Annotated in this window: 53 protein-coding genes (1 of these 53 running past the window's edge); 20 read left to right on the forward strand and 33 right to left on the reverse strand. The window is 67.0% G+C overall.

From position 1 onward, the window contains the following. The first annotated feature begins 313 nt into the window (after positions 1–313). Entirely contained in the window at positions 314–1447 is a 1134-nt protein-coding gene (locus PGN37_RS21040) for an iron-siderophore ABC transporter substrate-binding protein (RefSeq protein WP_442932984.1), read from the forward strand. Here the strand turns inward: PGN37_RS21040 and PGN37_RS21045 are convergent. From PGN37_RS21045 to PGN37_RS21095, 11 genes are read right to left on the reverse strand one after another with little or no spacing between them, the layout of a single operon-like run. Next, positions 1440–2495: an isopenicillin N synthase family dioxygenase gene (locus tag PGN37_RS21045; RefSeq protein ID WP_335332938.1), complete on the reverse strand. Its 1056-nt coding sequence runs from the start codon at positions 2493–2495 to the stop codon at positions 1440–1442. The two genes, PGN37_RS21040 and PGN37_RS21045, sit on opposite strands and share 8 nt — an antisense overlap. Then, complete coding sequence (locus PGN37_RS21050) at positions 2492–3007, reverse strand: hypothetical protein (RefSeq protein ID WP_335332939.1); 516 nt, start codon at positions 3005–3007, stop codon at positions 2492–2494. The genes PGN37_RS21045 and PGN37_RS21050 overlap by 4 nt, the downstream gene beginning before the upstream one ends. Beyond that, positions 3004–4023: an allantoicase gene (alc, locus tag PGN37_RS21055; protein ID WP_335332940.1), complete on the reverse strand. Its 1020-nt coding sequence runs from the start codon at positions 4021–4023 to the stop codon at positions 3004–3006. The genes PGN37_RS21050 and alc overlap by 4 nt, the downstream gene beginning before the upstream one ends. Beyond that, positions 4020–4772 (reverse strand): aspartate/glutamate racemase family protein, encoded by a 753-nt coding sequence (locus PGN37_RS21060; RefSeq protein ID WP_335332941.1) that lies wholly within the window; start codon positions 4770–4772, stop codon positions 4020–4022. Before PGN37_RS21060 ends, alc begins: the two co-directional genes overlap by 4 nt. Continuing rightward, a complete protein-coding gene (allB, locus tag PGN37_RS21065) occupies positions 4769–6112 on the reverse strand; it encodes an allantoinase AllB (protein WP_335332942.1) in 1344 nt (447 codons plus the stop codon). Before allB ends, PGN37_RS21060 begins: the two co-directional genes overlap by 4 nt. Further along, on the reverse strand, positions 6067–6906 hold the full coding sequence (locus tag PGN37_RS21070) for an N-acyl homoserine lactonase family protein (RefSeq protein WP_335332943.1): 840 nt from the start codon (positions 6904–6906) through the stop codon (positions 6067–6069). The genes allB and PGN37_RS21070 overlap by 46 nt, the downstream gene beginning before the upstream one ends. Next, positions 6906–8483: an ABC transporter substrate-binding protein gene (locus tag PGN37_RS21075; protein ID WP_335332944.1), complete on the reverse strand. Its 1578-nt coding sequence runs from the start codon at positions 8481–8483 to the stop codon at positions 6906–6908. The genes PGN37_RS21070 and PGN37_RS21075 overlap by 1 nt, the downstream gene beginning before the upstream one ends. Beyond that, positions 8480–9127 carry a cysteine hydrolase family protein gene (locus tag PGN37_RS21080; RefSeq protein ID WP_335332945.1) on the reverse strand — a complete coding sequence of 216 codons (648 nt, stop codon included), beginning with the start codon at positions 9125–9127 and terminating at the stop codon, positions 8480–8482. The genes PGN37_RS21075 and PGN37_RS21080 overlap by 4 nt, the downstream gene beginning before the upstream one ends. Next, positions 9128–10132, reverse strand: a complete 1005-nt coding sequence (locus PGN37_RS21085) for an ABC transporter permease (RefSeq protein WP_335332946.1) — start codon at positions 10130–10132, stop codon at positions 9128–9130. Next, complete coding sequence (locus PGN37_RS21090) at positions 10129–11001, reverse strand: ABC transporter permease (protein ID WP_335332947.1); 873 nt, start codon at positions 10999–11001, stop codon at positions 10129–10131. Before PGN37_RS21090 ends, PGN37_RS21085 begins: the two co-directional genes overlap by 4 nt. After that, a complete protein-coding gene (locus PGN37_RS21095) occupies positions 11001–13010 on the reverse strand; it encodes an ABC transporter ATP-binding protein (RefSeq protein WP_335332948.1) in 2010 nt (669 codons plus the stop codon). Before PGN37_RS21095 ends, PGN37_RS21090 begins: the two co-directional genes overlap by 1 nt. A gap of 213 nt (positions 13011–13223) precedes the next feature. On the opposite strand from PGN37_RS21095, the gene PGN37_RS21100 reads away from it, so the two are divergent. The 3 genes from PGN37_RS21100 (at position 13224) to PGN37_RS21110 (ending at position 16869) form a co-directional block, all read left to right on the forward strand. Then, on the forward strand, positions 13224–13889 hold the full coding sequence (locus PGN37_RS21100; RefSeq protein ID WP_335332949.1) for a TetR/AcrR family transcriptional regulator: 666 nt from the start codon (positions 13224–13226) through the stop codon (positions 13887–13889). A gap of 122 nt (positions 13890–14011) precedes the next feature. Continuing rightward, the gene (locus PGN37_RS21105) at positions 14012–15058 is read left to right on the forward strand and encodes an NAD(P)-dependent alcohol dehydrogenase (protein WP_335332950.1); all 1047 of its coding nucleotides are present in this window, start codon (positions 14012–14014) and stop codon (positions 15056–15058) included. Positions 15059–15273: 215 nt separating this feature from the next. Further along, positions 15274–16869, forward strand: coding sequence for an APC family permease (locus PGN37_RS21110; RefSeq protein ID WP_335332951.1), 1596 nt, complete (start codon positions 15274–15276; stop codon positions 16867–16869). 89 nt (positions 16870–16958) lie between these two features. On the opposite strand, the gene PGN37_RS21115 is transcribed toward PGN37_RS21110, so the two are convergent. From PGN37_RS21115 to PGN37_RS21125, 3 genes are all read right to left on the reverse strand, one after another. Continuing rightward, positions 16959–17237, reverse strand: coding sequence for a hypothetical protein (locus PGN37_RS21115; RefSeq protein WP_335332952.1), 279 nt, complete (start codon positions 17235–17237; stop codon positions 16959–16961). A gap of 1 nt (position 17238) precedes the next feature. Next, complete coding sequence (gene nrdF / locus PGN37_RS21120) at positions 17239–18201, reverse strand: class 1b ribonucleoside-diphosphate reductase subunit beta (RefSeq protein WP_442932985.1); 963 nt, start codon at positions 18199–18201, stop codon at positions 17239–17241. Positions 18202–18348: 147 nt separating this feature from the next. After that, positions 18349–19086: a TetR/AcrR family transcriptional regulator gene (locus PGN37_RS21125; protein ID WP_335332954.1), complete on the reverse strand. Its 738-nt coding sequence runs from the start codon at positions 19084–19086 to the stop codon at positions 18349–18351. Positions 19087–19237: 151 nt separating this feature from the next. Here PGN37_RS21125 and PGN37_RS21130 point away from each other — a divergent pair, with 151 nt between their 5' ends. Beyond that, the gene (locus tag PGN37_RS21130; protein WP_335332955.1) at positions 19238–20419 is read left to right on the forward strand and encodes a geranylgeranyl reductase family protein; all 1182 of its coding nucleotides are present in this window, start codon (positions 19238–19240) and stop codon (positions 20417–20419) included. Between the two features lie 96 nt (positions 20420–20515). Then, on the forward strand, positions 20516–20932 hold the full coding sequence (locus tag PGN37_RS21135) for a VOC family protein (protein WP_335332956.1): 417 nt from the start codon (positions 20516–20518) through the stop codon (positions 20930–20932). Between the two features lie 62 nt (positions 20933–20994). Here the strand turns inward: PGN37_RS21135 and PGN37_RS21140 are convergent, their stop codons facing one another. Beyond that, the gene (locus PGN37_RS21140; RefSeq protein WP_335332957.1) at positions 20995–21717 is read right to left on the reverse strand and encodes a LysR family transcriptional regulator substrate-binding protein; all 723 of its coding nucleotides are present in this window, start codon (positions 21715–21717) and stop codon (positions 20995–20997) included. 29 nt (positions 21718–21746) lie between these two features. On the opposite strand from PGN37_RS21140, the gene PGN37_RS21145 reads away from it, so the two are divergent. Both PGN37_RS21145 and PGN37_RS21150 read left to right on the forward strand, forming a co-directional pair. Beyond that, a complete protein-coding gene (locus PGN37_RS21145) occupies positions 21747–22133 on the forward strand; it encodes a DUF5997 family protein (RefSeq protein ID WP_335332958.1) in 387 nt (128 codons plus the stop codon). Between the two features lie 104 nt (positions 22134–22237). After that, positions 22238–23071, forward strand: a complete 834-nt coding sequence (locus tag PGN37_RS21150) for a MerR family transcriptional regulator (RefSeq protein ID WP_335332959.1) — start codon at positions 22238–22240, stop codon at positions 23069–23071. 884 nt (positions 23072–23955) lie between these two features. Here PGN37_RS21150 and nrdE read toward each other — a convergent pair. The 4 genes from nrdE to PGN37_RS21175 all read right to left on the reverse strand — a co-directional run bounded on the left by nrdE (position 23956) and on the right by PGN37_RS21175 (position 27824). Further along, a complete protein-coding gene (gene nrdE, locus PGN37_RS21160) occupies positions 23956–26127 on the reverse strand; it encodes a class 1b ribonucleoside-diphosphate reductase subunit alpha (protein ID WP_335332960.1) in 2172 nt (723 codons plus the stop codon). Further along, positions 26094–26540, reverse strand: a complete 447-nt coding sequence (nrdI, locus tag PGN37_RS21165; RefSeq protein WP_335332961.1) for a class Ib ribonucleoside-diphosphate reductase assembly flavoprotein NrdI — start codon at positions 26538–26540, stop codon at positions 26094–26096. The genes nrdE and nrdI overlap by 34 nt, the downstream gene beginning before the upstream one ends. Before the next feature lie 47 nt (positions 26541–26587). Then, positions 26588–26830, reverse strand: coding sequence for a glutaredoxin-like protein NrdH (gene nrdH, locus PGN37_RS21170; RefSeq protein ID WP_335332962.1), 243 nt, complete (start codon positions 26828–26830; stop codon positions 26588–26590). Positions 26831–27281: 451 nt separating this feature from the next. After that, on the reverse strand, positions 27282–27824 hold the full coding sequence (locus PGN37_RS21175; protein WP_335332963.1) for an NADPH-dependent FMN reductase: 543 nt from the start codon (positions 27822–27824) through the stop codon (positions 27282–27284). 122 nt (positions 27825–27946) lie between these two features. Between PGN37_RS21175 and PGN37_RS21180 the strand changes: the two genes are divergently transcribed. The 3 genes from PGN37_RS21180 to PGN37_RS21190 are packed head-to-tail and all read left to right on the forward strand — an operon-like array spanning position 27947 to position 30773. Next, a complete protein-coding gene (locus PGN37_RS21180; RefSeq protein WP_335333027.1) occupies positions 27947–28528 on the forward strand; it encodes a TetR/AcrR family transcriptional regulator in 582 nt (193 codons plus the stop codon). Next, positions 28492–29598 carry a DNA polymerase IV gene (locus tag PGN37_RS21185; protein ID WP_335332964.1) on the forward strand — a complete coding sequence of 369 codons (1107 nt, stop codon included), beginning with the start codon at positions 28492–28494 and terminating at the stop codon, positions 29596–29598. Before PGN37_RS21180 ends, PGN37_RS21185 begins: the two co-directional genes overlap by 37 nt. Before the next feature lie 11 nt (positions 29599–29609). Next, complete coding sequence (locus PGN37_RS21190) at positions 29610–30773, forward strand: AAA family ATPase (protein ID WP_335332965.1); 1164 nt, start codon at positions 29610–29612, stop codon at positions 30771–30773. A 3-nt stretch (positions 30774–30776) separates the two neighbouring features. Here PGN37_RS21190 and PGN37_RS21195 read toward each other — a convergent pair whose 3' ends face one another. Together PGN37_RS21195 and PGN37_RS21200 are read right to left on the reverse strand one after the other, a co-directional pair. Then, positions 30777–31637 (reverse strand): SDR family oxidoreductase, encoded by an 861-nt coding sequence (locus PGN37_RS21195; protein ID WP_335332966.1) that lies wholly within the window; start codon positions 31635–31637, stop codon positions 30777–30779. Between the two features lie 42 nt (positions 31638–31679). After that, a complete protein-coding gene (locus tag PGN37_RS21200; RefSeq protein ID WP_335332967.1) occupies positions 31680–32315 on the reverse strand; it encodes a TetR/AcrR family transcriptional regulator in 636 nt (211 codons plus the stop codon). A gap of 127 nt (positions 32316–32442) precedes the next feature. Here PGN37_RS21200 and PGN37_RS21205 point away from each other — a divergent pair, with 127 nt between their 5' ends. Then, positions 32443–33924, forward strand: a complete 1482-nt coding sequence (locus tag PGN37_RS21205; protein ID WP_335332968.1) for a cytochrome P450 — start codon at positions 32443–32445, stop codon at positions 33922–33924. Between the two features lie 18 nt (positions 33925–33942). Here the strand turns inward: PGN37_RS21205 and PGN37_RS21210 are convergent, their stop codons facing one another. Next, on the reverse strand, positions 33943–34434 hold the full coding sequence (locus PGN37_RS21210; protein ID WP_335332969.1) for a homocitrate synthase: 492 nt from the start codon (positions 34432–34434) through the stop codon (positions 33943–33945). Between the two features lie 462 nt (positions 34435–34896). On the opposite strand from PGN37_RS21210, the gene PGN37_RS21215 reads away from it, so the two are divergent. Then, a complete protein-coding gene (locus PGN37_RS21215) occupies positions 34897–35655 on the forward strand; it encodes a sulfite exporter TauE/SafE family protein (RefSeq protein WP_335332970.1) in 759 nt (252 codons plus the stop codon). 4 nt (positions 35656–35659) lie between these two features. Here PGN37_RS21215 and PGN37_RS21220 read toward each other — a convergent pair whose 3' ends face one another. Both PGN37_RS21220 and poxB read right to left on the reverse strand, forming a co-directional pair. Then, entirely contained in the window at positions 35660–36712 is a 1053-nt protein-coding gene (locus tag PGN37_RS21220; RefSeq protein WP_335332971.1) for a phosphotransferase family protein, read from the reverse strand. A gap of 51 nt (positions 36713–36763) precedes the next feature. Beyond that, entirely contained in the window at positions 36764–38500 is a 1737-nt protein-coding gene (gene poxB, locus PGN37_RS21225) for a ubiquinone-dependent pyruvate dehydrogenase (protein ID WP_335332972.1), read from the reverse strand. A gap of 96 nt (positions 38501–38596) precedes the next feature. On the opposite strand from poxB, the gene PGN37_RS21230 reads away from it, so the two are divergent. The 4 genes from PGN37_RS21230 to PGN37_RS21245 all read left to right on the forward strand — a co-directional run bounded on the left by PGN37_RS21230 (position 38597) and on the right by PGN37_RS21245 (position 44278). Then, positions 38597–40117 (forward strand): molybdopterin-dependent oxidoreductase, encoded by a 1521-nt coding sequence (locus PGN37_RS21230; RefSeq protein WP_335332973.1) that lies wholly within the window; start codon positions 38597–38599, stop codon positions 40115–40117. A 34-nt stretch (positions 40118–40151) separates the two neighbouring features. Then, on the forward strand, positions 40152–41720 hold the full coding sequence (locus PGN37_RS21235) for an ATP-dependent DNA ligase (RefSeq protein ID WP_335332974.1): 1569 nt from the start codon (positions 40152–40154) through the stop codon (positions 41718–41720). Positions 41721–41834: 114 nt separating this feature from the next. Further along, positions 41835–44141, forward strand: a complete 2307-nt coding sequence (locus PGN37_RS21240; protein WP_335332975.1) for a carbon starvation CstA family protein — start codon at positions 41835–41837, stop codon at positions 44139–44141. Beyond that, the gene (locus tag PGN37_RS21245) at positions 44141–44278 is read left to right on the forward strand and encodes a YbdD/YjiX family protein (RefSeq protein ID WP_442932981.1); all 138 of its coding nucleotides are present in this window, start codon (positions 44141–44143) and stop codon (positions 44276–44278) included. The genes PGN37_RS21240 and PGN37_RS21245 overlap by 1 nt, the downstream gene beginning before the upstream one ends. Before the next feature lie 3 nt (positions 44279–44281). Here the strand turns inward: PGN37_RS21245 and PGN37_RS21250 are convergent, their stop codons facing one another. Further along, positions 44282–45328: a TIGR03857 family LLM class F420-dependent oxidoreductase gene (locus PGN37_RS21250; RefSeq protein ID WP_335332977.1), complete on the reverse strand. Its 1047-nt coding sequence runs from the start codon at positions 45326–45328 to the stop codon at positions 44282–44284. A 79-nt stretch (positions 45329–45407) separates the two neighbouring features. Between PGN37_RS21250 and PGN37_RS21255 the strand changes: the two genes are divergently transcribed. Further along, entirely contained in the window at positions 45408–47060 is a 1653-nt protein-coding gene (locus PGN37_RS21255; protein ID WP_335332978.1) for an acyl-CoA synthetase, read from the forward strand. Between the two features lie 74 nt (positions 47061–47134). On the opposite strand, the gene PGN37_RS21260 is transcribed toward PGN37_RS21255, so the two are convergent. The 3 genes from PGN37_RS21260 to PGN37_RS21270 form a co-directional block, all read right to left on the reverse strand. Continuing rightward, entirely contained in the window at positions 47135–49477 is a 2343-nt protein-coding gene (locus PGN37_RS21260) for a hypothetical protein (protein ID WP_335332979.1), read from the reverse strand. Between the two features lie 151 nt (positions 49478–49628). Continuing rightward, entirely contained in the window at positions 49629–50744 is a 1116-nt protein-coding gene (locus PGN37_RS21265) for a sulfotransferase family protein (protein ID WP_335332980.1), read from the reverse strand. After that, positions 50745–51770 carry a 3-oxoacyl-ACP synthase III family protein gene (locus PGN37_RS21270; RefSeq protein WP_335332981.1) on the reverse strand — a complete coding sequence of 342 codons (1026 nt, stop codon included), beginning with the start codon at positions 51768–51770 and terminating at the stop codon, positions 50745–50747. Positions 51771–52146: 376 nt separating this feature from the next. Here PGN37_RS21270 and PGN37_RS21275 point away from each other — a divergent pair, with 376 nt between their 5' ends. Further along, entirely contained in the window at positions 52147–52521 is a 375-nt protein-coding gene (locus PGN37_RS21275; protein WP_335332982.1) for an NYN domain-containing protein, read from the forward strand. A gap of 12 nt (positions 52522–52533) precedes the next feature. Here PGN37_RS21275 and PGN37_RS21280 read toward each other — a convergent pair whose 3' ends face one another. The 4 genes from PGN37_RS21280 to fabG are packed head-to-tail and all read right to left on the reverse strand — an operon-like array spanning position 52534 to position 56390. Then, complete coding sequence (locus PGN37_RS21280) at positions 52534–53202, reverse strand: GntR family transcriptional regulator (RefSeq protein ID WP_335332983.1); 669 nt, start codon at positions 53200–53202, stop codon at positions 52534–52536. Positions 53203–53209: 7 nt separating this feature from the next. Next, complete coding sequence (locus PGN37_RS21285; protein ID WP_335332984.1) at positions 53210–54403, reverse strand: acyl-CoA dehydrogenase family protein; 1194 nt, start codon at positions 54401–54403, stop codon at positions 53210–53212. Continuing rightward, positions 54400–55653: an acetyl-CoA C-acetyltransferase gene (locus PGN37_RS21290; RefSeq protein ID WP_335332985.1), complete on the reverse strand. Its 1254-nt coding sequence runs from the start codon at positions 55651–55653 to the stop codon at positions 54400–54402. The genes PGN37_RS21285 and PGN37_RS21290 overlap by 4 nt, the downstream gene beginning before the upstream one ends. Beyond that, positions 55650–56390 (reverse strand): 3-oxoacyl-ACP reductase FabG, encoded by a 741-nt coding sequence (fabG, locus tag PGN37_RS21295; RefSeq protein ID WP_335332986.1) that lies wholly within the window; start codon positions 56388–56390, stop codon positions 55650–55652. Before fabG ends, PGN37_RS21290 begins: the two co-directional genes overlap by 4 nt. An 83-nt stretch (positions 56391–56473) precedes the next feature. Between fabG and PGN37_RS21300 the strand changes: the two genes are divergently transcribed. Next, complete coding sequence (locus tag PGN37_RS21300) at positions 56474–57646, forward strand: acyl-CoA dehydrogenase family protein (protein ID WP_335332987.1); 1173 nt, start codon at positions 56474–56476, stop codon at positions 57644–57646. On the opposite strand, the gene PGN37_RS21305 is transcribed toward PGN37_RS21300, so the two are convergent. Continuing rightward, positions 57647–57671, reverse strand: the 3' end of a protein-coding gene (locus tag PGN37_RS21305; RefSeq protein WP_335332988.1) for a MaoC family dehydratase. Its footprint extends 428 nt past the window's final position; 25 of the gene's 453 nt are visible here — the last part of the coding sequence; the start codon falls outside the window, past its right edge; it ends in the stop codon at positions 57647–57649.

A 57671-nucleotide genomic window follows, 5' to 3' on the forward strand; every position in this document is an offset into this window, starting at 1 on the left:
AGATCAGGTTGCCTTTGGGCCCGATGCGCGACGGGAACGGACGCCGCGCTTCGAGTTCTCCGATTGGGGGCGCTTCGGCTACCAATTGGTCCTCCAACCTTCCTGACGCACCGGGATGGCACAGGCTTGCCGACACGCTTTCCCGGTGAAGTTCGACCGCAATCGTAACCCCCGAACCCGACAGAAGTCGGGGTGGTCCTACAAACTGTCGTAATCATGTCAGCAGCGGCGCCGACGACCCGCGTGACCAGCGCGGGGAGCCTCCTGGAGGACACCGGGTGTTACCGTCGGCGTCGTGTCGATGGGCGTCGCGATGGCAACAGCACGGACACGCCGACCAGGGGCACTCCGTCTGCCGGTGATCGCGCTCGGCGCGGCACTGACGGCACTGCTGTCGGGGTGCGGTCAATCCGACGAGCCGGCAGCTCCCGGAGCCGGTCCGACCTCGATCGTCACCAGCACCACCCGCATCGCCAGCGCCGGGGTGCTCGGCAACGACCGCCGGCCCGACGAATCCTGCGCGCCCGAACCCGCACCGCTCGATGACGGGCCGCCCGAGCGCGAGGTGCGTAACGCCACCGGCCACGCCATCACACCCCCGATACCGGACACCACGACGGTCGTGGCCGATCCGCAGCGCATCGTCGCGCTCGCCGGCGACCAGCTCGACGCGCTCTGCGCCCTCGGGCTGCAGTCCCGCGGCGTCGCCGCCGCGCTGCCCGACGGCTCCCCCGACCAACCGTCCTACCTCGGCACCGCGATCCACGAGCTGCCGGCGGCGGGCAACCGCACCGATCCGGACCTCGATGCCGTCCGGGGAGCACGCCCCGATCTGATCCTCGGCTCGGTGGGACTCACCCCCTCGGAGCACCCGGCACTCGCGCAGATCGCGCCGACGGTGTTCACCGGTCCGCCCGGTGTGGCGTGGAAGGACGATCTGCGGGCCGTCGGGGCCGCGACCGGCCGGCTCGACGCCGCCAACCGGCTCGTCGAGGATTTCGACCGCCAGGCCGACCGGGTCGGCACCGACAGTGACGCCGTGCATTTCCAAGCCTCGGTGGTGCAGTTCACCGACACCACCATGCGGGTGTTCGGCACCGACAACTTCCCGGGCAGCATTCTCGCCGATGTGGGCGTGGATCGACCTGCCTCACAACGTTTTTCGGACAAACCCTACGTCGAGGTGGGCATCTCCGACGCCGATCTCTCGGGCTCGCCCGACTTCTCCGCCGCCGACGGGGACATCGTCTATGTCTCGTTCGCGACGGCCGAGGCGCGGGAGCGGGCCCCGAAGGTGATGGACAGCGACGCGTGGAGGAAGTTGTCGGCCAATCGCGACAATCGCGTCTACGCGGTCAACAACGAGATCTGGCAGACGGGCGAGGGCATCGTCGCCGCCCGCGGCATCATGGCCGATCTACGACTGGTCAACGCTCCGATCAACTGATGCGGTCGTGCTGGCGCGCCTGCTGCCCGAACTGGTTGGGCTCCAGAGCACCGTCGGGCAGCACCAGCTCGCCGGATTCGATCCGGCGACGTAGGTAAGCGAACGTCTGGGCCGTCTGGGCGAAGAGGTGCTCCCCCGCCCGCAACGCCGGGCGCGCCGTGGTGCCCGCGTCGGCGAACTGCGCGAGAGGTGCGACCTCCGTGTCGTAGTCGACGTTGAAGAACAGCGGGAAGGAGTAGCGCTCTTCGGCAACGCGTCGGACCCGATGGCTGGTGGCCACGTACACCCCGTTGGTCCAGAGCTCGAGCAGATCGCCGATGTTGACGACGTAGGTGCCCTCGATCGGCGGTACGTCGATCCACTCGCCTGCGCCGTTCTGCACTTCCAACCCTGGCGCCGTCGGCTTGAGCAGCGTGAAGCATTCGTAGTCGGTGTGCGCGCCGATCCCGGGTGCGTCACTGGCGTCCGAGTTGTAGGGGTAGTGCACCAGCCGCAGCTGACTCGGCGGCTTGGTGGTGTGGCGGGAGAAGACGTCGGGGTCCTCTCCGAGGGCCACGGCGAACGCGCGGAGCAACCGATGCCCGACGGCCATGATCGCGTCGTAGTAGGCGGTGACCGCCGCCGCGAAGCCGGGCAGCGCGGGCCATGTGTTCGGCCCGAGCATCGGGTTACCGCTGCAGTGATCAGGATCGTCGGCGGGCAGGTCCAGCCCGGTGTCGAAGGCCTCCTTGAAATCGCCGACGCCGGCTTCGACGCCTTCCTCGCCGATCGGAACGTAGCCGCGATGGCATCGGGACAGGCCGATGTAGCTGCGCATCTTCTCCTCCAGCGGGAGGGCGAAGAACGCTTTCGTGGCTGCCAGCAGCTGGTCGAAGAGTGCCTCGTCGATGCCCGAGCCGTTGATGTAGAAAAAGCCGATGTCGCGAGCGGCGGCGCCGATCGACGCCGCCACCCGTTCCCGGTCGGCGACCTCGTCCGAGCTCAAGCCGCTGATGTCGATGACGGGTATCGATGTGAATGACCCTGGAGTGCTCCGTGCACTGCTCACGATGTCGTGACTCCCTCTCGTGCGGTGATCGTCCAGCGCACACCGTCGGCGACGATGTGGTCCTCGTGGCACGGCCAGCCCTGAATCCGCTCCGAGTCGGCGACCACGGCTCCGGCGGCGGTGGCCCATCCGATCAGCCGGCCGACACGCACCAGGACGGCGCGCTGGGTGCCGGCAGACAGGAACAGCGCCCCGGCGGGTTCGGCGGGCCCGTACTCTCGGACCCAGTGCTCGGTATAGCTTTCGTGCACCCCGGTCTCGACCAGTGTGCTTGCTTCCCAGCGCATTCGGCCGGCATCCGGGATGTCGGTCGGCTCGGTGTCGACGTCGCGGCGCCAGCTGAAGACATCGTCGCTCTGGGACAGGGCGCCGGCGAAGCCGCGGGTGTCGACGTACCCGGTCGGCCCCTGCAGCCACAACACGTCGGTGGAGGTGTCCGGCGGCCCCTCGGCCGGTACCAGCAGCACGCGCCGCCACAATCCGATGCAGTCCTGCGCCGAGACCTCGGTCATCGGGCCTCGTCCCAGCGGGCGCGCAGGAGCTCCATACCCGCGGCTGTCGGCGTGCCGATCGCCCGGACGCGGGCGAGGCCGCCGTCTGGATAGGCCTGCACCCGCAGTGCGCAGACGTCGTCGACGGCCACGGCGAATCGGTGCCGCGTGTCGGCGGCCAGCGGCGTGCGGTCGAGCACCGGGACGTCGAACGGCACCATCGCCCACCCGTTGAGATCCGGACGGTGGCGGCTCGCCAGCACCGACACTTCCCGGGAGGCGTTGAACACGAACCACGAGGTGTCGACTTCGAGCCTGCGCAGGTCCGTCGGCACCGCGAACGAGATCAGAACCGCGTCGTGCGTCTCGGGGCCGATGTCCCGGCGCCTGCGGGTCTCCCAGCCATCGCCCATCGTGCGGGGGCGATCCGGCCGTATCAGCGCACTGGCATCGGAATAGAAACTGTCGCTGGACCATTCGACGCGGCCACCCTGTTCCAGCCCGGACACTTCGACGCTGACGTCGCAGAACTCGGCCGGGTCGGGAAGGACCTCGCCATGGACGCGCAGCCGGGCCACCCCGCCGTCAGAGGCGAGCCTGAGCCGCACGTGCGTCCAGCGCCGGTGGTCGGCCACCGCCAGGTTGTTGACTGAATCAGGCTTGAGCGCAGTCCATTCCGTCAGCGGCGTCCACCCCACGCCGGGTGCCGTCGGGTCCTGCGCGAGGCCGAGCGCACAAGCGTCCACCCGGCAGGCGGTCGGGTGATTTCCCGAGAAGAACCGGGTGTCGACGTCCACGGTGTGCACCACACCCGGGGCGCCGAGCCGAACGATGGCCCAATCGCCCTCGGGTCCGGCGTGACGCCGTGTCTCCCACCCGTCGACCACCTCGCCGCGCAGGTCGTAGGTGCCGGGGACGAAGGCGGGTTCGGCCGGGTCGACGAGACGTTCCTTGACGCCGAACGATTCGTCGCTGGCGGCGACGACGCTTCCGCCGAGAATCCGCGACGCGAGGTCGATCCCGTTCTGTCCGTTCATGATCGAAGCCCCAACGCCGCCGACAGCGGCCAGTGGCTCCGCGGGTTGGCCGGGCCCGGCGCGTACACCCCGACCTTGCTGGTCGACAGTCCGAGGCCCACCACCGCCTGGGCGAGCGCGACCGCCGCCGCGACGCCGTCGACGGCGGGCACTCCGACGTGTTCGGCGATGGCAGCGGTCACTCCGGCCATACCGGCGCAGCCGAGGCAGATCACGTCGGCGCCGTCCTCGGCGACGGCGCGCGCCGCCTCGGCAACGATGGCACGGACCGCGCCTGCGGGGTCCGCGTCCACCTCCGCGGTGCCCAGACCGCACGCCCGGACCGACGCACAGTGCCCGTCGAGGCCGGCCAGCAGCAGCCGGTCCTCGATCGGCGCGATCGACCTGGCCAGCGTCGTCACCACGGAGAAGCGGCGCCCGATCAGGTGGGCGACATGGGCGGCGCACTCGGCGATGTCGAACACCGGAACGGTCAGCATCTCGGCGAGGGCATCGCGGCCGTGCTCGCCGAATCCCGCGAGCACCACGGCGTCGAAGTCGAACTCCCCCGACGCCTGCAGGGTCGCGACGAGGTCCATCACCGCAACCGCCGACAGGTAGCTCTCCGCCGCGGAGTCGATGGCGACGGCTCCGAATGGGGCGCTGCGACAAACGATCTCGGTGCCCGGATGCGCCGCCGCGGCCGCGGCCGACGCGATGTCATTGGCCATCGACGCCGACGTGTTGGGGTTGAGCACGAGGAGTCTCACGCCGTCACCCCGGCGGCCTCGTAGACCGGCCTGCCCTCCACCCACGTCGTGAGAACACGCCCGCGCAGCACCATGCCGTCGTACGGAGTCAGTGCGTGCCGGTGTCGCAGATGTTCGGCCACGACGGGTTCGGTGGAGTCGGGGTCGAAGGCGCAGAGGTCGGCGCGGGTTCCCACGGCGATGCTGCCGCGGTCGGTCCAGCCCGCCAGTCGCGCGGGCCGCTCCGACATCCATCGGCTCACCTCAGCGAGCCCGACACCGCGCTGCGCGGCTTGTGTCCAGACGGCGCGGGGGCTCACCTGCAGCGAGCTGATCCCCCCGAATGCGGCGCCGAAATCGCCCGCCCCCTTGAGTGCCGGCGAGCAGGGCGAGTGATCAGAGACCACCATGTCGAGCGTCCCGTCGACCAGCGCGCCCCACAGCGCATCGCGGTCATCACCGGAGCGGATGGGCGGGCAGACCGCGAACTGCGTTCCCCCGGACGGAATCTGGTCGGCGGCGAACGTCAGATAGTGCGGGCAAGTCTCGGCGGTGACAGAGACACCGTCCGCTGTGGCGGCGGCGAGGACCCCGACCGCCTCGGCGCTCGACACGTGCACGATGTGGATACGGGCGCCGGTGTCGCGCGCCACCGCGACCGCCAGCTCGACGGCGCCGACCTCGGCGGCCGCCGGCCGGGATGCCAGGAACGACGCGTAGGACCGTCCCGATGCGGGTGTGCTTTCGGCGAGGACGTCGTGATCCTCCGCGTGCACCAGCAGAACCGACTCCAGGTCGGCGACCTCGCGTGCAGCGGCGGTGAACTGCTCGGGTGTGAGGTGGCCGAAATGCGGGTTGCCGGAGTCGGCGAGAAAGCACTTGAACCCGCGCACTCCCGCTTCGGCCAGCGGCCGCAAAGCGCCGACGTTCTCGGGTACCACGCCGCCCCAGTAGCCGACGTCGACATCGCATCGGCCCTCTGCCACTGCCCTTTTCACACTCAGCGCGGCGACGGTCGTGGTGACCGGCAACGAATCCAGCGGCATGTCGACCAGCGTCGTGATGCCGGCGCGCGCGGCGGCCTCGGTCGCGCTCGCGAACCCTTCCCAGTCGGGACCGGGTTCGCTGACGTGGACGTGGGTGTCGACGAATCCCGGCAGGAGCACCGCACCCGGCGCCACCGAGACCTCGGCGCTGGACGCGTAGTCGGCGTCGCGGGTTCCGACGTCGACGACGACTCCGCGCGCGACGGCCACCGACGCCGCCCGGATCTGGCCGTCGATCAGCGCCCGATCGGCCCGCAGAACCAGGTCGATCACCGCGCGAATCGCTCGTCGAAGTGCCGTGTCATCTCCGGCCACACATGCGGATCATGACCGGGGATCAGCGGATACCCCTTGTCGTGGGCCAACCTCTTGAGCCGCCGGATCGGTTCCACCGTCTCCTCGGGGTCGACGTCGATGAACCCGCCGACCGGGAGTTCGCCCTCGATGTTCTCCGTCAGGTCGGCGGCGTCGAAGGCGAACACGTAGCCGGCGGGCCGCCCTTCCTCGCGGACGGTCTCGTCGAGTTCGACGACGAAACTCTGATGCCCCGGCGTGTGGCCGTAGGTGGGGACTGCGGTGACACCGGGCGCGATGTCGGCCTCACCGTCGGCGAGCCGCCAGTCGATCGACGGATCGTCGAAGTCCACCCGGAAGATCGCGTGCCGTTCGGGTTCCGGGTGATTGGCCAACCCGTACTCCACCTCACGCCGCTGGGCGTGCACCGGGACCTTGCCGGCGAACAGTTTCAGCCCGCCGGCGTGATCGGTGTGCAGGTGCGACACCGCCACCACGCGGATGTCGTCGGCGTCGATTCCGATGTCGGACAACGACTCCTCGATCGGTTCCCCCGGTCCGGGCAGGATCGGCTGGTACTCGACACTCGGGTAGTAGCGGCGCCGCAGGTACGGGTCGCGGATCAGCGCCGTGTTGAACCCGGTGTCGAGCAGGACCCAACCGCCGTCGGTCTGCAGCAACACACCGGGGACCGGCTCCCGCAGCCGGATGTCCGAGGGTGCGCCGTGCACCGACACCGACTTCGGCAGGTCCTCCCAGCCCAGGGTGAGCAGGACGATCCGGCGGACGCCGCTGCGCCGCGTCAGCGTGACCATCAGCCCACCGAGAGTGCCGCCAGGCGCAGCGAATTCGGGTTCGTCACGACGTGGGCCGCGTCGACGCCCTTGAGCCACGGCTGAGCCACCATGAAGTCGTTGACGTCCGCGACGTTGAGCCAGCAACCCGTCTTCACGGCTTCCTCACCGGCGGTGGAGAAGTCGGCGTCCGATCCGGTGGGCAAGCCCTTGGCCAGCGCGTCGGCGATTCCCGGGGAGGAGCACCCGAAGAAGTTCAGACCACCGTCGGCATCCCAGGAGATGTGGCCCCAGGTGTAGGGCGACGGTGCGTCGGGCCACCCGAGGTAGGTCATGATCTCCGGCGCCCCTTGCCCGTCGCCGCCGATCCAGCCGTAGATCTCCGAGGTCGGGTAGGCCTGCACCTTCGCGGTGAGACCGGCTGCTGCGAGCTGGGTTTGGAGCAGGTTGCTGATCAGCTGGTTGTCGGGGTTGGACGAGTCGTAGCCGATGGTGACGGCCTTCTGGTCGGCGGGCAGGGACGCGGCGATGCCGGACAGCACCGACGGATCGTGGGTCACCGACTGCTTGGCGTACTGCGCCTCCATGACGTTCGGCGGGTAGATCTGCTCGGCTTTCTTGCCGCGGCCGAAGTAGGTCTGCTTGACCAGTTCGTCGACGTCGACGGCTTGCATCACGGCGTTGCGGTTCTTCGCGTCGGCCATCATCCCCTTCTTGGGGTTGATGTAGACGAAGTTCGACATCATGGTCGGCAGCGAGTAATTGGCGAACGCCTTGTTGTCGAGGTAGGACTGCACGGCCGAGGACGGCAGATCGTGAAGGATCGCGGCGAGCTGACCGTTGTTGAACTGCAACTGCTGCGCCGAGACGTCGGTGATGACCGGCATCTCGACCTTCTCGAAGTACGGCTTCGTGCCCCAGTAGTCACCGAATGCGGTCAGCTCGTACTTCGAGCCGACCTCCGCGGCGGTCAGCGTGTATGGACCGGTGCCCAGATCGTGGTTGGTCAGATAGCCCTGCGCGTTGTCGCCGCCCGCATTCTTCTGCAGCCCTTCGGGGCTGAGCATCCTCGGACCGTACGGACAGGCGAGGTAGTCGAGGAACGCCGAGTTGGGTGCCTTGAGCGTGACGGTGACGTCGTAGTCGCCCTGCGTGGTGACCGACTCGATGTCGGAGACCATGTACGCGGGCCCCTGGTTGACCGCGGCCCGCCGGTCGAAGGAGGCCTTCACCGCTGCCGACGTGAACGGTGTTCCGTCGTGGAACTTCACGCCCTCGCGCAGCTTGAAGGTGTAGACCCGGTTGTCGGGCGAGGCCGTCCACTCGGTGGCCAGCAGCGGCTCGAGTTCGGGCTTCTCGGTGCCGGCCTTGTACTGCAGCAGACCTTCATAGGTGTTCGTGGTCAGCAGCAGGCCCTGGCCGGCGTAGTAGATGTCGGGGTCCGGGGGTTGGCCGATGTCCTGCAGGAACGACAGGTGCAGCACCTTGTCGGTGGGTGCCGCGTTGGGCGTGCTGCTGCCGGAATCCGATCCGCCGCAGGCACTCAGGGTCAGGACGAGCGCTGCCATTGCGGCGCCGAATCGTAGACGTCGGCTCATCGTGCCGCTCCTTCCAGAACGTGTGTCGCTGCGCCGATTTCGGCGAAGGCGTCGAGGATCTCCTCGGTGGTGCGCATGGCACCGGTCTGCAGGTACTCCATCGCGTCGAGTGCGGCGTCGTGGCGGTACTGCGTCGAGCCGCCGACGCAGTCGGTCACCACGCGGACGTAGAAATCGCGCTGGTGCGCGTCGGCGAACGTGTAGTGCACGCAGACGTCGGTGAGTCCGCCGATGAGGATCAGCGTGTCGGCCTTGAGTCCGGAGAGCACGATCTCGAACTCCGTGCCGATGAAGCCGGAGTAGCGCCGCTTGACGATGTGGAATTCGTGATTCGGCCCGTCGAGATCGGGCAGCAGGGCGGGATGCAGCGGGGTGCCGGGGCGGCCGTCCACGCAGTGCTCACCCTCCATACCGTCGAGTTCACGGCCGAAGTCGATACCGCTGGGCCGGTGCACCTCCTGGAAGAACACGATGGGGATGCTCGCCGCCCGGGCGGCGTCGATCATGCGTTGGGCGCGGGCGACGCGGCCGTCGAAGCCGGGCATGAATTCCATACCCACCTCGTCGGCGGGCATGTCGCCGGCCTCCTGCATGTCGACGACGACGAGCACGGGATTGCCCACGATCAGTGGCTGTTTCGGCACCTATCCTCCTGTGACTGCGATGCGGGGGTCTGCGGCGGCCTGGAGCAGGTCCACGGCCGTGTTGATGACGACGTAGAGGGCGCCGAGCATGAGCGTGACGCCGGCGATGGCGGGAAAGTCCGCGACGGGGATGCTCTGCGCGATGTACTGGCCGATCCCCGGCCAGCCGAACACCTGCTCGACCACCAGGACGCCGGAGAACATCAGGCCGACCTGCAATCCCGTCATCGACAGTGCGGCGCCGACGCAGTTGCGCAGGACGTGGCGGGCCATGATCTGGGTCTCCGACAGGCCTTTGGCGCGGGCGGTTCTGGCGTAGTCGCTGTCGATGTCGTCGATCAGGCTGCTGCGCAGCACGCGTCCGATCGCCACGGCGGGGCCGAGTGCGATGACGACGGCCGGCAACAGGAGGTGATGCAGCGCGTCGGCGACGACGTCGAACCTGCCGTGCAGGAGTCCGTCGATCGTGAAGAGACCGGTCGGTCCGTCGGGGACGTCGGCCAGCGCGATACGACCGTTGGCTGGCACCCATCCGAGCGTCTTGTAGAACACGAGCAGGCCGAGGATGCCCAGCAGGAACATCGGTGCCGAGGCACTGGTGAACAGGACGGCCCGCAACACTTGGGCGCCAGGCCATTTGAGCGTGGTGCTGACCGCGAGCAGGGCGGCGAGCACCAGCGCGATCGCCAGACCGTACATCGCCAGTTCCAGAGTGGCGGGGAAGAACGTACCGAGATCCGACAGCACCGAGTGCCTGGTCCGATAGGACGTGCCGAGGTCGCCGCTCGCCGCGCCGGTCAGATAGTGCCAGAACTGCACGAGCACAGGGTCGTTGAGGCCCAGCGCCTCCCGGCGCGCCGCGACGGCCTCGCCCGAAGCCTGCGCCCCCATCTGCGCCTTCACCGGGTCCAGCGGCGAGATGTGCTGCAGCACGAACAACACTCCGGTCAGCGCGATCAGGATCGCGAGCATCGCGGCGAGCCGCGTCATCACGAACGTCTTCATCCGCGGTCCTTCATCAGGTTGCGCAGGCAATCGCCTGCGATGTTCCCCACGAGTGCCAGCACCAGCACGGCGAGGCCCGGCATCACCGGGATCCACCACTGCTGCAGGAAGTAGCTGAGGTTGCGCGCGGAGTCGGCACCCAGTTCGGGGGCCGGTGCGGCCTGACCGAGTCCGAGGAAGGACAGCGCCGCCAGTGTCAGGATCAGCGTGCCGATGTCCAGGCTCGCGGCGACCAGACTGTTGGGCAGCGCGCCGGGCAGCAGGTGGCGGATGGCCAGCCGAATCGGGTTGACGCCGGCCAGTTTTGCCGCCTCCACGTGGGGGCGGGCCGCCAGGCGCGCCACTTCTCCGCGGACGAGCCGCGCATAGAACGGCCACCACACGATCGACACCGCGATCAGGGTGTGGACGAATCCCGGTCCGAGCGCGGCGACCACGGCGATCGCCAGCACCGGTGCAGGCAGCGAGAGGAACGCGTCGGTGATGCGCATGAGCACGGAGTCCAGCCAGCCCCCGGCCGCTCCGGCGATCAACCCGATCAGCCCGCCGATGAACAACCCGACGGCGACGACGACCAGGGCGGCGAACCAGCTGGAGCGGGCCCCGAAGAGCACCCGCGACAGGATGTCGCGCCCGATGCTGTCGGTGCCCAGGAGGAACCCGCTGGTGCCCGGCGGCTGCAGCGGCATGCTGACCGGTAGCAGCGGGTCATAGGGCGCGAGCACCGGCACCGCGATCGCCACGGCCGTCACGACGAAGATCGAGGCGAACCCGATCCAGTTCAGCAGTGGGAGCGTCGAGGTGGGCATGCGCACCAGACGCAGGGGACGCCGCGAACGCACCGGCGCCATCGGAACCGCCAATGCCATCAGTCGGCCTTCCGTTCGATACAGGCAACGCGGTGCGGGCTGCCTGGGCGGCCCTCGAGCCGGACGTCGAGGCCGGGGTCGGCGCACGCGTCGATCGAGATCGGGCAGCGCGGATGGAAGGCACATCCGTCCGGCGGTGCCAGCGGACTCGCAGGTTCCCCTGGTAGCGAACGCAATTCGCGGCCGAGGTCGGGGATGGCGGCGACCAGCGCTTGGGTGTAGGGATGGGCGGGCCGGCTGATCACCTCGTCCGCGTAGCCCACCTCGACGATGCGGCCCAGGTACATGACCGCGATGCGATCGGCGACGACGCGCGCCACCGCCAGGTCGTGGGTGACGAACAGCACCGACATGTTGAGGGAGCGGCGCAGATCGGCGATCAGGTTCAGCACCGACGCGGCCAGAGAGACGTCCAGCGCGCTGGTGGGTTCGTCGCACAGCAGCACTGACGGCGGGATCACGGTGGCACGTGCCAGCGCAACCCGCTGCCGCTGCCCGCCCGAGAGTTGACCCGCCCGGGCGGTGGCGATGTCAGCCGGCAGCCCGACGCGTTCGAGGACCTCGGTGACCGCGGCTCGGCGCTCGGCGCGAGACCCCTTCTTGATCCGCTCGCCGATGATCTCGCCGACTGACAGCCAGGGCGTCAGCGACGCACCCGCGTCCTGGAACACCATCTGCGGGCGTTCACCGCTGGGGAGCGCCACGGTGCCCGACGACGCCTTCTCCAGGCCCGCGATCACCCGCAACAACGTCGATTTGCCGGAGCCGCTCTCCCCCACCAACGCCACGGATTCCCCGTGCGCGACACGTAGCGAAACCCCGCGCAGCGCTTGGAGTTTGCCGGCACCTGTGGTGCGGTCGAGCCACCGCCGCGCCACCGTGAACGTCTTCGTCACATCGCGTAGGTCGACGGCGGACGGTGCGTCCTCCGCGGTGACCGCCGCGGTTGCGGCGGGATCGGCGACGGACTCGGCGGGCCTGCCATAGTGCGCGGCGACCTCCGCGGGGGTGCTCACGCAGGCGCTGACCCGTTCCGGAGCGACCGCGATCGGGTCCGGCGGGGACTGCTCGCACTCCGGCGCGGCGAGGGCACACCGGGGAACGAACGCACACCCCGGCAACGGATCCACTGCGCTGGGTACCGAGCCGGCCAGGGCGGCCAGCCGGCGATTGCGCGCGGTGTGCAGCGTCAACCGGGAGCCGAGGAGGCCGGCGGTGTAGGGATGCGCGGGACTGTCGAGAACACCTGCGGTGGGCCCGATCTCAGCGATGCGTCCGGCATAGAGCACCGCGATGCGATCGGCGATCTGCGCGGCGACACCGAGATCGTGGGTGATCAGCACGATGCTGCAGCCGATCTCGTCGCGCAGCCGCTGCAGCAGAGCCAGTACCTGAGCCTGCACGGTGACGTCGAGGGCGGTGGTGGGCTCGTCGGCGATCACGAGCTCGGGATCGCCGGCGATGGCGATCGCGATCATCACCCGCTGGCGCAGACCTCCCGACAACTGGTGCGGGTAGGCGCGCATCCGGGACTTCGGGTCGGGGATGCCGACGGCGGTGAGCAGCCGCAGCGCCTCCTCGGGGCTCCCCGCCACTTCTTCGACCTGCTTGCCGATGCGCATCGTCGGGTTCAGTGACGTCATCGGATCCTGGAACACCGCACCCAGGTCGAGCCTGCGCACCTTGCGCAGGTTCTTCGAATCGAATCCGGGCATTCCCGGCAGCATGTCCGAATCGGCCACCCGTACCCGGCCCTCGACTCGTGCACCATCGGCGAGCAACCCCAGCATGCTGAAGCCGAGAACGCTCTTGCCCGAACCGGATTCGCCCACCAGTCCCACGATCTCGCCCGGGGCGATCGCCAGCGACACGCCACGCAGGGCGTGCACGTCGCGCCCCTTGCGGGTGAACGTGACGTGCAGGTCGGCGACCGTGGCCACGGGAGATCCGGTGGCCGGCGCGTCCGGGGCTGCTGCCGCGTCGGCAACAGTGGATGCGGTAGTGCCCACGTGGCGCTCCCGGGGTCGAGGGGTCTTGCGGCGGCAGCTCGTCGATGCGCGGCCGGCCTGTCGATCGACAGTTTTCTCGGACTCGACGCCCCGTGGGTGTCGCTGGCGTAACCAATTGACGGCCGAGGTAACCGATGGATGTCCCGTGTTTCTATCGCGTGACAGATATGAGCGGAGGTACTTTTCGGCCCGATCATGGGCCACGATGAAGCCATGCCGCTGACCCGCGCCGGACGACCCCGGCTGCAGGCCCAGCGCCGACCCGGTGTCACCGCTCGCGACGAAATCCTCGATGCCGCAGGTGAACTGTTCACCACGCAGGGATACGCAGGGACCTCGACACGTCACATCGCCGAATCCGTCGGCATCCGGCAGGCGTCGCTGTACCACTATTTCAAGACCAAAGACGACATCCTGTGCGCCCTGCTGAGCCAGACTGTCTCCCCCACCCTGTCGATCGTTCCCGTCCTCCGTGACGCCGACCCGGCGATGAGTGAGGCCCAGCAACTGCACGCGCTGGCGGTCTTCGACGGCAGGCAACTGCTCAGCGGCCGGTGGAACCTCGGCGCCCTCTATCTGCTGCCCGAACTCCGGGACGCGGGGCTGGAACCGTTCTACTCCGAACGCGAGCGGCTGCACCGGCACTACCTGGAGCTGAGTTCGGCCATCCTGGAAGACACCGGGGTCGATCCGGCGGCGGCCGACCTGCCGTTCCGACTCGTCGAGTCCCTGGTGAACATGTGGTCCACCCCCGAGGGGGTGGCGCGCCAACGGCTGCCCGGCCACGTCGCCGACGCCTGCCTGAGAGTGCTGGGCATTGCCGATCCGACCGCGCTGCACGACCGCACCCGAGAGGCGCTGACCGCCGCCAGCTCGTGACGATTCTCACGCGCTGGTATGCGCATGGATGAATACCGGGCATGCTCGATGTTGAACTGCTCGGCCCGCTGGGCGGGCTGACCCGTGCAGTGAAGACGACAAGACGACAAGAGGATGAGACTTTGACCACCGTTTCCGCATATGCAGCCCCCTCGGCCACCGAGCCGCTCACCAAGACCACGATCACCCGCCGCGACGTGGGCCCGCACGATGTCGCGTTCGACATCCACTTCGCCGGCATCTGCCACTCCGACATCCACACGGTCAAGGGCGAGTGGGGTCAGCCGAACTACCCGGTGGTCCCGGGCCACGAGATCGCCGGTGTGGTCACAGAGGTCGGCTCTGACGTCACAAAGTACAAGGTCGGCGATCATGTCGGCGTCGGTTGTTTCGTCGACTCCTGTCGCGAGTGCGAGAACTGCAAGGACGGCCTCGAGCAGTACTGCACCGGCTCTGGGATGGTCGGCACCTACAACGCCGTCGGGCGCGACGGCGAACCCACCCAGGGCGGCTACAGCGGCGCGATCGTCGTCGACGAGAACTACGTGCTGCGCATCCCCGACTCCATCCCTCTGGACAAGGCAGCTCCCCTGCTCTGCGCGGGCATCACGCTGTTCAGCCCGCTGCGCCACTGGGATGCCGGCCCCGGCAAGAACGTCGCGATCATCGGCCTGGGCGGCCTGGGCCACATGGGCGTCAAGCTCGCCAAGGCCATGGGCGCCCACGTCACCGTTCTCAGCCAGTCGCTGAAGAAGATGGAAGACGGTCTGCGTCTCGGCGCCGACGAGTACTACGCCACCAGCGACCGCGACACCTTCAGGACGCTCGCGGGCAAGTTCGACCTGATCCTCAACACCGTGTCGGCGAATCTCGACCTGGGCGCGTATCTGGGCCTGCTCAAGCGCGACGGCACACTGGTCGAACTCGGTATGCCCGAGCACGCGATGGAGGTGCCTCCGTTCCCGCTCGCCGGCATGCGGCGCAGCCTCTCGGGCTCCATGATCGGCGGCATCCCGGAGACCCAGGAGATGCTCGACTTCTGCGCCGAGCACGACGTCGCGCCGGAGATCGAGGTCATCGATCCCGAATACGTCAACGAGGCCTACGAGCGCGTTCTGGCCAGCGACGTGCGCTACCGGTTCGTGATCGACACCTCGACCCTGAGGTAGTCACTTCGGTTCGGCCGCTCGTCGGGGTTCACCCGACGAGCGGCCGAATTTTTTGTGCCGTCACGGTGTGCCGCTGGTGCCGACCTGTGGGCTTGCTGGACGGCGTGTTAACACTGCATTTCTCCGGTTGTCGCGTGGTCTATACGGTGCGAGGCTCTGACCGGTCCGTGTGCGTTCGGGCCGTTCTCGCACTGGTTCCCCCCTGAGGAGACGCGATGGCCACCGGATCCGCAGCCGAATCCGCTGAAACATCAACCGCAGCGCCCGCTGGGCTGAAGAAGGGCGCGATCGGCATGGTCGCGGTGATCTTCATGGCGGTCGCCAACGCCGCGCCGATCACGGCGATGACCGGGAACGTGCCGATCGCCGTGGGTTTCGGCAACGGCCTCGGCGCACCCGCCGGGTTCCTGTTCGCCACGATCGCCCTGACGTTGTTCGCGCTCGGCTACGTGGCGATGGCCAAGCACATCACCACCACCGGTGCGTTCTACGGCTTCATCTCGCATGGCCTCGGGCAGGTGTGGGGCATGGCCAGCGGGTTCCTGGCCACCTTCGCCTACGTGGTGTTCGAGGGCTCCCTGATCGGCGGCTGCGCGTACTTCGCCAACGACGCACTCAAAACCATTGCCGGAGTTGATATTCCGTGGCCGGTCTTCGCGATCGGCGCGATCGTGATCATCGGGATGCTCTGCCACTTCCACATCAGCCTGACCGCCGCCATCCTCGGCGTCACACTGGTCTCCGAAGTGCTGATCCTGCTCGCGTTGGCGTTCACGGTGATCGCCAAGGGCGGCGGCCCCGACGGCTTCATGCTGAATCAGACCGTGCTGCTCAACAATGCGTTCGAGAGCCTTCCCGCAGGTGCATTCGGCACCGCAGCAGCCGCCGGCTCGATGGCCATCGGCTTGTTCTTCGCGTTCTGGTCCTGGGTCGGCTTCGAGACCACCGCCGTCTACGGCGAGGAGTCGCGCAACCCGAAGAAGATCATCCCGCGCGCCACGCTGATCGCGGTCATCGGCCTCGGCCTGTTCTACACGTTCATCTCCTCGATGGTGCTCGCCGGCAACGGCGCGAAGACCTCGGTCGAGGCATCGATCAGCTCATCGCCACTCGACCTGTTCTTCAACCTGGTGCAGGCCAACCTCGGCGGTGTGCTTCTCGACGTCTACAAGATCCTGCTGGTGATCGGGTCGTTCGCGTGCGCGCTGGCGTTCCACAACGCGGCGTCGCGCTACCTGTTCGCCCTCGGCCGCGAGATCCCGGTGGGCGCGATCAAGTCGACGCTCGGCGCAGCACACCCCAAGCACGGCTCGCCCTACATCTCATCGGCGGTGCAGGCCGTGATCACTCTCGTCATCGTGGTGCTGTTCGCGGTGTTCACCGCGGTGCAGGTGCCCGACGCCGATGGCGTGCCGGTGGACACGCCGGCGTTGGTGCCCTACGTCAACATCTATGGCCTGCTCGCGCTGATCGGCACCGCCGCGATCCTTCTCGTGCAAGCCATCTGCTCTGCCGCGGTCATCTGGTATTTCTGGGTGCGAAAAGTCCACTCCGGCAACGTGATCACCACTTTGGTGTGCCCCCTGCTCGGCGGCGTGGCGATGGCGTTTGTCGTGTGGCTGCTGTGGGACAACCGCGCGTTCGCGGCCGGGTATGCCGCCAACTCTCTGGTGTTCAAGAGTGCCCCTTATCTGATCCTGGCGGTGTTCGTGATCGGCATCGGGTACGCACTCTGGTTGCGTAGCGCACGACCGGGCACCTACGCCGAGATCGGGCGCACCGTCATGGAAGACGCCCACGAGCGAAGCTAGGAGAGTCCGGCGGCAGGTGACGACGCATCCGGCGACGCGGAGCTACTTCTTGCGCTGACTCTCCGCGTATTCCTCGGGACGGTTCTTCTTCATCCACGCCCGCATCGGCCAGAACAGAACCAGAGAACGGGACACACGGTGATGCAGAACAGCCCGTACACCGCCAGACATCCGAGGATGCCCAGCACCCAGCCGGGGTAGACGATGATCAGACAGAACTGGATGAACTGCTTCAGCACGACCGGGTAGCCGTCCGACATCGACCAGACGGTCTTCGGGCTCAGCGCGTCGAGCAGAGCCCGCCACGTCGAACGCTTCGGCGCGTCGAGCGGCTCCTCTTCGAGGGCACCGCTCGACGGCTTGGTCATGTCAGAAGTCCCAGTCCTCGTCTTCGGTGTTGACGGCCTTGCCGATCACGTAGCTGGAACCGGAGCCGGAGAAGAAGTCGTGGTTCTCGTCGGCGTTGGGGCTCAGCGCGGACAGGATCGCCGGATTGACGTCGGTCTCGTCACGCGGGAAGAGCGCCTCGTAGCCCAGGTTCATCAGCGCCTTGTTGGCGTTGTAGCGCAGGAACTTCTTCACGTCCTCGGTGAGGCCGACCTCGTCGTAGAGATCCTGGGTGTACTCGACCTCGTTGTCGTACAGCTCGAACAGCAGCTCGTAGGTGTAGTCCTTGAGCTCCTGGCGGGTGTTCTCGTCGGTCAAGGCCAGACCGCGCTGGAACTTGTATCCGATGTAGTAGCCGTGCACGGCCTCGTCGCGAATGATGAGCCGGATCATGTCCGCGGTGTTGGTGAGCTTGGCCCGGCTGCTCCAGTACATGGGCAGGTAGAAGCCGGAGTAGAACAGGAAGCTCTCGAGCAGGGTCGAGGCGACCTTGCGCTTGAGCGGCTCGTCGCCCTTGTAGTAACGCATGACGATCTCCGCCTTGCGCTGGAGGTTGGGGTTCTCCTCGGACCAGCGGAACGCATCGTCGATGTCGGCGGTCGAGCACAGTGTCGAGAAGATGTTGCTGTAGCTGCGGGCGTGCACCGACTCCATGAACGCGATGTTGGTGTACACCGCCTCCTCGTGCGGCGTCAGAGCGTCGGGGATCAGGCTGACCGCGCCGACGGTGCCCTGGATGGTGTCGAGCAGGGTCAGGCCGGTGAAGACCCGCATCGTCAGCTGCTTCTCATGGGCGGTCAGCGTGTTCCACGACGGGATGTCGTTGGACACGGGCACCTTCTCCGGCAGCCAGAAATTGCCGGTCAGGCGTTCCCAGACCTCGGCGTCCTTCTCGTCTTGCAGGCGGTTCCAGTTGATCGCAGAAACACGGTCGATCAGCTTGATGCCATCACTCACGAGAACCCCATTTCGCCGAATTTTCGCCTGTGTGAGCTGTTTTACAGGCCGCCACCGACACTACAACTTGTTGGGTGCGAAAAAGGCTCACGACGCAACATGTTGTGGTGCGTGTCGCGACTAGCGGTGCGACGCTCAGGCGACCTGTTCGCGTCGCGTGACGCCCTCGTGCAGCGGCAGATCAGGGTCGATCCGGATGCCGAGCACCTCGCAGGTGCCGTTGATCGAGCCGAGCATGATCGTGGTCAGGTAATCGACGAACGTCTCGGCCGGCAGGCGCCGCGGCATGTCCTGCTGTGCGCCCAGCCACCAGTCGGTCGCCGACGCGGCGGCCCCGAAGGTCGCGAACGCGGCCAGCTCGAACGCCGCGCCGTCGAGCTCCATGTCCTGCAGCTCGTGGCTGAACATGTCGGCCATCGCCAACGTGATGTCACGGCCCTCGTTCACCGCACGGATCGTCGACTCGCTTTCGGCGAACCGGCCCTGCATCAGGAACCGGACCACGTTCGGGTGGTCGTCGACCAGCCGGACGTACTGCTCGACAGCGCGGCGGATGATGGTGTGCGCCGGATCGGTCGAGACGTTGATGGACGGAAAGATGGCCGACCACAACATGTCCCGCATCCGCTGACCGATCGCCTGGAACAGATCGGATTTGTCGGTGAAGTGCCGGTAGATCTTGGGTTTGGCCGTGCCCGCTTCCTCGGCGATCTCCCGCAGTGAGACATCGGGGCCCTGCTGGTCGATCGCGCGGAACGCGGCGTCGACGATTTCCGACCGCACCTTCTTGCGGTGTTCGCGCCAGCGTTCACTGCGGGCGTCCACCTTGACGCCCGACTCGTCGGCTGCGCGCCTGCTCGGCCCTCGTCGCACGCGGACACTCTACCCGGTGCACATGCGGCTGACCTGCCCTGACTGCGCGCCGCGGAGAGCCCGTCACCAACAGATCATCACGGCCGCGCCGCGCGGCGCGCCCTGGAATCGGTACTATCTCGGGCGACAGCCGCGCAACGAGACGAGAGATATGACGCAGCGATACGACCTGGTCATCGCAGGTGGGGGGCCGTCGGGATCGGCAGCCGCATGGCAGGCCGCCCAGACCGGAGCGAACGTGGTGGTGCTCGACAAGGCACAGTTCCCCCGGGCCAAACCCTGTGGTGACGGCCTGACCGCGCGCGCCGTGAGCTACCTGCAGAAGATGGGGCTGGCCGACGAGGTGGCCACCTATCACCGCGTCAATCGTGTGACGGTCTTCAGCCCCAGCCGCTGGGAACTGTCGTTCCCGACGCGTCCTGGCATGCCCAACCACGGGCACACTGTGAGCCGCGAACACCTCGACACGACGCTGCTCAAGCACGCCGAGTCCGCGGGCGCCGAAGTGCGCCAGGGCGCCGAGGTGGCCGGACCCGAGCTCGACGCCAACGGGCGCGTCATCGGTGTCGTCCTCAAGAGCGGCGAGAAGGTCTACGGCGACGCGGTGATCGCCGCCGATGGCGCCTACTCCCCCATCAAGCGGGCCCTGAAGATCGACTCCGAGTACAACGGCTACTCAGCGATCGCGATCCGCTCGGAGATGCCGGCCAACCGCGCGGACTCCGACAGCCTCGACATCTACCTCAAGCTCCAGTTCCAGGGTGACCAGCTGCCCGGCTACGGGTGGGTGTTCCCGATGGGCGACGGAATCTTCAACATCGGCCTGGGCTACGTCAACAGCTACAAGAACTGGCAGTCGATCAACGCGACGCAGTTCCTGGGCGACTTCCTGCGCACGCTGCCCCGCGAATGGGACCTGCCGCCCATCGAGGAGTTGAAGAAGAACAAGAGCGTGCGCGCCTGGCGGTTGCCCATGGGCTTCACCGCGTGGCCGGCGTGGCGCCCGGGTGTGCTGTTCACCGGCGACTCGCTGGGTGCAGGCAAACCGGCATCGGGAGCGGGCATTTCGAAAGCCCTGGAGTCCGGACTGGCTGCAGGTGAGTGCGCGATCGCCGCGCTGACCAACGGCGGACCCGACGACTTCACGAACTACGGGCAGCGCATGGAAGCCGCGTGGGGCCGGGAGTACAAGCGCGGCAGGTACTTTCACAAGCTGGCGGGCATTCCGGCGGTCGCCAACACCGGCATCAAACTGATCGACAACGCCCACTTCCGCGACCGGATGCTCAAGTCGCTGTACAAGAAGGCCCAGGGCCCCCAGCACACCTTCTAAAGACCACCCCGCCGCAACGTCGGCGCCCCGCCGGGTGTTGGAGTGACAGTCCACACCCGGCGGTGTGGTGTCGGGGGTCGGCGCTACCGTCGGGCCATGGAGCAACGCATCAGCCTGATCACGCTTGGCGTCGACGATCTCGCGCGGGCCCGCCGCTTCTACGAGGACGGCCTTGGTTGGCAGCCCCACGACGCACCCGAGGGCGTCGTGTTCTACCAACTGCCCGGCATGGCGTTGGCGCTGTTCGGCCGCGCGGATCTGGCCGAGGACGCCCACCATCCCGTCGACGGACGTTTCAGCGGGATCACGATCGCGATCAACCAGCGCTCCGAAGCCGACGTCGATGCTGTGCTGGAGCAGGCCGTCGCCGCGGGCGGCACGCTGCTGAAGCCGGCCGAAAGGGTCTTCTGGGGCGGGTACTCGGGCTACTTCGCCGATCCGGACGGTCACGTGTGGGAGGTTGCGCTCAACCCGGCGTGGACGATCAACGGCGACGGCATGCTGACGATGTGACGCTCTGGTGTGCGCTCAGATCGCTGATCGGCGGTCATGCACGATCTGTGTGCACACCAGGCCTACCGGGAGCGCTTACCGGGCTTCCCGGGCTTGCGGGCGACCTTGCCTGCGGCGGCGCGGGCGGCCTGCTTGGCGAGGGTCTTCTCGCGTGCGGTGCGCTTCGGCGCCGGATCCGTCTGACCGCGAGACGAGCCCGGCTTGCGGCCGCGGACGACGCCGATGAAATCGTCGACCAGCGCCGATTGCGGCCCCTCGGGCACGGCCAGCGCGACGGCGCAGGTGGGCGCATCGACGATGGGCCGGTAGGTGACGTCTTTTCGGTGGTGCAGCCGCGCCAGCGACTGCGGTGCGATGAGCGCACCCGCTCCGGCGGCGACGAGTTCGATTGCCGCTGAGACGTTTTCGGGCCGATGCTCGGCCGGGGTACCGGGTGCGTCAGGCCAGTCGACGACGTCATCGAGAGGCACGAGCCGTGGTTGGTCGGCGAGGTCGGCGGCGGTGACCTCGTCGGCGGCGCTCAGCAGGTGGTCCGCCGCGACAACGGCCACGGTGGTTTCGGCGTACAGGGGAATGATTGCCAGACCAGAGGTGTCGGTCGGCAGGCGCAGCACCGCGACGTCGACGGTGCCGAAGCGCACGGCCTCAGCAGCCTCGGCCGCGGGAATCGTGGTGAGCTCCAGCCGAACCTGTGGGTGACGCTGCGTCCAGTGGCGGGCCCACTTCGCCGGCGTGCCGCCCGGGACGTAGCCGACGATGAGCGACGGCTGCGACGGCGGGACCATCGCCACAGGCTACCGATACGCTTAGCGGCATGAGCAGGCCGAATCCGCAGTCGATGAAACCCGCGACCGCGGCAAAGAAGCTGGACGTCTACCTGCCGGCGACACCCGAGGAGTTCCAGAGCAACGCCATCACCCGCGACGAGCTCGCCGCGCTGCAGGCCGATCCTCCACAGTGGCTGCAGGAGCTGCGTAGGAACGGCCCACACCCGAAGAATCTGGTGGCGGCGAAGCTCGGTGTGTCGATCGCAGGGTTGGCCCGCGGCGGAGTCACCGAAGCGCTGACCACCGAGCAGATCGATGCACTGCTGGCAGATAAGCCAGAGTGGTTGGTCGCCGAACGCGAGAGCTACCAGAACGTGCTGCGCGAAGAGCGGCGCCTGAAGGCAGCACGCGCTGATCAGGCTTCAGACCGCTGACGCGATCTTCGAACACCTGCCCTCATCCCACAGAGTTGTAGAACCGCGCACGCGTCTCGTGCGGACTTGACTCTCACACCGTGTGAGGCGGCACAGTTCTAGCCGTGACCGATACCCCGTTACTGATGACGATCGGCAGGTTTTCCTCACTGAGCCGTATCTCGGTTCGCATGCTTCGCCACTACGACACCCACGAAGTCCTAGTGCCCGAGCAGGTGGACCCGATCAGCGGCTACCGCAAGTACGCCGCGGCACAGTTGGCCGACGCAGCCGCGGTCCGGCGGCTGCGCGACATCGGATTCGGCGTGTCAGCCATCGGAGCCTTGCTTGCTGTCCGTGGCACGCCCGCGTTCGAAGCAGCCCTGTTGGCTCAACGGATCGAGTTGGTGGCAGCAGCCGCGGATGCTAACGCGCGGCTCCGACACATTGACTACCTACTGTCCGAAAGGGAGTCCAGCATGACCGACACGATCACAGAAGAAGTCATTCCCGCCCAGACCCTTGTCTACCTGCGCGATGTAGTCACGAACTACGCAGCCGAGGGACAGCTCTGGGGTCGCTTCATGCCCGCTCTGCAGCAGCAGGGTCTCGCAACAGGCCAACTCTGCGGCTGCATCGAGCACGACGACGAATTCCGGGAGTCAGACGTCGACGAATCGGTGTTCGTGAACGTACCTGACGAGACTACGGTTGAGGCGCCGCTGAAAGTTGTTGCCGCGCAAGAGCGTCGAGCAGTGGTGGCGACAGTCACCGGGCCCTATTCGGAGGCCATTCCGCGGGCACACGAGCTTATCGGTGCCTATATGTCGAAGCATGGGTTGAGTCTGACCCGCACTGCCGATGACGTCACCACGCACCATTTCAATCTTTACCTCGACGATCCACGCGAGGTACCCGAGGATCGCCTTCGAACGAAAGTCTGCGTGCCGGTTCTCTGACCCCGCGGAACTTCGTAGTCCTTGATGCCGGAGGGCACTATTCGCAGGAACTCCCACGACCCGCGGGCGTCATCTTGGGTTGACGTCGACGACTACGGCGAAGTTGGTCGATCATCATGGCAATGCGGACAGTTCTCGCTGAACACGCCTCTGTTCGTGTGATACCGGGTGTGGGCGCTGCGGCGACTTGAAGGCATAGGTCGGCCTTTGCGCGCAGCCGACATTTTGGCTCGTGTTTCCGCGCTCGCGGTTCGACCGAAATTGGGGTTCCCGGAGCCTGTCCTCGCTGCGGAAAGCTTGGCTTTCGCTTGGTCTGGCATCACACGACCGAAACTCGGGTGGTCGGAACCAAATTTCCCGAAGTTCGGATTGTCAGTCCCGGCATTCTTGCCCCGACGGGCTAACGACCACTTCGCCCGCTGCTCGGCGGAGTGCTCCCGCTGATAGAAGGGATTCTCTTGTCCGAAGCGGCTGGGCATCTTCCTCCCAGTCGATCGGATCCTCGCGGCCTCCCGCATCTCAGGCGTCCATTCCACTCCGGTCGGTCCGAGTCCTCCGTCAGCCAGGTTCAGCAGTGAATGGCCTTCTTGCCGTAGCAAGGTGATCCACGCAATCTCTGCCTCGCCGAGCTCGTCGAGTCCGTCTGCCCAGTCGAGTGGCTGCACAATCACGTTCTCGCGATCCTGCTTCCGCAACCAGTCGTAGAAGGGCGTCTTTCTACCGTTCGCAGCAAGCTTCCAGTGCTGCCGCAACCGCACCTGCGCGGTCTTCGTTGTTAGACCGACGTAGCGGAAGCGCGAATCCGACCGGAGCCGCACTCCGTAGATCAGGCCTCCTGGCCGTTCATTCGCGGCCACAGGAACCGCGCCGTCACCGAGAAGCGGCTACAACATGCAGCTGACGCAATTTTCCACCTCAGTGCCTTGAAGCGCCATCTGCCGCAGTCGGATGTAGTACAGCGTCTTGATTCCCTTGCGCCAGGCGTAGATCTGCGCCTTGTTCACATCGCGCGTGGAGGCCGTGTCCTTGAAGAACAGCGTCAGACTCAATCCCTGATCCACGTGCTGGGTGGCCGCGGCGTAGGTGTCGATGATCTTCTCGTACCCGATCTCGTAGGCATCCTGGTAGTACTCCAGGTTGTCGTTGGTCAGGTACGGCGCCGGGTAGTAGACGCGACCGATCTTGCCTTCCTTGCGGATCTCGATCTTGCTCGCCACTGGGTGAATCGAGCTGGTCGAGTGGTTGATGTAGCTGATCGATCCGGTCGGCGGAACCGCCTGCAGGTTCTGGTTGTAGATGCCGTGCTGCTGCACAGACTCCTTGAGCCGCTTCCAATCCTCCTGGGTCGGAATGCGGATGCCGGCGTCGGCGAAGATCTGCCGCACCTTGTCGGTGGCCGGCTCCCACACCTGATCGGTGTACTTGTCGAAGAACTCCCCCGACGCGTACTTCGACCGCTCGAACCCGCCGAAGGCCCGACCCCGTTCGATCGCAATGCGATTCGACGCCCGCAGCGCGTGGTAGAGCACCGTGTAGAAGTAGATGTTGGTGAAGTCCACACCTTCTTCCGAGCCGTACATGATGCGCTCGCGGGCCAGGTAGCCGTGCAGGTTCATCTGTCCCAGGCCGATGGCGTGGGATTCGTTGTTGCCCTGCTCGATCGACGGCACCGACGTGATCGAGGTCTGGTCGCTGACCGCGGTGAGCGCGCGAATCGACACCTCGATGGTCTGCGCGAAGTCCGGCGAATCCATGGCTTTCGCGATGTTCAGCGAGCCCAGGTTGCAGGAGATGTCCTTGCCGACCTTGGAATAGGAGAGGTCGTCGTTGAACTCCGACGGTGTGGACACCTGCAGGATCTCCGAGCACAGGTTGCTGTGGGTGATCTTGCCCTCGACCGGGTTGGCCCGGTTCACCGTGTCCTCGAACATGATGTAGGGGTAGCCGGATTCGAACTGCAGCTCGGCCAGGGTCTGGAAGAATTCACGCGCCTTGATCTTGGTCTTGCGAATCCGGGCGTCGTCGACCATCTCGTAGTACTTCTCGGTCACCGAGATGTCGGCGAAGCCGACGCCGTAGACCTTCTCGACGTCATAGGGCGAGAAGAGGTACATGTCCTCGTTCTTCTTCGCCAACTCGAACGTGATGTCCGGGATGACGACACCGAGGGAGAGCGTCTTGATGCGGATCTTCTCGTCGGCGTTCTCGCGCTTGGTGTCGAGGAACCGGTAGATGTCCGGGTGGTGCGCGTGCAGGTACACCGCGCCGGCGCCCTGGCGAGCGCCCAGCTGGTTGGCGTAGGAGAACGAGTCCTCGAGCAGCTTCATGATCGGGATGACACCCGAGCTCTGGTTCTCGATGTTCTTGATCGGCGCGCCGTGCTCGCGAATGTTGCTCAGCAGCAACGCAACTCCGCCGCCGCGCTTGGACAGCTGCAGCGCCGAGTTGATGGAGCGGCCGATCGACTCCATGTTGTCCTCGATGCGCAGCAGGAAGCAGCTGACCGGCTCGCCGCGCTGCTTCTTGCCCGAATTGAGGAACGTCGGCGTCGCCGGCTGGAAGCGGCCGTCCATGATCTCGTCGACCAGCTTCTCGGCCAGCACGGTGTCGCCGGAGGCCAGCGTCAGCGCCACCATCACCACACGGTCTTCGAAGCGCTCGAGGTAGCGCTTTCCGTCGAAGGTCTTGAGCGTGTAGGAGGTGTAGTACTTGAACGCGCCCAGGAACGTCGGGAATCGGAACTTCTTGGCGTACGCGCGGTCCAACAGCGTCTTGACGAAGTTCCGCGAGTACTGGTCGAGTACCTCGCGCTCGTAGTAGTCCTTCTGAACCAGGTAGTCGAGCTTCTCGTCCTGATTGTGGAAGAAAACGGTGTTCTGGTTGACGTGCTGCAGGAAGTACTCCCGCGCCGCCTGGACGTCCTTGTCGAACTGGATCTTGCCGTCAGCGTCGTACAGATTCAGCATCGCGTTCAGGGCGTGGTAATCCATCTCGCCCGGGAGCGCGTGTGCGCCGGTGGTGGTTACAGGTTCTGCAGCTGTGACGGTTGGTGGCACGTCCGGTCCTTCCAGAAGTCTTGTAATCCTGCGCGGACGGCGAACACGTCGTCCGTCGTTCCCATGAGTTCGAATCTGTAGAGATAGGGGACGCCGCACTTGCGCGAGACGACCACCCCGGCATAGCCGAATTCGGCGCCGAAATTGGTGTTGCCCGCGGCGATGACGCCGCGGATCAACGACCGATTGTGTTCATCGTTGAGGAACGCGATCACCTGCTTGGGGACGTATCCCCCGCGATCGGGATCGGGTCCGTTGGCGTGCCCGCCGCCATAGGTGGGGAGAACGAGCACATATGGCTCGTCGACCTGAATCCGCTCCTTGAGGGGAATGCGGATGGCGGGCAGTTCGAGCTTCTGCACGAACCGATGAGTGTTCTCCGACACGCTGGAGAAGTAGACGAGGTTGCTCACTCCCCTGCTCCCCTCAGTCGATGCGTCGGACGGCCCTGTCAGCTTCTTCAGGCAGTGACGGCGGATGCGCCGGCCAGGGCCTTGATGCGGTCCGGGCGGAAGCCCGACCAGTGGTCGTTGCCGGCCACCACGACGGGTGCCTGCAGGTAACCGAGCGCCATCACGTAGTCGCGGGCCTCGGAGTCCACGCTGATGTCGACGATGTCGTAGGCCACGCCCGCCTTGTCGAGAGCCTTGTAGGTGGCGTTGCACTGAACGCAGGCCGGCTTGGTGTACACGGTGACAGTCATGTGCGCTCCCTCAGCGAAAGTTTTCAACAACAACGGGTGTTTCGTGGTAACTGCAAGTCACTGCACACCCCATCCGACGATCAGCTGGCCGGGCGATCTACCCTCCCTGCTCTCAACGCCGATCCGAGAAGAGAACTTCCCCCCGAATCCCCGCCGAGCGCAGATCGCGTCTTGCGTCGCTCTCCACCCTAGGGCACTAGATGTTGTGCCTCGTTAGTAGAGCACACACAAGATGGACTTAATAACACGTTTGGAATTTTCCCTGGTCACCTCGGTGTGTCGCGCCCAATTCGGCGTGTCCGAGATCACATCAGGGGCCTCGCGCATCCATGTCTCTGGTCTACCAGGACGCACCGACAACACCGCTTGGGCCGACACGACCCCCGCATTGGCCCAGCAAACGACATCGCCCGGCCTCGCAGAGAGCGAGGCCGGGCGAGTGAGGTGGGTGTCAGCCGATCTCGGCGACCAGTTTGCCGACGATGTCGCGCAGTTTGGCGACCACATCCGCGTTCTCACGGGGGTGCTTGCCGTCGAGCGTCTGCGAGGGCAGCGAGAAGTCGAGGTCCTCGACCACGCGCGGACCGGCGATCCCGAACGACTTGCGGGTCTCGTCGTGCGCCCACACGCCGCCGTACTGCCCGAGCGCGGCGCCGACGACGGCCAGCGGCTTGTCCTTCAGTGCGCTGTCACCGTAGGGGCGCGAGAGCCAGTCGATCGCGTTCTTGAGTACGCCGGGGATGCTCCCGTTGTACTCGGGGGTGACGACCAGCGCGGCGTCGGCGCGGCCCGCGGCCTCCCGCAGAGCCTTCACCGATTCCGGCGCCGACTCGTTGTCGATGTCTTCGTTGTAGAACGGCAGCTCGCCGAGACGATCGAACCGCTCCAGGGTGACCCCGTCGGGCGCCGTCTCGACGGCCAGATCGGCCAACTGCCGGTTGATCGACTCCTTCCGCAGGCTGCCGACCAGGACCAGAACCGTGCTCTCCGCCATCACTTCTCCTATCCGTCCTTCGCGATGATTGCCTTCGATACTTGCAGAGTTTAACCGGACCGCGGTCCGATTGATTCCGGCTGAGTTAAAGTTGCCAGGTGAGCGCGGATGACGGCCTGACGATGCTGTCGATCGATTCCGGCCCACCCGAGCGGGGTGACGCCGCGCGCAACCGCGCGCTGCTGCTGGAGGCTGCGCGCCGACTGGTCGCCGAGCACGGGGCCGAGGCTGTCACCACCGACGACATCGCCGCCGCAGCCGGGGTCGGCAAGGGGACGCTGTTCCGACGGTTCGGCAGTCGCGCCGGGTTGATGATCGTACTGCTCGACGAGGACGAGAAGGCTCAGCAGCAGGCCATCCTGTTCGGACCGCCTCCCCTGGGCCCGGGCGCCCCGGCACTGGACCGGTTGATCGCCTATGGCCGGGAACGGCTGTGCTTCGTCAACAGCCACTTCGCCTTGCTCTCCGATGTCGGTCGCGACCCTCAGATGCGCTTCAACGCGCCGATGATGCTGCACCACCACCACGTCCGCGTGCTGCTGGACGACGGCGGCACCAGCGGCGATCTCGACGCCCAGGCCACCGCACTGCTGGCTCTCCTCGACGCCGACTACGTCCGCCACGAGACCGTCGACCGCGGCCGCACGCTGGACGAACTCGGCGACGCATGGGAGACGCTGGCCCGCAAGATCTGCGGGACATGATCGCCGAGGGACAGTCCGACGGGTGGATCCTGCACGTGGACCTCGACCAGTTCCTCGCTTCGGTCGAACTGCAGCGCCGACCCGATCTGGTCGGCGCGCCCGTCATCGTCGGCGGCAACGGCGACCCGACCGAGGCGCGCAAGGTCGTCACCTGCGCCTCGTATGAAGCCCGCGCACACGGCGTGCACGCGGGGATGCCGCTGCGTGTGGCGGCACGGCGCTGCCCGGACGCGACGTTCCTTCCGTCGGACCCCGACGCCTACGACGCCGCCTCGGAGCAGGTGATGACCGCGCTTCGCGATCTGGGCCATCCCGTGGAGGTGTGGGGCTGGGACGAGGCCTACTTGGGCGGCGGCCAGACCGACCCGTTTGCGCTGGCCCGGCGCATCCAGGAGACGATCACCGCGGAGACCGGATTGTCCTGTTCGGTCGGCATCAGCGACAACAAGCAGCGGGCCAAAGTGGCGACCGGCTTCGGCAAACCGGGCGGCATCGCCGCGCTGACCGACGAGAACTGGATGTCGACGATGGGTGAGCGACCCGTCGACGCATTGTGGGGCGTCGGCCCCAAGACGTCGAAAAAGCTTGCCGCGATGGGTATCACGACCGTCGCCGAACTGGCGTCCACCGACGCCGAGGTGCTCACCGCGGCCTTCGGGCCGACCACCGGGTTGTGGATCCTGCTGCTTGCCAAGGGCGGTGGTGACACGACGGTTCGCGCCGCACCGTGGATACCGCGGTCCCGCAGTCACGTCGTCACGTTCTCCGAGGACCTCACCGACCGGGACGAGATGGCCGCGGCCGTCTCCGATCTCGCGCGGCGCACGCTGACCGAGATCGTCGAGCAGCAGCGCGTGGTGACCCGGGTGGCGGTCACCGTGCGGACCGCCACGTTCTACACCCGCACCAAGATCCGCACGCTGCCGGCGCCGACCGTCGACTCCGCCGACGTCGTCGCCACCGCGCTCGCGCTCCTCGGGGACTTCGATCTCGCGCGCCCCGTGCGGCTTCTCGGTGTTCGCCTCGAGCTGTCGATGACCGACGTCGCACCTGTCGGTGCCGGGAGCTAGCGTCGATTCCGATGCTGCACACCGTCGCGGTTCGCGGGTACCGCTCACTTCGAGATCTCGTGTTGCCGTTGCGTCGACTGACCGTGGTCACCGGCGCCAACGGCACCGGCAAGTCGTCCCTCTACCGGGCGCTGCGCCTACTGGCCGACTGCGGTCGCGGCGAGGTGATCGGCTCCTTCGCCCGGGAAGGCGGCGTCGAATCGGCGATGTGGGCGGGTCCCGAACACCTCGGCGGGGCACGACGCACGGGGGCCGCCCAGGGTGGCCCCCGCACCCGCTCGGTGTCAATCGAATTGGGTTACGCTGCCGATGATTTCGGATATCTCGTGGACTTCGGCCTGCCCCAGGCAGTCGAGTCGGCGTTCACCCGCGATCCGGAGATCAAACGCGAGCTGGTCTTCGCCGGCCCGGTTGCCCGGCCGACGACCACGCTGGTGCGCCGCGTGCGTGGAATGGTGGAGGTCGCCTCCGAGGGCAGTCGAGGCTTCGACGAGCTGTCGCGCAACCTGCCGGCGCACCGCAGTGTGCTCTCGGAATGGGCTGGCGCCGCACCCGAACTGGTGATGGTCCGGGAACGGTTGCGGGACTGGCGGTTCTACGACGGGTTCCGAGCAGACGCGCACGCTCCGGCGCGGCGACCGCACGTCGGAACCCGCACACCTGTGTTGGCCGACGACGGTTCGGATCTGGCCGCGGCGATACAGACGATCGTGGAGACCGGCGTCGACGACCTCGACCGTGCCGTGGCCGCCGCGTTCGACGGGGCGACGGTCTCGGTGTCGGTCACCGAGGGACTGTTCGACCTCCACGTACACCAGCGCGGCATGCTCCGCCCGCTGCGCAGTGCCGAGATCTCCGACGGGACATTGCGTTTCCTCCTCTGGACGGCGGCGCTGTTGAGTCCGCAGCCACCGTCGCTGATGGTGCTCAACGAACCCGAGACGTCGTTGCACCCCGACCTGCTACCCCCGCTGGCCGACCTGATCTGCGCCGCCGCGTCGACGACCCAGGTCGTCGTGGTGACACACTCCGCGACACTGCGGGAGCGACTGGCCGCGGCACCACTCGGCGAGGACGAGACGACCGAGATCGAACTGGTCAAGGATTGGGGCGAGACGAAGATCGACGGCCAGGAACTGCTGACCACTCCCCCGTGGAACTGGGGGACGCGCTGAGGGTCAGCGGCGCCGGGGCGGCCGCAGCGCACGGGTGAACAACACGTTCACCCGCGTCATCGCGAACGCATACGGCCACCAGAAGAATCGCTTGGCGAAGTACAGCGCGCGGATGTCCACCGAGGTGTAGATCAGATATCTGTTGCGTTGTACGCCACGCAGGATCTTGTCAGCCGCTTTCTCCGGCGACACCGCATGCCCGCCGAAGCGGTCGGTCCACCGCTGCACGCGCGGGTCCTCGCGATCCACCCCGACGATCTGAACCGATTGCACCAGAGGCGTTTTCACCGCACCGGGCACCACCACCGACACCCCGATCCGGTGACGCGCGAGGTCGAAACGCAGCACCTCCGACAACCCACGCAGACCGTACTTGCTGGCTGAATAGGCAGCGTGCCACGGCAGCGCGACCAGACCCGCCGCTGAGGAGACGTTGACCAGGTGGCCGCCACGGCCGGCCGCGACCATCGGTGGCACGAAACATTCGATGACGTGGATCGGCCCCATCAGATTGACGTCGATCATCGACTTCCAGTGCTGGTGGGTGAGCTTACTGACAGTGCCCCACGCCGACACGCCCGCGATGTTCATCACGACGTCCATTGCGCCGTGGGCAGTGTGGATGTCGGTGGCGAACGCCGTGACCGCGTCGAGGTCGGTGATGTCGAGCACGCGGTGCGCCGCGACGACTGCGCCGAGAGCTTGAGCATCGGCCACGGTGGCAGCCAGCCCGTCGGCGTCACGATCGGTGAGATAGAGCTCCGCCCCCTGGGCCGCCAGTTTCAGCGCCGTCGCGCGTCCGATTCCGCTGGCAGCACCGGTGAGCAGGCACCGTTTCCTCGCGAAACCGTCGCCGAATCCCATGAAAGGTGACCTTACCGGCCCCCGAGCGAGCCCCGGCCGGCCTCACTGCTCGGACAGCTCGTCTCCGCCCCAGAGGCCGTACAGCCACAGCCGCTGGGCGATCTCCACCCCACGCTTCGGGTCCGTGCTACGTCCGACGAACGCGCTGTCCTGGGCCAGGGTCATCGACGTCACGGCGACGAGCGTGCGAACTAGGGCCTGCATGTCGTCGGAGATGGGTCGCGGGCCCAAGTCCTGGTCGACGAGCCCGACGATCTTGTTGACCACCGTGTCCTGGAAGTCGTCCATGATCTCGCGGATCTGCGCATCGGTGCTTCGGGCGAGGTTGCAGGCAGCCATGATCGGGTCGTTGGAGGCGAACACGGCAGCGGCGTAGCCGACCATCCGCGTGGCGAAGGCCGACGGGGACTCACCCGGCTCACGCGGCGCGAAGTCGTGCGTCAGCTGATCCAGCTCGGCCATCGCCTCGGCGACGATGACCGCGAGGACGGCGTACTTGGAATCGAAGTAGAAGTAGAAGCCCGATCGGGCGACGCCGGCACGCTCGCTGATCGTGCTGACCGACAGATCGGCGAACGACCGCTCTTCGAGCAGCTCGCGCACCGCCGAGATGATGGCTTCCCGCTGGCGGTCACCGCGGGTCCGGCGGGGATCGCTGCTGACGGGATCGGCGGTCATGGCAATAAACCTTTGCATCGCAATGCACAGGACACAAACTCCGCGAAACTTGACAGCCGTCAAGTAGGTCGTCCAGGATGTTGAGCAGTGACATCGACCACAGTCACCCTCATTCAGGAGTGCCAAGATGCCAACGATCAGCGCCACTGACTACTGGATCGACCAGGCCAAACGACGCCTCAAGCCCACCGCCCTCACCATCCCCGGAATGGGGGCCGTCGAGAAGCGCCTCAAGGACAAGGAGTGGGAGCGGTTCGTGTTCGCCGAGCCGCCGGCGGGTAGCGATCTGAAGCCGATCACCGGCGACTCCGGGCTGCCGATCATCGGCCACATGATCGAGACGTTCCGCGGCGGCCCGGACTTCATCGTCGAGCAGTACCGCAAGCACGGCCCGATCTTCTATTCGCAGTCGCCGGCCCTGTCGGCGGTGATGGCGCTCGGCCCCGACGCGACCCAGGCCGTCTTCACCAACCGCAACAAGGACTTCTCCCAGCGCGCCTGGGACCCCATCATCGGGCCGTTCTTCGACGGCGGGCTGATGCTCCTCGATTTCGAAGAGCACCTGTTCCACCGCCGCATCATGCAGGAGGCGTTCACCCGCACCCGGCTCTCCGGCTACGTCCCCCACGTCGATTCGGTGGCCAGCCGCGTGCTGAGCAACGACTGGGTCGCCGACGACCCGCGCTTTCTTTTCTATCCCGCGATCAAGGAGCTGACGCTCGACATCGCGTCCGAGGTCTTCATGGGCCACCCCGCGGGCACCGACCGCGAACTGGTCACGACGATCAATCAGGCCTTCACCACCACCACACGCGCGGGTAATGCCATTGTGCGCAAGCCCGTTCCGCCGCTGTCCTGGTGGCGCGGCATCAAGGCACGCGAGACGCTGGAGCGTTACTTCCTGAGTCGGATCGGCGAGAAACGTCGCTCGGAGAGCACCGACATGTTCAGCGTGCTGTGCAACTCGCAGGACGAAGAGGGCCGCAGCTTCACCGACGACCAGATCGTCAGCCACATGATCTTCCTGATGATGGCGGCCCACGACACGTCCACTTCGACGATGACCACGATGGCCTACCACCTGGCTGCCAATCCGGAGTGGCAGGAGCGCCTGCGCGAAGAGTCCCAGCGCATCGGCGACGGACCGCTCGACATCGAGGCTCTGGACAAGCTCGAGACCTACGATCTGGTGGTCAACGAGTCGCTGCGGATGATGACGCCGCTGCCGTTCAACTTCCGCCAAACCGTGCGGGACACCGAGCTGCTGGGCTTCTACATCCCTGCCGACACGGCGGTGGTGACATGGCCGTCCATCAATCACCGGCTGCCCGAGCTGTGGACCGATCCGGAGAAATTCGATCCGGAGCGCTTCACGGAGCCGCGCAACGAACACAAGCGGCATCGCTACGCCTTCGCTCCGTTCGGTGGCGGCGCACACAAGTGCATCGGCATGGTGTTCGGCCAGTTGGAGATCAAGACCGTCATGCACCGCCTGCTCACGCGGTACCGTCTCGAACTCCCGAAAGCCGGCTACACACCGCGCTACGACTACGGTGGCATGCCCGTGCCGCTCGACGGAATGCCGATCGTCCTGCGCCCGCTGCGCTGAGCCGTCTGCGCGGAGGAGTCAGTCCAGGAGTCGGTTCGCGCACGCGACGATCGCGCGCAACGCCGACTGCACCGGGTCCGATGACAGGCCCATGGCCCACTCGCTGCGAGTGCCGTTGCCGCCCTGGATGAACGTCGCGATGTCGTCGCCCACGGTGCGCTGATGGAACGCTGTCATCTCCACGGCGACACCGCGGTCGTAGAGCATCGCGGTGAGGGCGGCGACGGGACCACACGCCGTTGCGTGCGCGGTCCCGATGCGGTCCCCCAGCGCCAGCGTCGCTCGGTACGTCTGCGCCTGCGGCCCCCACCGGGCCGACGGGCGGTCAGCCTCGGCGCAGGCCCACTGGCCCAGGCGCACCGGGCCGGTCGTCGGCGCGAACTCGGCGACGAACTCGTCGTAGGTGCGGCTGTCGGCCTGCGCCCGCAGCGGTTCGGGAGCGCGGCCGATCATCCTGGCGGCGAACGACGACGTCCGAGCGGGGGCGATCGTGGCGATCGGAGAGTTCATGATGTGCCGGCCTTGAGGTCGAGGAGAGCGACCGACGACTGCGCAACGACCCACAGCGGGGGGTCGGTCTGGATCAGACCCCGCTGCGGGTTGCTACTACGAGTCGCTTCGGCACGTCGGCGATAGTAGCCCGCTGCGCGTCAGCGCGGCAAGCATCTTCACCTCCGAGTTTGCCGTGTCCGATGCCGCTGCAACGCCGGCGAAATGCGCACCGCGAAATTACAGACCGGCTATCAGCAATCTCTGTATTGTTTGCCAAACAACGGCAATACACTGAACTGCACAGCATTTGACGTCTTTAAAGGTAGCACAAGCCGATACGTTTATCACCGTCAGGAAACATTCCTGAGATTCCCAGCAAAGTCAATTACCCGCGTAATTATCACGTTGCCATTAGCTCGAAGCGGCGACGCGGTCGCCGGACCGGTGGGGCTCGCGCACATCTCGTGCAAAATAGGCCCAATGTCGTGGTCGCTGACGCTGCTCCTGGTCGCGGCAGGCATCCTCGGCGGACTCACCGGCAGCATCGCGGGCCTGGCCTCGGTCGCCACCTACCCCGCGCTTCTGGTTGCGGGATTGCCACCGGTCGCCGCGAATGTCACGAACACCGTGGCCCTGGTGTTCAACGGCGTGGGGTCGATCCTGGGATCGCGTCCCGAACTGGCCGGGCAGAGGCAGCGTGTGATGCGGCTGTTGCCCGTCGCGGTGCTGGGTGGAGTGGCGGGTGCGGTGTTGCTGCTGTCCACCCCTGCCGAGGGATTCGAGAAGGTGGTGCCCCTGCTGCTCGGCTTCTCCTCGCTCGCGATCCTGGCCCCGGTGCAACCTCCCCCCGAGCCGGGAGGTGACACCCGGGGCCATCGGGTCCGAAGAATCGCCGAGGCCGCAGCCGTCTGCGGAATCTGCGTCTACGGTGGATATTTCGGCGCGGCTGCCGGGGTCCTGCTGCTCGCGCTGCTGTTGCGTTCGGGCGCAGCGGGTTTGGCCCACGCCAACGCCACGAAGAACGTCGTCCTCGGTGCAGCCAATCTCAGCGCGGCGGTGATCTTCGCCTGCGTTGCTCCGGTGGATTGGCCGGCAGTCGTCGCGCTGGGCCTGGGGTGCCTCATCGGCTCTCGATTGGGTCCCGTCGTCGTCCGCCACGCACCCTCGGGACCGATGCGGGTCGTCATCGGGGTGGCCGGTCTCGCCCTGGCCGTCAAGCTCGGCCTGGACGCATACTGAGGGATCAGAGAAAAGCGTTGTCGCCCTGGGTGACTCGAGTGCCCAGGGCGATCAGGTTCTCGGCCGAGGTGTGCAACCGTTCCCCGGCTTCGGCACTGGCCCGCCCAGCAAGATACCGCGACCACGTGCCCTCGATCACGATGCCGAGTTTGAAGCAGGCCATCGCGATGTACCAGTCCAGATGGTCAATCGCCCTGCCCCCGGCGTCGCGATAGGCGCGCAGCAACTCCGCGCGGCTCGGCAGCCCGCCCAGATCGGCCAGCGCCGCACCTGCCTGGATCGGGTTCGGGCCGTCCGGCCAGCACACCAGCAGCCATCCCAGATCCAGCAGCGGGTCCCCGATCGTGCACATCTCCCAGTCGATGAACGCGGCCAATTCCGGGACGTCGCGACGCAACAACACGTTGTTGAGATGGCAGTCGCCGTGCATCACGCCGGGTTCCGCTTCGGGGGGAAGGTTGGCCGTCAGCCACTCCGCGAGCCCCGCCACGGAGGGGAACGATTCCGGTGCGTAGTGTTCGTGCCGGTAGCTCTCGAGCAGCCGCATGAACTGCGGAACTTGCCTCGCAACAAAGGAACCCGGGCGCTTCAACGCCCCGAGAGCGCTCCCCTGCCATGGCACCTGCCCCAGCCGCGCCAGACTGGCGACGTAGGACAGACCGACGTCGTGACGCATGTCGGCGTCGCGCACATAGGCGTCGTCGACGTCGGTGCCGGGATTGAACCCGTCGATGCACTCCATGAGGTAGAAGACCACCCCGAGGACATCGAGATCGTCACAGCCGGCGATCAATTCGGGGTGCGGGACCGGTGATCCGGCGAGGGTGCTGAGCACCGCGATCTCGCGCCGCATGGTGTCGTCACTGGTCGGACGGGGATGTTCCGGCGGCCGGCGCAACACCATCGGCCGTCCGTCGACGCTGACCCGCACCACGATGTTCTGGGAGCCGCCGGTCAGCGGGGCGACGTCGTCCACGGTCGACCCGAGCCCGATCTCGCGAATCCAGGCCTGCAGCGCGTCGACATCGGACGGGGACAGCATCACCTCGACTGGCATGTCCGCCATAGTGTCAGGTGCGGCACCGGCAGATCCGGCCGTTCGAACAGATCAGTCCAGGATGCGTCGAGCGACGTTGGTGCTGACGAGATCGAGCAACTCGTCGGAACGGCCGGCGAGGATGGTCCGGATCGCGTACAGCGAGAAGCCTTTCGCCTGTTCGGCGGTGATGGTCGGAGGGATCGACAGCTCCTGCCGTGCGGTGACCACGTCGACGACAGCCGGACCGTCGGTGGCCAACGCATCCGCGAGCGCCTGCTCCAACTGCCCCGGATGTTCGACGCGGCGGCCGAAGATCCCCATGGATTCGGCGACCGCCGCGAAATTGGGATTCACCAGATCGGTGCCGAAGTTGACGATGCCCGCCGCCTTCATCTCGAGTTCGACGAAGTTCAGCGACGAATTGTTGAACACGACGAGTTTCACCGGCAGCCGGTTCTGCACCAACGTGATCAGATCGCCGAACAACATCGTCAGTCCACCGTCGCCCGCCAAGGCCACGATCTGCCGGCCCGGCTGCGCGGTCTGCGCGCCGATCGCCAGCGGCAGGGCGCAGGCCATGGTGCCGTGGTTGAACGATCCGATCAGCCGGCGGCGCCCGTTCATCTCGAGATAGCGTGCCGCCCAGACGACAGGCGACCCGACGTCGACGGTGAACACGGCGTCGGGGGCAGCGAGCCGATTCACTGTGCCCGCAACGTATTCCGGCCGGATCGGGGTGCGGTCGCGATCGTTGTCGGCGAGTTTGTCCAGCGTCGCACGCGTCTTGCGATAGTGCCGCAGCGAGCGCTCCAGGTGCGCGGTGTCACCTTTGGGACGCAGCAGCGGCATCAGCGCCGCCACGGTGTCCTTCACGGTGCCCACCAGGGGAAGGTCGACCGGCGTCCGACGCCCCAGGTTCCGGCCGCGGATGTCGACCTGGATCACCCGTGCGTGATCCGGATAGAACTGCTGATACGGGAAGTCGGTACCCAGCATCAGCAGGGTGTCGCATTCCTTGATCGCCTTGTAACCCGACGCGAACCCGAGTAGCCCCGTCATCCCGACGTCGAACGGATTGTCGTACTCGATGAACTCCTTGCCGCGCAGCGCATGCACCACCGGGGCTTTGAGCAGATCGGCCAGGGCCACGAGCTCGTCATGGGCGCCTTCCACGCCGGCGCCGCCCAGGATCGTGACCGCCTGCGCAGCGTTGAGGAGCTCGGCCGCCTGCCGCAGCGAGGCGTCGTCGGGCCGCACCACCGACGTCGTCGCGCGCACGGGCCGCGTCTGCCACGCCGTGGGATCCGCCTTCTGCAGGAAGATCTCCCCGGGCACGACCACGACGGCGACGCCGGACTCCTCGACCGCCGCCCGCATCGCCATGTGCAGGATGCGCGGCAACATCTCGGGTGTGCTGACCAGCTCGCAGTACACACTGCAGTCCCGGAACAGCTCCTGCGGGTGGGTCTCCTGGAAGTACTCCGAACCGATTTCGGTCCGCGGGATGTGCGCGGCGATCGCCAGCACCGGCACCCGGCTGCGCTGCGCGTCGAAGAGGCCGTTGATGAGGTGCAGGTTCCCGGGCCCGCAGCTGCCCGCGCACACCGCCAGCGCGCCGGTCAGCGCAGCATCGGCGGCCGCCGCGAACGCCGCGGTCTCCTCGTGTCGCACGTGCTCCCAGGTGATTTCGCCCGAGCGTCGCAGGGCGTCGGTGAATCCGTTGAGGCTGTCCCCCGGCAGGCCGTAGACCCGTCGGACTCCGCTGACGTGCAGCGCTTCGATGACGTGATCGGCGATGGTGGCCACATCTGGACCCTAGTGCGCCCTATGGGTTCCGAGCACCCCGCCGACGACACCATTCGGTAAGGGTTGCCGACGCGCCCCGCCGGTAGGTTGGGCGCCATGACCACCCAGGGCGACAGAGCTGCTCGCGGCGTCGCCGCGGCCGCGGTGGCCGTCGGGGTGGCGCAGCTGGTCGGGGCCGCGTTCGGCCCGCAGGCCGACGTCCGCACCGCCGTCGGCTCCTCGGTGATAGAACGAACCCCCGGCCCACTCAAGGAGTGGGCCATCCAGACATTCGGCACCGCGGACAAGCTCTTCCTGACCGTCGCGGTGCTCGTCGTCGTCGCGGCGCTCGCGATCGTCGCGGGCATCGTGGAGACCCCGCGTCGCCCGTGGGGCAGCGCGATGATCGTCGCCGCAGGCGTTCTCGGGTGCGCGGCTGTGCTGTCGCGAGCGGGCGCCGGCGCGCTCGACATCATTCCCACGGTGGTGGGCGCCGCCTGCGGTGTCGCCGTGCTCCGGTTCCTGACGTCGCGTCGTTTCACCCGTGAGGATGGCGGTGCCGGGGAACAGACCGACACCGGCAGGCGCCGCTCCCTGATCACCCTCGGGTTGATCGTCGCGGGCGCCGCTAGCGGGGTCGCGGGGGTCGTCATCACCCGGCTCGCGTCGTCGGTGTCCGGAGACCGCAACGCCTTCGCCCTCCCCCGCATCGCCAAGCCCGCGGCCCCGATCCCCGCCGACGTACAGCCTCCCGATATCGCGCTGCCGTCGTTCGTCACCCGCAACGACGAGTTCTACCGGATCGACACCGCGCTGACCGTGCCGCAACTCAGTCGTGAGGCGTGGAAGCTGCGCATCCACGGCATGGTCGACCGCGAGGTGACCGTCGACTTCGCCGACCTGGACCGCTTCGAGGTGGTCGAACGGGTGGTGACGTTGACCTGTGTGTCGAATCCGGTAGGCGGCGAACTGATTTCCAACGCGGTGTGGACCGGCTACCGCGTCGCCGATCTGCTGGCCGAGGCCGGTGTGCGCCCCGACGCCGACATGGTGATGTCGACGTCGGTGGACGGCTGGACGGCAGGCACCCCGGTCGAGGCGCTCACCGCCGACGACGCGCTGCTGGCGATCGGCATGAACGGGCAACCCCTGCCCGTCGAGCACGGTTACCCGGCACGGCTGGTGGTGCCGGGGCTGTACGGCTACGTGTCGGCGACGAAATGGGTCACCGACCTCGAGCTCACCCGATTCGACCGCGCCGAGGCGTACTGGACCAAGCTGGGGTGGGCGGCGCGCGGACCGATCAAGACCGAGTCGCGCATCGACATCCCCCGGGCCGGACAGGACGTGACGGCCGGGCCGACGCGGTTCGGCGGCGTCGCGTGGGCGCAGAACCGGGGCGTGCGTTCTGTCGAGGTCAAGATGGACGACGGCGATTGGCAGCAGGCCACGCTCGGCGCCTCCTACTCCGGGGACACCTGGCGGCTGTGGAGCTTCGACTGGCAGGCCGCGCCGGGCTTCCACACCATCACCGTGCGCGCCACCGACAACAGCGGCTACACCCAGACGCCCGACCGCGCCGACCCGGTGCCCGACGGTGCCACGGGTTGGCATTCGATCACGTTCAACGTGAAGTGAGTCTGCTGTCGGACCCCTGTGCCAAGGTGGCTGCGTGCTGGTAGCAGACATCGCGCAGGCCTCGTCCGACGTGGCGGCCTCGTCGTCACGGCTGGCGAAACGCGCACGCCTGCGCGAGCTGCTGAGCCAGGCCGGGGCCGAGACTTCCGACACGGTCTCGGTGGTGGTGTCGTGGCTGTCCGGTGAGCTCACCCAGCGCCAGATCGGTGTCGGGTGGGCGGCGCTGCGCGCACTGCCTGCCCCCGCCGACGCGCCGGTACTGACCGTCGGCGAGGTGGAGGCGACGTTCACCGAGATCGGCACAACCGCGGGCAAGGGCTCGCAGGCTCGTCGCGCGGAGCTGCTGCGCGGGCTGTTCGCCGCGGCCACGGACACCGAGCAGGCGTTCCTGAGTCGGCTGCTGGGCGGGGAGCTGCGCCAGGGCGCGCTCATCGGGGTGATGGTCGACGCGGTCGCCGCGGCGTCCGGTGCACCCGCAGCGTCGGTGCGCCGTGCGGCGATGCTCAGCGGCGACCTGCCGTCCGTGGCGGCCGCGGCCCTCGCCGGCGGTGAGGAGGCGCTGGAGCAGTTCACGTTGCGGGTCGGCACGCCGGTCGGTCCGATGCTCGCCCAGACCGCCACCGATGTGGCCGACGCGTTGGAGCGCCTCGGCGGCACCGCGGTTTTCGAGGCCAAACTGGACGGGGCGCGGGTGCAGATCCACCGCGACGGGGATCAGGTGTCGATCTTCACCCGCAGCCTCGACGACGTGACGTCGCGGCTGCCCGAGGTGGTGGACGCGGTGCTGGCGCTGCCGGTGACCGACCTGATCGCCGATGCCGAGGCCATCGCGCTCAAACCCGACGGGCGGCCGCACCGATTCCAGGTGACCGCCTCCCGGTTCGGGCGTCGCGGCAGCTCCGGCCCACACGAACAGCAGCTGTCGGTCTTCTTCTTCGATCTGCTGCGCGCCGACGGAACCGATCTTCTGGACCGTCCGGCACACGAGTGCATCGCGGTGATGGATGCCCTCGTGCCGTCCGATCAGCGGGTCGACCGGCTGGTCACTTCCGATCCCGGCGAAGCACAACGCTTCCTCGACATCACGCTGGCGGCGGGTCACGAGGGCGTGATGGCCAAATCCGTAGAGGCCGCTTACGAAGCCGGACGCCGCGGGGCCGGCTGGCTGAAGATCAAACCGGTGCACACGCTCGATCTGGTGGTGTTGGCCGTCGAGTGGGGGTCGGGGCGGCGCACCGGCAAGCTGTCGAACATTCATCTCGGAGCCCGGGACGAGACGACGGGCGAGCTGAAGATGTTGGGCAAGACGTTCAAGGGGATGACCGACGAGATGCTGGCCTGGCAGACCCAGCGCTTCATGGAGCTGGCCGACGGAGCGGCGCCAGCCGCGACATCAGGCGCAGGTCCCACCGACGGCTACGTCGTCACGCTGCGCCCCGAACAGGTCGTCGAGATCGCGTTCGACGGCATCCAGACCTCCACCCGGTACCCCGCCGGGATGGCCCTGCGTTTCGCGCGGGTCCTGCGCTACCGCGACGACAAGACAGCCGACGAGGCCGACACCGTCGCCACCGTGCGAGCGTTCCACGACCGCGCCGGCTGACACGGGCGTCGACGAGAGTTAAACCGGGGTTCGGCCGCGAGCCAGGATCGTCCGGTGCGACGATCGAGACGTCCACATTCGCGTCGAGCCGACGAGGGAGGGATTGGCAGGCTTATGGCCACACCAACCGCCGCACCATGGGACCGCATCGAGGAGTCCGACGGGGACATCACCTACGTCCGCACCGATAAGGATCTGCCCCCGGTCGCGATCATCGACCGGTCACCGATCACCACCAAGCACAAGATCATCTTCGCGGCGGTGGCCGTGCTCGGCGCGCTGGCGTGGGCGATGATCGCCTTCTTCCGCGGCGAAACGGTGAACGCGGTCTGGTTCGTCGTCGCGGCGGTCTGCACCTACGTCATCGGCTACCGGTTCTACGCACGCCTGATCGAGATGAAGCTGGTGCGTCCGCGCGATGAAATCGCTTCGCCGGCCGAGGTTTTCGAGAACGGGACGGACTACTTGCCCACCGACCGGCGGGTGCTCTACGGCCATCACTTCGCGGCGATCGCCGGAGCCGGCCCGCTCGTTGGGCCCGTGCTGGCCACGCAGATGGGATACCTGCCGGGCGCGATCTGGATCATCATCGGCGCCGTCGTCGCCGGCTGCGTGCAGGACTACCTGGTGCTGTCGATCTCGGTGCGCCGCCGCGGCCGGTCCCTGGGTCAGATGGCTCGCGACGAACTCGGCGTGGTCGGCGGCATCGCAGCGATCGTGGGCGTGCTGGTGATCATGGTGATCCTGCTGGCCGTGCTGGCGCTCGTCGTGGTGGGCGCTCTCGCCGAGAGCCCGTGGGGCGTGTTCTCGATCGCGATGACGATCCCGATCGCGATCTTCATGGGTCTCTATCTGCGTTTCCTGCGGCCCGGCCGGGTCTCCGAGGTCTCCTTGATAGGCGTGGCGCTGCTGCTGCTGGCCGTGGTCTCGGGCGGCTGGGTGGCCGAGACATCGTGGGGCGTCGAGTGGTTCACGCTCTCGAAGGTGGCCCTGTCGTGGTGCATCATCATCTATGGGTTGGCCGCGTCGGTGCTACCGGTGTGGTTGCTGCTGGCTCCCCGCGACTATCTGTCGACGTTCATGAAAGTCGGCACCATCGCCCTGCTGGCGGTCGGCATCCTGCTGGCCCGCCCGGTGATGGAGGCTCCGGCGATCTCCTCGTTCGCCGCCAGCGGGTCGGGCCCGGTGTTCGCCGGCTCGCTGTTCCCGTTCCTGTTCATCACGATCGCCTGCGGCGCACTGTCGGGCTTCCACTCGCTGATCTCCTCGGGCACCACACCCAAGCTGCTGGAGAAGGAAAGCCAGATGCGGCTGATCGGTTACGGCGGCATGCTGACCGAGTCGTTCGTCGCGATCATGGCCCTGATCACCGCCGCCATCCTCAACCAGCACCTGTACTTCGCGATGAACGCGCCCTCGGCGTCCACCGGAACCACCGCGCAGAGCGCCGCCGACTACGTCAACGGGCTCGGGCTCTCCGGCGCCCCGATCAGTGCCCAGGAGATCTCGGATGCCGCACGCAGCGTCGGCGAGGAGACGATCGTGTCCCGCACCGGCGGCGCACCCACCCTGGCGTTCGGCATGTCCGAGGTACTGCACCAGGTCTTCGGCGGGGCGGGCCTCAAAGCGTTCTGGTATCACTTCGCGATCATGTTCGAGGCCCTGTTCATCCTCACCACGGTCGACGCGGGCACCCGTGTGGCCCGCTTCATGCTCTCCGACGGACTGGGCAACCTGGGCGGGCCGTTGACGAAGTTCCGCAACCCGAGCTGGCGCGTCGGCGCCTGGGTGTGCAGCATCGTCGTCGTCGCCGCCTGGGGCAGCATCCTGTTGATGGGCGTCACCGATCCCCTCGGTGGCATCAACACGCTGTTCCCGCTGTTCGGCATCGCCAACCAGTTGCTTGCCGCGATCGCGCTGACCGTCGTCACCGTGGTCGTGATCAAGCGTGGGTTGCTGAAATGGGCGTGGATTCCCGGCATTCCGTTGCTGTGGGACCTGACCGTGACCATGACGGCGTCGTGGCAGAAGATCTTCTCCGGCGATCCGAAGGTGGGCTACTGGACCCAGCACTTCTCCTACCGCAACGCCAAAGAGGCCGGGGAGACGTCGTTCGGTGCCGCCAAGAACGCCGACCAACTGGACGCCGTCATTCGCAACACCTTCATCCAGGGCACGTTGTCGGTGATCTTCGCCGCCCTGGTGATCATCGTGTTCGTCGCCGGCGCGATCGTCGCGCTGCGTGCCATTCGCGGCCACGGCGCACCTCTCACCGAGGACGAGCCGGTACCGTCGCGGATGTTCGCGCCCTCGGGCATGTTCCCCACCTCCGCCGAAAAGGAGGTGCAGAAGCAATGGGACGCGTTACCGACAGGACACGCCGGGCACTCCACCAGATCAGCTGGTACTGGCAGTCATTGATGGGCGACAACCACTACCAGCGCTACGTCGAGCACCGGGCGCGGCTACACGCCGGCGAGGCGGTGATGTCGGAACGCGAGTACTGGCGGCACCGGCACGCTGCGGCCGACGCCGACCCCGGCGCACGCTGCTGCTGACGCTCAGGACTCCGCCGCGCGATAGGCGGCGACGATCGGCGCCAACTCCTCAGGTGTGGCGCCGTGCATGATCACCGCGTCGGCACCCAGGTCGAGTTCCGCCCGCACCCGCGCGGCGCACTGCGGCGCCGAGCCCGTCGCCGCCGGCTCGAGCCACTCGTCGGGAATGAGCGTGGCGATGTGCTCGATCTGATCCGCGGTCGCTTTGTGGTCGATCCCGCCCGCCACGGACTGCACCACGGAATCGGCGCGAAAGCGTTGCAGCACTTCCGGATTCCAGCCATTGGTGTGAACCAGCAGATCGCCGTACCCCTGCAGATAGGTCGCCAGCCGGGCCACCGTCTTCTTCAGGCGCAGCTCGTCGCTCAGGTGGTCGCCGACGGTGGCGAGGCACGACCAGACGCGGACCCGGTCGGGGTCTCGGCCGGCCTGCTCGGCAGCGTCCTTGACGATCCGGACCGCGCGCTGCAGCGTCTCCGGGGTGAAGTAGGTGTGCAGGATGACGTCGTCGAACTGACGGCCGCCCAAGGCGAGGGTCTGCGGGCCGAACGCGACGATCGCCAGCCGGATGTCTTCGTCGAAGTCCCCGTCGAGATAGAGCACCGGATACTGCCCGATGGGGCCGTCGTGCCCGACGATGGCTCCACCGCGCCACAGCGTGCGCATGACCTGCGCGAAATCCTCCATCTGGGCCGTGGTCACCGCGGGCACCCCGAAACCCTGGTAGATCGCGGCGATTCCGCGCCCGATGCCGAGGGTGAACCTGCCGCTGGAGAGGCGGTGCATGGTCGTCGCCCAGGAGCCGGTGATCAACGGGTGGCGGGTGTTGTGGTTGGTCGCCGCTGTCGCGATCTGCATGCGCTCGGTGACGGCCAGCGCCGCACCGGTCAGCGAGGCCGCCTCCTTGACGTTCCACCGCTCGGAGATGAACGCGGTGCCGAACCCCAGCGCCTCCCCCTGCCGGGCCTCCCCGAGCAGGCTCGCCGGACCATCGCCGCCGGCACCGGCCAACAGGTAGTAGCCCAGCTCGTCGAGCGCCCGCTCACCCATGCCATGACCTTACAACCCTGACCATACAACTCTGAGGGAGTTGTTCACTCAGGCGGCGACGCCGTCTAGAGTCCACACCATGTCAGAGCCGACACACTTCACCGTCCCCGGCGCCATCGACGCCATCGCCGCGGCGATCGGCGACCGCGAGTACATCGTGGCGGGCGATCGGCGGTTCACCTACGCGCAGACCGTCGAACGGTCGAATCGGCTGGCGCGCTTCCTTCATGAGCAGGGACTGGGCTGCCACACCGAGCGCTCGGCGCTGTCCGGCCATGACGTCGGACAGGATCTGCTCGGCATATACGCCCACAACGGACCCGAGTACGTCGAAGGCATGCTCGGCGCGTGGCGCGCCAGGGTCGCGCCGTTCAACGTCAACTACCGCTACGTCACGAGTGAGCTGCAGTACCTGCTGGCGGACGCGGGCGCCACGGCGATGCTCTACCACGCCGCATTCGCACCGCGCCTGGCCGAGGTTCTGCCCGATCTCCCCTCCCTGCGTGTGCTGATCCAGATCGCCGACGACTCCGGTCACGAATTGCTGCCCGGCGCTGTCGATTACGAGTCGATCGTGGCCGACGGTCCGGCTGACGCCCCGCCCGTCGAGCCGTCACCGGACGACCTCTACGTGCTCTACACCGGCGGCACCACCGGCATGCCCAAGGGTGTGCTGTGGCGATCGCACGACATCTTCATGGCGTCGTTCGGCGGACGTAGCCTCTACACCGGGGAGAGCGCCACCAGCTACGCCGACCTGGCCACGCGATGCGCGGAGTCACCCGGCACCAAGTTGCTGGTGTTGCCACCGCTCATGCACGGGGCCGCCCAGTGGGCCGTGATGACCTCGATGACCATGGGTCAAACCGTGGTGTTTTCCGCGGTCACCGATCACCTCGACGTCGACGACGTGGTGCGCACGATCGAACGCGAACAGGTGCTGACCGTCACCGTGGTCGGCGATGCGATGGCGCGGCCGCTGGCCGACGCGTTCGAACGCACCGACGCCGATCTGTCCTCGCTGGCCGTGGTGGCCAGCGGTGGGGCCCGGCTGACGCCGACCGCCAAACAGCGCCTGATCGACACCAAGCCGAATCTGATGGTGGTCGACAGCGTGGGCTCGTCGGAGACGGGCGCGCAGATGACCCACATGTCGGCACCGGGTGCGGTGTCGACGGGCACCTTCACCGCGGGACCCGACACCTTCGTCGCCGCAGAGGATCTCAGCACGATCCTGTCACCGGGCCACGACGGTATCGGGTGGCTCGCCCAGCGCGGCTACGTCCCTCTCGGCTACAAGGGCGATGCGACGAAGACCGCGGCCACCTTCCCGGTCATCGATGGCGTCCGCTACTCCATTCCGGGTGACCGTGCCCGTCACCTCGCCGACGGTGTGGTCGAGCTGCTGGGCCGTGACTCGGTGACCATCAACTCCGGCGGGGAGAAGATCTTCGCCGAGGAGGTGGAGACCGCCGTCGCGTCGCATCCTGCCGTCGCCGACGTCGTGGTCGCGAGCAGACCCAGTGACCGGTGGGGGCAGGAGGTGGTTGCCGTCGTCGCGCTCGCCGAGGGTGTCGAGGCCACGGCACAGGAGCTGATCGACCATGCGGGAACGGTGCTCGCGCGCTACAAGCTGCCCAAGGCCGTGGTGTTCCGTCCCGTCATCGTGCGCAGCCCCGCCGGCAAAGCCGACTACCGCTGGGCGCGGGACCAGGCGACCGCCGAATCCTGATCTAGCGCAACACTTTCGGAAAAAAGCAGCGGTGCGTCGCCTGGACCAGGCGACGCACCGCTGTTGTGACGAGATCAGGCGACGTCGCAGGCCGACGCGTCGAGCACGCAAAGATTCTGGTCGGCACCCAGCAGTCCGCCGGACTGTGCACCGGCGAAGCTCAACAGGTTGCTCTCCGCACTGTCCTTGCCGTAGGGCGTGTAGAAGTCGTAGTCCGCCAACCCCTTCGACGCGTTGTAGATGTTGGGCAGCGGGATCGTCCCGAACAAGGTGCGCAGCTCGTAGCGCGTCTTGTCGCCGTCCGGATCTGGCATCGAGTAGTAGCCCTCACCGAACGGGGAGTTGCCCATGTACTTCATGTTGAAGATCGAGCCGACGGGCGGCACCTCGCCCTTGTCGGTGCCGACCCCGTTGACGGAGCTGTTGACGTCGGTCACCAGGATCGCCTTCGAGTAGCCGCGGGAGATGTCCCACTGCGTGCTCACGTCGGCGTCGACGCTACCGATCTTGACTCCCTTGGAGTCGTACACGTCGAACTGCTGGTAGCCCTGGACGATGACCTCGCGCGGCGGAAGGCCGTTGACCCCGGTGTAGGTGATGTCCGACGTGGGCTTGAAGGTGTAGTCGCCGACCGTGTACGAGTCGCGGGTGGGCTCCTCCGACGCGTTGAAGCTCAGCGGCAGCTCGTCGACCACCTGACCCTTGCGGGTCTGCGAGATCAGCAGCGTCTTGACGATGTCCTTGCCCGGCTGCGGCTTGGAGTAGTACAGCGCGTAGGAGAACTCGTCCTTCCAGTAGATGATGTTGTACACGGTTCCGACCGGCGGGATGTCGCCGGCGTTGACGCCGGAGGCCCCGTCCGTGGACGTGACGATGATCGCCTCACTGGTGGTGCCCCAGAAGTCCGACGTGACGGTCGCGACGCCGTCGAACGTGCCCATCAACTCGTTCGTGCCTTCTTTGTAGACACCGAACTTCTGCGTGCCCTGGATAGCGTTGAACAGCGGCTCGTATCCGACGAACCCGGTGAAGTCCATCGAGTCGTCAGCGATCGGCGCGATGTAGTACCCGTCCTGGGTGTGGATCGGCCGGTTGATCCCCTCGTAGTCGGTGAGGAAATCGGCTCCGCTGTAGTTGATCCGGAACGGATCGGGGTTCATCTTGAACGACCCGAATCGGGTGATGTACTTGTAGGTCACCACGTCCTTGCCCTCTTGGGCGAGCGCCGAGTACTGCGTGCCGCCGCGGCCGTTGGTGACGACGGCGAAGATCGAGCCATCCGGCGGAATGTCCTTGTTGTCGACGCCTTGCTCGTAGCCCTCGGCGATGTTCTTGACGTCGAGGACGACGATCTGCAGCGACCGGTTACCCGAACCGATGTCGTTGTTGATGGCGACCAGACCGCTGATGGTTCCCACCGTGTCGCCCGTCTCGGGATCGACGAGTTCGAAGTCCTGCTTGCCCTGCAGGACGCCCGGGAACGCCGGCACCATCGTGTACTTGCCGTAGAACGACGTGATCGTGGGCTCGCCCACCGGACGGACCTCGAGACCGTTCCACACCATCGTCGGATCGTTCTGCTGCGCCTGCGAGTCGAGTTCGCGGCGCGAGGCCGCGGCAACGAGCCACGCGAACGGCGAGTTGGCGTTGGGCGCGGCGGGCGCATTGCCGGTGAACGCGTCGAGGAACTTCTTGAAGAGTGTCACGAGCGGGCCCTGCGACACGGTCGTGGTCGAGGCCTCTTCGGTGTCGGCGGTGACCTCGGCGGTCGTCTTCGCCGTCGTGGTCGACACGTTGACCAGCGTCTTGGGAGTCGTGGCCGCCTCGGGGGCGTCCACGGTGATGGCCGACAGCAGACCCTTCAGACCTTTGGCGGGCTTGTCGGACTTCGGCGGCGCGACGTCGTCGGGCGCGGTGACAGTGACGTTTTCGGTGTCGTCACCGGCCGACGCGCCGGCGTCGGCCGGCTTCCAGGACCAGCGCGGCTTCTTCGTCGGTGCCTTCACCGCGTCGCTGTCGTCGGCGGGTGTCTCGGCCGCATCGTCGGAGGGCACCTGCGGAGTGTCGGACGGCTCATCCGTCTCGGTTCCCGGCTTCGGCTTGTGACCGCTGAACAGCTCTTTCCAGACGTTCTTGCGGTCCTTCTTATCCGAACCCTTGTCGGCGTCTTCTCCCGAGCCCTCGTCGGTGCTCTTGTCGGTACTCTTGGCGTCCTGGCCGCCCGTGGTCGTGTCTTTGCTCGTCTCTTTGCCAGCGGCTGCGCCGCCACCGGCGGTCTGGCTGCCTCCGGTCTCCGATGCCGAGCCCGTGTCGGTGGAGTCCGCATAGGCCACCCCCTGGCCCGCGAAGACCGCGGCGCCCACACCAAGGGCGACCGCCAGGCCTCCGATACGACCGACGTAACAACCAGCGTTCATTGCTCTCCCCAGGACTACCAACGACTTGTGACCGAAACTATACAATTGCGGACCGTTTCCACAGCCCGTTTCCAGAGTTAACCAGAAAACTTTCACTATTTTGCTGACCAGCGGGTGACGACCGCCTTACCCGCTGCCGTAGCGCCGGCCTTCAGCCAACCTTCCGCGGCAGGTCGAAGGTGTCGTACACGTAGGACAGGTCGTTCTGGATCCGCTCTGCGCTCAACCCGAAGCGGTCGGGCGCGTGCTGGTGCTTGCTCTTGTAGGACCGCTGCTTCTCGGCCTGCGCACGCACCTCTGCCAGGAATGACGCCGTGGGCTCGATCTCGGCGAACTCGCAGATGCGCTCGATCGTCGGCTCCAGGTTCTGGATCAGATCGGGATAGCGCACCACACAGAGGTTCTTCTCCGGGATCTCGCCCGAGGTGTAGGCGTCGTGGAACACCTTCAGCATCGCGCAGGACGCCTGGTAGAGGTTCTCCACCCAACGCTGCTGGTCCTCGCCCGACGTGCGATTGAACGCGTCGTAGCCGTTCTCCAGCACACTCGCGATCAGCGACATCCCCGACGGGATGACCTCGACCGGATCACGCACGATGTAGACGAGCTTGGCATCCGGGTAGCGTTCGAGCACCTCGTCGAGGCGGAACGTCAGCATGCTCGTCTTGGCGAGGATGCGACGGTCCTTCTTGTAGTAGAGGTTTCTTCGCCAGAGCTCCTCGTAGTAACCGAAGAACCGCTCCCGCTCCTGCGGGGCGGCCCCGTCGATGCCGAAGCAGCGCCGAGACAGGTCACTCCCCCAGGTGTCCTGCCAGGCCAGGAAGTACGCCCAGGCGAACGGGCCGTCGAGAGTGTGGAAGAACCACGCCGGATCGTCGGTCTCGATGCCACGCAAGCTGGTGTCGTGGACATCCGAGGGGTGGTACCGCGCCGGCGAGAGCCGATCCAGCTTGGGCACGATCCGTCCGAGCAGCTTCCGCGCGGTGATCGCCGGGAAGAGCATCTCCCACAGCTCGAACGCGGACAGGCCGCCGTTGCTCAGCAGAAAGCGGTGCAAGAAAGTGGTGCCGCTGCGCGGGTTGCCGATGATGAAGATCGGGCGATCGAGCGGCTCGTCTTTGTAGCGTGGGAACACAAGGCGATCCAGGCCCATGGTGGCCGCGGAGACGCCTCCTCGCACCTGCAGGATCAGAAAGGTACCGAGCGGCCGGAGCCACAACCCGAAGGTCTTGTTGATGACTCGGTAGACCCGCAGGTAACGATCCATTCAGCCCTCCCACACGGCGGCTGCACCCACGATGGTGAAACCTGCTGCGGCACTTGCCATGACGATCTTGTCACCCGGCTCGACGGTGCCGTGCTTGAGTCGGTAGTCGAGCGCGAGTGCCCACGCGGTGCTCGCGGTGTTCCCGTACAGGGAATGCGTGTGCACACAGGCCTGCGGACGCGCGCCGAGCTCGGTGAACACCCGCTCCAGGACCGCTTCGCTGGGCTGGTGGAACGCGTAGTGCTCGACCTCCTCGGTCGACCACCCGATGTCGTCGCACATCTCCTTGATCAACGGTGCGGCGTGCACCGAGAGCGCGAAGAGTTCCTTCGACTTCGAGGTGAAATGCCCGTCGATCGGGGTCTTGCACAGGTCGTAGTGCTCGCTCAGCGTCTTGTGGAAGATGCCCTCCACGCGCGCGCTGCCACCGGCGAGCGGCTCGCGGGTCACCAGCATCGCCGCGGCGGCGTTGCCCAGCGTCAGCCCGGCGGCGTACACCGCGACGTCCTGCAGACCCTTCATGTCGTAGGCGATCCGACCGCGCATCAGTTCACCGGAGCAGATGAGCGCCGTCTTCATCTCCGGATGCAGGGCGAAGTAACCGGCGACGGTGTGCATCGCCTCGATCAGGCCCGCGCAGGCGCAGGTCACATCAGTGGCGTGCAGGTTCCCGGCGCCCAGGATGCCGGCGATCTCAGCGGCGGTCGCGGGCTCGAAATTGCCTCGGGCGATCCCGCCGTACACCACCAGGTCGAGATCGGAGGCGGCTACCCCGTTCTCCTCGAGGCAGGCCTTGGCGGCCTGCGACGCAAACTCGGCCGGCATCAGGTCGGTGCTCTGGTCCAGGTATCGCGTCTTGGTGTTGCACCGATCGAAGACGTATCGAATGGTTTGCTCGACCCCGTCCCACTCCGCGGCCGGACCTGAGAATTCGTTGCGAACCAGCGCAAGGATGTCGTCGTTGTCCATTGCCGTGTCCGGAAGCACCGTGGCAGGCCGAGAGAAGTAAAGAGTTGGAAGCGTCATGAGCCGATCCCCCTGTTCAGTGGTGGCGCGATCGTTGCGTGAGCTGGTCATAACCTATGAGCCACGGGACGGCTCCGCAATCGCAGCACACGAAACATAGCGTCTCGCTACTGCGCATTGGAAGCTACCCTGCCCGTCGACACCTGTCAGCGGATTGGGGAAGCCTGAGAATTTGGCACGCCCTTCTACCAGGCCGCTCATAGTTCGTCCCCCGACGCGGCCCTGCATATTGACAGCTCCGTAATATTTCTACCTGCGCGAAGATTAGCTGATGATCCGCTGTGGGAGGCGGAAATCGTCATCAGTGTTTTCCTGCGGATCATCCGCTCGCTACCGGCTAGCAACATCGATGGGTTGGGCGTTCTACCTTGACCGCGTGCGCTGGGTCGTCGACGGGATGAACGTGATCGGCGCGAGGCCCGACGGCTGGTGGCGCGACCGGCATGCCGCGATGGTGGCGCTGGTGCGTGCTCTCGAGCGGTGGGCCGGAACAGAGAGCACCGACGTGACCGTGGTGTTCGAGCAGCCGCCACGTCCGCCGATCGAATCCTCGGTGATCACCGTCGCGCACGCCCCGACGGCAGCACCCGACTCCGCTGACGCAGAGATCGTCAGGCTGGTCCACGCCAACGAGCACCCCGCCGACATCGTCGTCGTCACCTCTGACAAGGCATTGACCGTGCAGGTCCGGTCCGCCGGGGCCACCGTGGCGAGTCCCGCCCGGATGCGGGCGCTCCTGGACGACGAGTAGGCCCGCCGGCGATCAATCGATGACGCCGCGGCGGGTCAGGTGGTCGATCAGCGGTGAGGCCCCGGCCGTGAGGTGCTCCGCCATGGCCGCGCGGGCTTGCGCGTGATCGCGTGCCGCCAAAGCGGCCAGCACGCGACGATGGTGCCGGTTCGAGTTCTGCGGCCAGCCGTCCACTGCGGGAAATACGGTTTCAGGCGCGTACCGGGTGATCTGGGACATCAGCTGGGCGAGTTTCGGGGAGTGCGCGGCGACGTTGATCGCGCGGTGGAATTCGTGGTTGAGCCGGACCGCTCGTTCCCCGTCGCCGGCGGCGTACGCCTCCTCGAGATCGGCCTGGACCGCCGACAGGTCGGCCAGCTCGGCGTCGGTGATCGCAGCGGCCGCGCGCGCGGCCAACTCCCCTCCGATGAAGGCTTGCACCTCGGCGACGTCGGTGATGTCGCGCTCGGTGACCGGTCGAATGACGAAGCCGCGCCGCGGTTGCTGGTCCAGCAGACCTTCGGCCTTCAACTCGAAGAGCGCCTCACGCACCGGCGTCACGCTGATGCCGAGTTCGGCGGCGAGTTGTTCGAGTCGCACATAGCTCCCCGCCGCGTACGTGCCGTCGAAGATCCTGCGCCTCACCACTGCCGCCACGTCCTCGGCCAGCTGGGGCCTGCTCGCGAAATCGGGCATGCTCATCGTCAGGTCACACTCGATAGTCGGCGAGCAGCCGCTTGCTGATGATGTTCTTCTGGATCTCACTGGTGCCCTCCCCGATCAGGAGGAAGGGCGCGTCACGCATGAGTCTTTCGATCTCGTACTCGCTCGAGTAGCCGTAGCCGCCGTGGATCCGGAAGCTCTGCTGGGTGACCTCGGCGCAGGCCTCGCTCGCGAAGTACTTCGCCATACCTGCTGCGACGTCGTTGCGGTCACCGGAGTCCTTGAGGCGCGCTGCGTTGACCATCATCAGATGGGCCGCTTCCACTTTGGTGGCCATCTCGGCGAGTGCGAAGGCGATGGCCTGGTGTTCGGCGATCGGCTTGCCGAAGGTGCTGCGCTGCTGGGCGTAACGCACCGCGAGTTCGAACGCGCGGACGCCGACCCCACATGCCCGGGCGGACACGTTGACACGGCCGATTTCGACTCCGTCCATCATCTGGAAGAAGCCCTGCCCGGGTGCTTCCCCGAGGATGTCCGACGCCTGAGCGCGGTAGCCGTCGAAGATCAGTTCCGTCGTGTCGATGCCCTTGTAGCCGAGCTTGTGGAGCTTGCCGGGAACGACGAGACCCGGCACCACTTCGCCGAAGCCCGTGGACTTTTCGACCAGGAAAGCGGTCAGGTTCCGATGCGGGCGGTCCGCCCCCTCGTCCGTGCGCACGAGCGCGGCGACCAACGTCGAACTGGCCCCGTTGGTCAGCCACATCTTCTGGCCGTCGATCGTGTAGGTGCCGTCGCCGTTGTCGACGGCCCTGGTCCGGATTGCCGCCACATCGGACCCGAGCTCGGGTTCCGACATCGAGAACGCACCCCTGGTGTCACCGGTCGCCATGCGCGGCAGGAAGTTTCGCTTCTGAGCTTCGGTCCCGTGCTGTCGGATCATGTACGCGACGATGAAGTGGGTGTTGATCACCCCGGACACACTCATCCAGCCCCGGGCCAGCTCTTCGACGCACAGCGCGTAGGTCAGGAGCGACTCGCCGAGTCCGCCGTACTCCTCGGGGATCATCAGCCCGAAGAGCCCCATGTCGCGCATGCCGTCGACGATCGCCTGCGGGTAGGTGTCGGAGCGCTCGAGTTCCTGCGCGGCCGGGATGACCTCCTTGTCGACGAATGCCCGCACCGTCGAGACGATCTCGGTCTGGAATTCGGTCAGCCCGAGGGTTTGAGCCAGTCTCGTCATAGCGCTGCCCTTTCGGCGACGGATGTCCTTTCGCAGACGGACGTCCTTTCAAAGACGGCGGCCAACCCCTGCCCGCCGCCGATGCACATGGTGACCAACCCGTACCGGCCGCCGCGGCGGTGCAGCTCCCGCGCCAGCGTCGCGAGCATCCGCCCGCCCGTGGCCCCGACCGGATGACCCAGGGAGATGCCCGATCCGTGGACGTTGGTGCGCTCGAAATCCCCTGCGCTGAAGCCCCATTCGCGTGTACACGCGAGCGCTTGTGCCGCGAACGCCTCGTTCAGCTCGATGAGGTCGACATCGGCGAGCCTCAGGCCTGCTCTGGCGAGCGCCTGCCGGGTCGCCGGCACAGGGCCGATACCCATCACCTCCGGACCGACACCGGCGACCGCCCACGACACGAGTGTGACCAGCGGCGTCAGACCGAGTTCGGCGGCTTTCTCCGCGGTGGTGACCAGGCACATCGATGCCGCATCGTTCTGTCCGCTCGAATTGCCCGCGGTGACAGTGGCTTCCGGATCGGACGCAGCGAGGATGGGCCGCAGCGCAGCGAGCTTGGCCAGTGAGGTGTCGGCTCGAGGATGCTCGTCGGTGTCGATGACGTCCTCACCGCGGCGGGAGCGCACGGCCACCGGAATGATGGTCTCGGCGAGCAGGCCCTGCGCGCGAGCTGCAACGGCGCGCTCGTGGGAGCGCACCGCGAGCTCGTCCTGTTCCTGGCGCCCGATCCCATACCGTCGGCGGAGGTTCTCCGCGGTCTCCAGCATGCCGCCGGGCACGGGATGGTGCGTGCCGCCCGCCGTCGTCCTGCCCCGCACCAGCGCGTCGTGCACCGTGATGCCACCGCGGGCTCCGCCCCACCGCATGTCCGTGGAGTGGAACACCGCATTGCTCATCGATTCCGCGCCGCCGGCGATCACGACGTCGTGGTCGCCGGCTGCGACCTGCTGGCAGGCCTGGATCACCGCTTGCAGTCCAGAGCCACAGCGTCGGTCGACTTGCATGCCGGGCACAGTCACCGGCAGGCCGGCGTCGAGGGCGATGACGCGGCCGATGGCCGGCGCCTCCATCGAGGGGTAGCAGTGCCCGACGATGACGTCCTCGACGCTGTCAGGTTTCACGCCGGTGCGGGCGAGCAAGCCCTGCAGGGCCGCGACGCCGAGGTCGACCGCCGTCAGCGACGCGAACATGCCGCCGTAACGCCCGATCGGTGTGCGCACCGGCTCGCAGATGACCGCGGCACGGGTCACAGGTGGCGTCCGCCGGTGACCTCGAGGACCGTTCCCGTCATGTACGAGGAGAGATCGCTGGCCAAGAACAGCGCGACTCCGGCCACTTCGTCCGGTTCCCCTGCACGGCCCATCGGAACCTCGGCCACTTTCGAGTCCCAGATGTGTTGCGGCATGGCCTCCGTCATCGCCGACCGGATCAGTCCGGGTTGGATCGCATTGACCCGCACTCCGAGATAGGCGAGCTCCTTGGCGGCCGCCTTGGTCATCCCGACGATGCCGGCTTTGGCTGCCGAGTAGTTGGTCTGGCCGATCATGCCGACCTTGCCGGAGATCGACGACATGTTGACGATGGCCCCGCGCTTGTTCTCGCGCATCACCGCCGAGGCCGCGCGGAGACCGTTCCACGTGCCCTTGAGATGGACCGCGATCACCTGGTCGAACTGCTGCTCGGTCATCTTGCGCATGGTGGCGTCGCGCGTGATACCCGCGTTGTTGACCATCACGTCGAGACCGCCGAAATGCTCGACCGCCGCGGCGACCAGCGCCTCGACCTGCCCGGCGTCGGTGACGTCGCACTGCACCGCCCGAGCCACGTCGGCACCGCCGAGTCCGTCGGCCGCGACCTGCGTCGCCTCGAGGTTCACATCGCCGAGCACGACCCGGGCTCCGTCATCGACGAAGCGCCGGGCAATCGCCAGGCCGAGCCCCTGTGCTCCCCCGGTCACCACGGCGGTCCGTCCGTCCAGTAATCCCATAGCCGTTCATCCTCACGTCGTCGGACTTCGAGCCGATATCGTATTTCATATACGATCTCGGGCGAACCGACCCGAGGAGACCGATGACCAGCGCCGAGGTTAGTGACGAAGACTTCCGCGAGATCCTCGCGCAGACACGCCACTTCGTCAGGACCGTCGTCGTGCCCCGCGAACAGGAGATCCTGACCGAGGACCAGGTCCCCGACGACCTCCGCGAACAGGTCAAGAAAATGGGGCTGTTCGGATACGCGATCCCGCAGGACTGGGGCGGGCTCGGCCTGAACCTGGCCCAGGACGTCGAGCTCGCCATGGAACTCGGATACACGTCGCTCGCGCTGCGGTCGATGTTCGGCACCAACAACGGCATCGCCGGCCAGGTGCTCGTCGGCTACGGCACCGATGAGCAGAAGTCGACCTGGCTGGCACCCATCGCCTCGGGAGACGTCGTCGCGTCGTTCGCGCTGACCGAACCGGGCGCGGGGTCCAACCCCGCAGGTCTGCGCACGAAGGCGACTCGCGACGGTGACAGTTGGATCATCAACGGCGCCAAGCAATACATCACCAACGCTCCGACGGCTGACCTGTTCATCACGTTCGCCCGCACCCGGCCCGCCGATGCCCAAGGCGCCGGCATCGCGGTGTTCCTCGTCCCCGCCGACGCGCCGGGGGTGACGGTCGGCGCGAAGGACAAGAAGATGGGCCAGGAGGGCGCCTGGACCGCCGATGTGTCCTTCACCGACGTCCGGGTCGGCAGTAGCGCGCTCATCGGCGGCGCCGAGGACATCGGCTATCGAGCAGCGCTCGCGTCTCTGGCCCGAGGCAGGGTTCACATCGCCGCGCTGGCGGTCGGCACCGCCGCGCGAGCCCTGGACGAATCAGTCGCCTACGCCGCGACAGCGACGCAGGGAGGAACCCCGATCGGCGAGTTCCAACTCGTGCAGGCGATGCTCGCCGATCAGTACACCGGGGTGATGGCGGGCCGGGCCATGGTGCGCGATGCCGCCCGGCAGTGGCTGACCGGCGAGGACCGCAGGCTGGCACCGTCGGCGGTGAAGCTGTTCTGCACCGAGATGGTGGGTCGCGTGGCCGATCTCGCGGTCCAGATCCATGGCGGCGCCGGTTACATGCGCGATGTGCCGGTGGAACGGATCTACCGCGACGTGCGGTTGCTCCGGCTCTACGAAGGCACCAGTGAGATCCAGCGACTGATCGTCGGCGGCGGATTGGTCAAAGCCGCCGGTGCCGCCGCCCGCTGATCACCCGACGAAACGCACGATCGAC

It is taken from the genome of Mycobacterium kyogaense, from assembly GCF_036946525.1.
GTDB classification, from domain to species: domain Bacteria; phylum Actinomycetota; class Actinomycetes; order Mycobacteriales; family Mycobacteriaceae; genus Mycobacterium; species Mycobacterium kyogaense_A.

Coding starts and splice junctions, on each gene's coding strand:
- PGN37_RS21040 (WP_442932984.1), top strand. CDS start 314: ATGGCAACAGCACGGACACGCCGACCAGGGGCACTCCGTCTGCCGGTG.
- PGN37_RS21050 (WP_335332939.1), bottom strand. CDS start 3,007: ATGACCGAGGTCTCGGCGCAGGACTGCATCGGATTGTGGCGGCGCGTG.
- alc (WP_335332940.1), bottom strand. CDS start 4,023: ATGAACGGACAGAACGGGATCGACCTCGCGTCGCGGATTCTCGGCGGA.
- PGN37_RS21070 (WP_335332943.1), bottom strand. CDS start 6,906: ATGGTCACGCTGACGCGGCGCAGCGGCGTCCGCCGGATCGTCCTGCTC.
- PGN37_RS21075 (WP_335332944.1), bottom strand. CDS start 8,483: ATGAGCCGACGTCTACGATTCGGCGCCGCAATGGCAGCGCTCGTCCTG.
- PGN37_RS21085 (WP_335332946.1), bottom strand. CDS start 10,132: ATGAAGACGTTCGTGATGACGCGGCTCGCCGCGATGCTCGCGATCCTG.
- PGN37_RS21090 (WP_335332947.1), bottom strand. CDS start 11,001: ATGGCATTGGCGGTTCCGATGGCGCCGGTGCGTTCGCGGCGTCCCCTG.
- PGN37_RS21100 (WP_335332949.1), top strand. CDS start 13,224: ATGCCGCTGACCCGCGCCGGACGACCCCGGCTGCAGGCCCAGCGCCGA.
- PGN37_RS21110 (WP_335332951.1), top strand. CDS start 15,274: ATGGCCACCGGATCCGCAGCCGAATCCGCTGAAACATCAACCGCAGCG.
- PGN37_RS21115 (WP_335332952.1), bottom strand. CDS start 17,237: ATGACCAAGCCGTCGAGCGGTGCCCTCGAAGAGGAGCCGCTCGACGCG.
- PGN37_RS21130 (WP_335332955.1), top strand. CDS start 19,238: ATGACGCAGCGATACGACCTGGTCATCGCAGGTGGGGGGCCGTCGGGA.
- PGN37_RS21135 (WP_335332956.1), top strand. CDS start 20,516: ATGGAGCAACGCATCAGCCTGATCACGCTTGGCGTCGACGATCTCGCG.
- PGN37_RS21140 (WP_335332957.1), bottom strand. CDS start 21,717: ATGGTCCCGCCGTCGCAGCCGTCGCTCATCGTCGGCTACGTCCCGGGC.
- PGN37_RS21145 (WP_335332958.1), top strand. CDS start 21,747: ATGAGCAGGCCGAATCCGCAGTCGATGAAACCCGCGACCGCGGCAAAG.
- nrdH (WP_335332962.1), bottom strand. CDS start 26,830: ATGACTGTCACCGTGTACACCAAGCCGGCCTGCGTTCAGTGCAACGCC.
- PGN37_RS21175 (WP_335332963.1), bottom strand. CDS start 27,824: ATGGCGGAGAGCACGGTTCTGGTCCTGGTCGGCAGCCTGCGGAAGGAG.
- PGN37_RS21180 (WP_335333027.1), top strand. CDS start 27,947: ATGCTGTCGATCGATTCCGGCCCACCCGAGCGGGGTGACGCCGCGCGC.
- PGN37_RS21185 (WP_335332964.1), top strand. CDS start 28,492: ATGGGAGACGCTGGCCCGCAAGATCTGCGGGACATGATCGCCGAGGGA.
- PGN37_RS21190 (WP_335332965.1), top strand. CDS start 29,610: ATGCTGCACACCGTCGCGGTTCGCGGGTACCGCTCACTTCGAGATCTC.
- PGN37_RS21195 (WP_335332966.1), bottom strand. CDS start 31,637: ATGGGATTCGGCGACGGTTTCGCGAGGAAACGGTGCCTGCTCACCGGT.
- PGN37_RS21200 (WP_335332967.1), bottom strand. CDS start 32,315: ATGACCGCCGATCCCGTCAGCAGCGATCCCCGCCGGACCCGCGGTGAC.
- PGN37_RS21205 (WP_335332968.1), top strand. CDS start 32,443: ATGCCAACGATCAGCGCCACTGACTACTGGATCGACCAGGCCAAACGA.
- PGN37_RS21210 (WP_335332969.1), bottom strand. CDS start 34,434: ATGAACTCTCCGATCGCCACGATCGCCCCCGCTCGGACGTCGTCGTTC.
- PGN37_RS21215 (WP_335332970.1), top strand. CDS start 34,897: ATGTCGTGGTCGCTGACGCTGCTCCTGGTCGCGGCAGGCATCCTCGGC.
- PGN37_RS21220 (WP_335332971.1), bottom strand. CDS start 36,712: ATGCCAGTCGAGGTGATGCTGTCCCCGTCCGATGTCGACGCGCTGCAG.
- PGN37_RS21230 (WP_335332973.1), top strand. CDS start 38,597: ATGACCACCCAGGGCGACAGAGCTGCTCGCGGCGTCGCCGCGGCCGCG.
- PGN37_RS21240 (WP_335332975.1), top strand. CDS start 41,835: ATGGCCACACCAACCGCCGCACCATGGGACCGCATCGAGGAGTCCGAC.
- PGN37_RS21245 (WP_442932981.1), top strand. CDS start 44,141: ATGGGCGACAACCACTACCAGCGCTACGTCGAGCACCGGGCGCGGCTA.
- PGN37_RS21250 (WP_335332977.1), bottom strand. CDS start 45,328: ATGGGTGAGCGGGCGCTCGACGAGCTGGGCTACTACCTGTTGGCCGGT.
- PGN37_RS21255 (WP_335332978.1), top strand. CDS start 45,408: ATGTCAGAGCCGACACACTTCACCGTCCCCGGCGCCATCGACGCCATC.
- PGN37_RS21260 (WP_335332979.1), bottom strand. CDS start 49,477: ATGAACGCTGGTTGTTACGTCGGTCGTATCGGAGGCCTGGCGGTCGCC.
- PGN37_RS21265 (WP_335332980.1), bottom strand. CDS start 50,744: ATGGATCGTTACCTGCGGGTCTACCGAGTCATCAACAAGACCTTCGGG.
- PGN37_RS21270 (WP_335332981.1), bottom strand. CDS start 51,770: ATGACGCTTCCAACTCTTTACTTCTCTCGGCCTGCCACGGTGCTTCCG.
- PGN37_RS21280 (WP_335332983.1), bottom strand. CDS start 53,202: ATGAGCATGCCCGATTTCGCGAGCAGGCCCCAGCTGGCCGAGGACGTG.
- PGN37_RS21285 (WP_335332984.1), bottom strand. CDS start 54,403: ATGACGAGACTGGCTCAAACCCTCGGGCTGACCGAATTCCAGACCGAG.
- fabG (WP_335332986.1), bottom strand. CDS start 56,390: ATGGGATTACTGGACGGACGGACCGCCGTGGTGACCGGGGGAGCACAG.
- PGN37_RS21300 (WP_335332987.1), top strand. CDS start 56,474: ATGACCAGCGCCGAGGTTAGTGACGAAGACTTCCGCGAGATCCTCGCG.